We start from the raw sequence: 55,304 nt of genomic DNA on the forward strand, positions 1-55,304 counted from the left end.
TCCATCAACACGCCCTCCCGGTGTGCAGGGACGCCTTGCCGTTCATTGGCCGAGGATGCATAGCGGTGTTCATGACAGGTACCTGGCGAGGTGGACATGGCGTAGCGGGATCGACCACTACCGCAAGTCGATTTGAATCCAAAAAGACCGCTTAATCATCTCCGCCAGCCGAACGGCGAATTCCAGCGGACGACCAGCCCGGCAAGGCGGTCGGCAAGGGCAATTCCCGATCGACCCGCCGCAGCGACGGCAGCAGCGTTTTCGCCTTCAGGGTATCCGTTTGGGCCGGACGACACCTGGAAAGGCGGGCGCTAGGTAAGTCGTGTTGACCGCAGGGCTTCTGGGCGGCAACCGCGTGGCCAAGTTGGGGTGTTGGGCTTCGCCGAGGCTCAGCCCAACCTACGTAAAAGCCGCCTGCGCTGACACCCCCTCTCCCTCTGGGAGAGGGTTGGGGTGAGGGCTCCATACTGTGCTGAGGCTTTCGGGCGGTTGGCTGTTGGGCTTCGCTGTGCTCAGCCCAACCTACGAAAAGCCGCCTGCGCTGGAGCTCCCTCTCCCTCTGGGAGAGGGTTGGGGTGAGGGCTATTTACTGCGAGTAAGCTTCCGGGCGCTTGGTTGTTGGGCTTCTCTGTGCTCAGCCCAACCTACGTAAAAGCCACCTGCGCTGATGCCCCCTCTCCCTCTGAGAGAGGGTTGGGGTGAGGGCTCCATACTGCGCTGAGGCTTTCAGACGGTTGGCTGTTGGGCTTCGCTGTGCTCAGCCCAACCTACGGGTGCCATCGGCAGGCTGGGTTGAGACGGCACCCTCGTCGAAGTCCGACAAGGGGCAGTCTCAAGCGGCCTCACGCCAGGCTCTTGCTCACCACCTCGTAGACGTCGCTGGACAGCTCGCCGCTGGCCAGGATCCGTTCCAGTTCGGCACGCATCAGCGCCTGGCGCGCCGGGTCGTACTTTTTCCAGCGGGTCAGGGGCGTGAGCAGGCGCGAGGCGATCTGCGGATTGAGGCGGTTGAGGGTGATGATCTGGTCGGCCAGGAAGCGATAGCCGCTGCCGTCCTCGGCATGGAAGTTGACCAGGTTGGCGTTGGCGAAGGCGCTGATCAGCGCCCGGACCTTGTTGGGGTTCTTCAGGGTGAAGACCGGGTTTTCCATCAGCGCCTGGACCCGTGCCAAGCCACCCGGCAGTGGGCTGGAGGCCTGGACGCTGAGCCAGGTGTCCATCACCAGCGGATCGGCCTTGAACTCTTCGAAGAAGCGCGCCAGGACGTCGGCCTTCTCTTGCTCGAAGCCGGAGTTGACCAGAGCGCTTAGGGCGGCCAGGCGCTCGGTCATGTTGTCGGCGTTATCGAATTGCTCCAGGGCGGCGTCGCGGGCTTCCGGCTCTTCCAACAGCATCAGGTACCCGAGCGCAGCATTCTGCAGGCTGCGGCGGGCGATATGGTCGGCGCTGGCCTGGTAAGGCGTGGCGCGGGATTCCTCGCGGGCACGGCGATAGCGCTGCCAGAGCACGTCACGCAGGGCCTCGGCGATGGCACGGCGCGCCTGGCAGCGGGCGCCGTGGATGGCACTCGGGTCGGCCTGTTCGGCCAGTTCCACCAGGTAGGCCTCGGCCGGCAGCGAGAGCATCTCGGCGACCATGGCCGGATCCAGGGACTCGTCCGCGGCGACGGTGCGTAGGGCTTCCACCAGGCGGGTATCCAGCGGCTGGCCGGCGATCATGTCTTGCAGCACCTGCACGGCCAGTTGCTGGCCGGCATCCCAGCGGTTGAAGCCGTCGCTGTCATGCTGCATGAGGAAGGTCAGTTGCTCGCGGCTGTAGGGGAAGCTGAGCTTGACCGGCGCGGAGAAGCCGCGCAGCAGCGAAGGCAGCGGCCGCTCGGGCACGTCGACGAAGGTGAAGGTCTGCTCGGCCTGGGTAACCGACAGCACCCGGTCGGTGCCCTGGGCAGCGCCCTCGCCTGCCAGGCGCAGCGGCAGCTCGCGACCCTGGCCATCGAGCAGGCCCAGCTGGACCGGGATGACGAAGGGTTCCTTGGTCGGCTGGCCCGGGGTGGGCGGGCAGCTCTGGCGGAAGGTCAGGCTATAGGTCTTGGCCGCGGCGTCATAGCTGTCGCTGACCGCCAGGCGCGGTGTACCGGATTGGCTGTACCAGCGCTTGAACTGGCTGAAGTCGGCGCCATTGGCGTCTTCCAGGGCCTTGACGAAGTCGTCGCAGGTGACCGCCTGGCCATCATGACGCTCGAAGTAGAGATCGGTGCCCTTGCGGAAGCCGTCCGGGCCCAGCAGGGTGTGCAGCATGCGCACCACCTCGGCGCCCTTCTCGTACACCGTCAGGGTGTAGAAGTTGGAAATCTCGATGAAGTGGTCGGGGCGCACCGGGTGGGCCATGGGGCCGGCGTCTTCGGCGAACTGGTTGGTGCGCAGGAAGGCCACGTCCTCGATGCGCTTGACCGTCGGCGAGTTCATGTCCGAGCTGAAGCCGGCGTCGCGGAACACGGTGAAGCCTTCCTTGAGCGACAGCTGGAACCAGTCGCGGCAGGTCACGCGGTTGCCCGACCAGTTGTGGAAGTATTCGTGGGCGACGATGGCCTCGACGCGCTGGTGGGCGGCGTCGGTGGCGGTGCGCGGGCTGGCCAGCACGGCGCTGGAGTTGAAGATGTTGAGGCCCTTGTTCTCCATGGCGCCCATGTTGAAGTCGTTCACCGCGACGATCATGAAGATGTCCAGATCGTACTCACGGCCATAGACCTCCTCGTCCCAGCGCATGGACTTCTTCAGGCTGTCCATGGCGTGCTGCAGCTTGCCGATGTTCTCCGGCTCGACATAGATGCGCAAGGCCACGTCGCGGCCGCTGCCGGTACGGTAGCTGTCTTCCACGCACCAGAGGTCACCGGCGACCAGGGCGAACAGGTAGGCCGGCTTGGGGAAGGGATCTTCCCAGGTGGCCCAATGGCGACCGCCCTCGGCTTCGCCGCTGGCGACCGGGTTGCCGTTGGAAAGCAGGATCGGGTACTTGGCCTTGTCGGCCTCCACCGTGGTGGTGAAGACGCTCATCACGTCCGGCCGGTCCAGGTAGTAGGTGATCTTGCGGAAGCCTTCGGCCTCGCACTGGGTGCAGAACATCTTGCCGGACACGTACAGCCCTTCGAGGGCCGTGTTGGTTTCCGGATGGATGCGTACCGAGGTCCTGAGCACGAAGGCTTCGCCCTGCGGATGCACGGTCAGGCTGCCCGCCTCGACCTGGTAGTCACCGGCCGCCAGCGCCTGGTCGTCCAGGGCCACCGCCAGCAGCTCCAGTTCCTCACCGTGCAGGACCAGCGGCGGCAGGCCGGCGCCACGCGCAGGGTTGCGCTGCAGGCGCAACTCGGCATGCACCAGGGTCTGGTCGTCGTGCAGCTCGAATCTCAACCGGGTTTCCTCGATGAGGTACTCGGGCGCCTGGTAGTCCTTGAGGTAGATGGTCTGGGGCTGGTCGGTGCGCATGGCTTACGTCCTTACATCTCTGCTGCGGAGGCGGACACGGCCAGCTGGTAGGCCGTGTACTTGCGAATGTTGATCACGCCGGTGTCGAACATCAGGTATTGACCCTTGATGCCCAGCAGCGTGCCTTCCACCACGGGGGTCTTTTCCAGGTCCTGGCTGACCACCTTGGTGGGATAGACCGTCACCGGATAATGAATCTCGATGGGCGCCATGTCGACCACCGGCTGGATCGCCTGCAGGCCGAAGCGACCCTGGAGGTCATCGAGGCCCTGGGCACAGGCATCGAAGATGCGCTCGCGCACCGCCACCAGGTCCTCCGGCGCGGCGACGCCCTTGAGCATGGCGCGCCAGTTGGTGCGGTCGCCCACCTGGCTGCGCAGCAGGTCTTCCACCAGGCCGGACTGCTGGCGGGTGGCGACCCTAAGGATCGGCAGCGCCTGATAGGCGCCCTGGTCGATCCAGCGAGTGGGCAGCTGGGTGGCGCGGGTGATGCCCACCTTGAGGCCCGAGGAATTGGCCAGGTAGACCACGTGGGGCACCATGCAATGGGCCTCGCCCCACTCCGGCTGGCGACAGGTGCCATGTTCGTAGTGGCACTTCTCCGGGCTGACGATACAGCTGTCGCACTGGGCCAGGGCGGTGAAGCAGGGATAGCAGTAGCCCTGGCTGAAGCTCTTGCGGGTCTTGCGGCCGCAGTGGGTGCAGTGGATGGCGCCCAGGTATTCGAGCCGCACGCGGCGCCCGATCAGCGGATTGACCGGCACCTCGCGGTCGTCGAGGCGAAAGGCGTAGTTGACGGGGTCGGCCAGGGTCACGGCCATCTTGCGCAGGGCGCCACGGCCCAGTTCGGTCATCACGGTGATGTTTCTCGATGCTTTAAAATGCGCGAGGTGCCTCTTCGCTGGGCGAAGGGCACCTCGTCGGGGTAACGCGCGGACGCTCAGTGGATGGCGTCGGACTTGAACAGGATGTTCTCGATGGGTACCGACTTGGAGGCGCATTCCTGAGGCCCCATGTAGCCGGTCCGCTGGTCCTCGGGCAGGTGCTTGGCCTCGTAGGCGATCACCGCCTGCAGGCACAGCTCCACCTGGTCGCGACTGAGCTTGCGGCCATCCGGCCACTTGCCGATCTCCACGGCCAGCTTGAGGCCTTCGTAGATATCGGGGGTGATGTTTTCCAGCATCTGGGCGAAGGATGTCGACATGGGTCGCTCCGGACTCTAGGGAAGTACCAGTTTACCGGGCTACCGGCGGCGGTGCACCTCGCGTGGCTCAATGGTGGTCATAGGTTGTGTTTCGGCTCGCTGCCAAAGCGGGCCACGGTAGGTTGGGTTGAGACGGCTCCATCGTCGAGGCCCAGCGGTAACGATGCCAAGCCAGGTCTGTTGGGCTTCGCTGCGCTCAACCCAACCTACGCAGGTGACCACCTGTAGCATGGAAAACGGCGCAGCCTTTTCAACCGGGGACTTCGGGGCATGGGAGGTCCTCACCCCAACCCTCTCCCGAAGGGAAAGGGATCTATCCGAGCAGATGTCCCTCTTCTCCGAGCCGGCAGGATCGCGATCACCCAGCACGCCTCCGGCATCGCAACGGCCGCCTCGTCGGAGTGTCATCGCCGCAAAAATCTTTCTCGACCTCAACGCTCGGCGAATTCGAGAATCACGTTGCCGCAGTATTCAGGCGCCACCTGCAGGCGGCCGTTCTGTTCCCTGCCTTCGATACCACTGGCGCTCAGCACTTCGCGCACCCGAGCCAGACTGGCCACCGCTACGCGCATGGCGATGGCATGGGGCCGCTCAGCCCGCGCCTGCGGCAGGCCGACCGCGCCGTACTCGGCGGCGGCCTGCTCGGGCGTGAGGGCGCGCAGGAGGCCGCAGCCACTTTCGGCCTGGAGCACGCCATCGACCTCGCCGACCGCCTCAGCGCCGTAGATCAACCGCCAGCGGGCGGCCAGGCGCCCGGGGTCGGTGGCCACGTAGGTCAGGGCGTCGATGCCCAGGGCGCCGTTGGGATGCTGCTGCCAGCCGGGTACCCAGATGAGTTCCGGGCGGTGCTGGTGGCAGATGAAGTTGGATACGTCCGGCAGTTGGTCATCGAGGAAGAGTCCGAGGGAGACCACCGCTTCGCTGGGGCTGCCATCGGGCAGGCGCATGGCACGGCGGAAATCGATGCGACCCTGGCTGGCGAGGCCGCGGGCGACCAGCTCGGCATGGTCGCCGTCGCAAGCGGTGCTGTGCAGCGCCACCAGGGAGACGCCCTCCTCCCGCCCGAGGAACTCACCCAGGCGCCGGCCAAAGCAGAAGCCGTCCACCGCGCCGGTACCGAACTTGGCGGGATCGGCCACGCCGATCACTTCGATGAAGTTGCTGGGAAACATCATCAGGCTGGTGACGGTGCCCCAGGGGTGGTAGCTGACCGGCGAAGGGGCGAAGCCCAGGCGCCGATAGTTGGCCAGGGCCGTGGCATGGTCGCGGACGCTGACCAGGGGATGATCGATACCGAAGCGTCGTTGCGCCAATGCCATCATCTTTGCTCCGTTTCTTGCAGCGCACCCAGCGCCGCGGGGACCGGCCCCAGGTCACGCGCCGGGACGCCGCCCACCACGCGCCCCGGGGGCACGGGTCGGGTCACCACGGCGCCGGCCGCCACCAGGGCACCGGCACCCACCTCGATATTGCCCAGCACCGTGGCCCCGGCGCAGATCAGGGCGCCCCGGCGAATCTTCGGATGGCGATCTCCGCTCTCGTTGAGGGTGCTGCCCAGGGTAACGCCGTGCCAGAGGCTGACCTCGTCTTCCACCACGGCCGTCTCGCCGATCACCAGGCCCAGGCCGTGATCGACGAACAGGCTTCGGCCCAGTTGCGCTGCCGGATGCAGATCCAGCCCCCAGGCGGTGGCGCTCCAGTTCTGCAGCAGCACCGCCGCGTGGCGCTCGTCGCCCAGCCAGAGGCGGTGCGCCAGGCGCTGAACCTGGACGGCGAGGAAACCGCGGAATTCGAGGAAGCCACAGAGTTCGTCCGGGCAGGCCGGATTGATCCGTGCCAGGCGTTCGAGGTCGGCGGTCGCGGCGCTGAGGACCTGCGCATCAAGCAGCTCGGCGAACCAGTCCTGCAACTCGACACCGGCGGCGGGTTGCGCCAGGCCCTGGGCCAGGCGATCGGCCAGGGCGGCGGCGAAGGAGTCATGTCGCAGAACCCGGCCTGCGAGATAGGCGGCCAGTCGCGGCGTCCGCGCCGCCTGGTCGTGTGCCTGTTGGTACAGCCGTGTCCACAGTGCTGTCATAGACTCCGCTCCGGGTTCGTCCTGGGTGACTTGGCTGGGAGTATGGTGCGCGTCCCGGCGCCGACCAATAGAGAATCGCGGCGCCTGTGTTGCGCCAGACGCAACGCAGCTGAACCCTGAGCGACCGCCATCATCAGAATGGGAGTCCATTGCCGGAACCGTCATGCCCGCCTATCACCCGCTCCTCCTCGCCAACACCGAACTCTGGCTGCTCGCGGAGAAGGCTATCTATTGGCCGGCGCGCCAGGCCCTATTGGTGGCGGACATCCACTTCGGCAAGGCGGCGGCCTTCCGCGCGTTGGGCCAGCCGGTGCCCCATGGCACCACGGCGGGCAACATCGCCCGGCTGGATGGGTTGCTGGAGCGCTACGACTGTCGCGAGATCATCTTCCTCGGCGACTTCCTGCACGCCCCGGAATCCCGCGCCCCCCTGACCCTGGACACCCTGGAACGCTGGCGCGAGCACCACTGGCGGTTGCGGATGCTGCTGATCCGCGGCAACCACGACAGACGCGCGGGCGATCCGCCGGCGACGCTGGGTATCGAGGTGGTAGGCGAACCCCTGGAGCTGGATGGCCTGTCGCTGCAGCATGAGCCCGACCCCCATCCGCACCTGCCCGTGCTGGCCGGCCATATCCATCCGGCCTTTCGCCTGCAGGGTCGCGGACGCCAGGCGCTGCGCCTGCCCTGCTTCTGCCTGGAGAATGAAGAGGTGTTGATCCTGCCGGCATTCGGTGACTTCACCGGCGGGCATCTGCTGGCGCCGGATCCGGCGCGGCGGATCTTCGTGGTGGGAGATGGCGGCATCTGGCCTTTGCGCTAGCCCCTATCCGAACGGTGCCTGCGCTCGGTCACGGGCGTTGAAAATCAACTCAGATGCCAGCCTACTAAGGCGGCCTTCGGCGGAACGCTCATCTACCGCTCGTATGCTCTTGCGCGAGCCCGGTCGAGTGCGAGTCCGATCCGCCTCCGCGTCGATTTCGACCTTGCCCGGCCTGCACTTGGCTACTTTCAAACAAGGCCTAACGCCAGATGCCGCGGGCGATCAGCCTTCTTCGGTGATGCCGGTGATGGTGATGCCGTGGCGCTCCAACAGGGCCACGGTGGGTTCGTCGTAATCCCGCGGGACTTCGCTGTCGTCGTATTCTTCCAGGGCATCGTCGCGGACGATCTGGGCAATGCGCTCCATGTCAGGCTTCTGCTCGGCTTCGGTGGACACCACCGAGGTATTACCGTCGCTGTTGCTGTAGGCGATTTTCCACTTCGACATCTCAAGGCTCCTCTCACGGAACAGGGCTGGTGAAAGGTTAGACGGCGAGATGCCGGGGAATTCGCCTCAACGGGGGCGAAAGACGATATCGAGCAAGCCCGCCAAGGCACCGTCGGCACAATCCGCCTCGGCCAGGGCGTCGCGCGCCTGCTGCAAATGGCTCTGCAACTGGCGTTGGGCGTGATCGCGGCCGAGCAGGCTGACCAGGGTGGACTTGTCACCGTCCTTGCCGGCGTCCTTGCCCAGGCCCTTGCCGTCATCGAGATCATCGAGCAACTGGAAGGCCAGGCCCAGCTGGCAAGCGAACAGGTGGAAGGCCTCACGCTGCTGCGCGGTGGTGACCAGGGTAGCGCCGGCCATGCTCAGCGCCGCGGAAAACAGCGCACCGGTCTTGAGCTGGTTGGTCAGGGCGATGGCATCGGCCGGGCGCGACTGCCGCCCGCCATGCAGGTCATGGTACTGGCCACAGACCAGTCCAGCGGTGCCAACCGCATCGGCGAGCTGGCAGACCATGAGGGTGCGGGTCTCCGCCGGTACCCCTTCCAGACCCGCGACCAGGCGCAGGGCATGGCTGAGCAGGGCCACGGCCGCCAGCATGGCGACGTCCTCGCCGAACTGCACATGGAGCGTCGGGCGGCCGCGTCTCAGGCGGGCGTTGTCCATGCAGGGCATGTCGTCGAGGAACAGCGACGCCGCATGGACCATCTCCACCGCGCAGCCCAGGTCCAGCACCGCCGTGTCGGGCTGTCCCAGGTCCTCCGCGGCGAGGATCATCAACAGTGGCCGCAGCCGCTTGCCGGGTGCCAGGACGCCACTGCGGATGGCCTCGGCGACCGGATCGTCACCGGCCGGTAACAGTAGTGCCAGACGCTCGTCGATGCGGGTACGCTGCCATTGCAGGGTGGCGGCAAAATTGTCTGTCGCGTTCGGCACTAATACGGTCGCCATGAGTCGAGATACTCCAGATGAGGAACCGACGAACGGTTATACCTCGGTGGATTAGGTCCTTCGCGAAGCGAACCCGTCGTCCCCTACCAGACCACAACGACCGACGAAAGGTCACTCAGGGCGGAACCTAGAAGACATGGTGGATTGGGAACTGGCAAGTCGCAAGAACGATCATCTGGACATCGTGCTGGATCCGCACAAGGCGCGCAGCGCCGTCACCACCGGTTTCGACGCCTATCGCTTCCTGCACTGTGCCCTGCCCGAACGGGATCTCGATGACGTCGACCTGAGCACACGCCTGTTCGACCGCCGCCTGGCCGCACCCCTGTTGATCAGCTCCATGACCGGGGGACCGGAGCGCGCCGCGGTGATCAATCGCCATCTGGCCGAAGCCGCCCAGGCACTGGGCATCGCCCTCGCCGTCGGTTCCCAACGCATCGCCCTACAGCAGGGCGGCGATCAGGGACTGACCGGCGAATTGCGCCGGCTGGCCCCGGATGTACCCCTGCTGGCCAACTTCGGCGCGGCCCAGCTGGTGGCCGGCTATGGTCTCGACGAGGCCCGCCGCGCGGTGGAGATGATCGCCGCGGACGCCCTGATCGTGCATCTCAATCCCCTGCAGGAAGCCGTACAGGCCGGTGGTGACCGCAACTGGCGCGGTATCCTGGCCGCGCTGGAAAACCTGGTTACACATTTACCTGTCCCGGTCATGATCAAGGAAGTCGGCGCGGGACTGTCGGGCCAGGTCGCGCGCCAGTTGGCAGATGTCGGTGTGGCCGTCCTGGATGTGGCCGGTGCCGGCGGCACCAGCTGGGCCGCGGTGGAAGCCGAGCGCGCCCGCGACGACCAGCAGCGCGCCATCGCCCGCGCCTTCACCGACTGGGGTATTCCCACCGCCGAAAGCCTGCGCCAGGTGCGCGCCGCCTGTCCTCAGGCGACGGTGATCGCCTCGGGCGGCATTCGCGATGGCATCGACGTGGCCAAGGCCATTCGCCTCGGCGCCGACCTGGCTGGCCAGGCCGCGGCCGCGCTGCCAGGGGCTACCGAATCGACCGAGGCGGTGATCGCGCATTTCCGCGTGGTGATCGAACAGCTGCGCATCGCCTGCTTCTGCACCGGCTCGGCGGATCTCGCCCAATTGCGCCGGGCAGAGCTGCTGGACGCGACGGCATCCAGGTGCCCATAGTGGCCGACACCCGACCGGACGCCGCCATGCATGTCGCCCTGATCTCGCCGCCGCTGCCCAGCCACCTGTCCACCCATATGGTGCTGGGCGAGGCGCTGGTCGGCCTCGGCCATCGCGTCACCCTGTTGCACCAGGCCGACGTGGGCGACCGACCGCGTCCGGCAGGCATCGAATTCCAGGCGATAGGCGCGGCCAGCCATCCACGCGGCAGCCTGGCGCCCTTGCTCGCGCGCACGGCCAGCCGCCAACCCTGGTCGGTGTTCGGCGTGATCGGCGACATGGCGCGCAACACTGACCTGTTCTGCCGGGAAGGGCCAGCGGTCCTGAGTGATCTCGGAGTGGACTGCCTGATCGCCGACCAGATGGAACCCGCCGGCGGTCTGCTGGGCGATCACCTGGGCCTGCCCTATGCCTCCCTGGCCTGCGCCGTGCCGATGAATCGCGAGCCGTACCTGCCCCTGCCCACCCTGCCCTTCGCCTATCCCGCCAGCGAGCGGGAGCGGCAGATCGTCCAGGGGGCGACCCAGGTGTTCGACCTGATGATGCGCAGCCAGGGCAAGGTCATCCAGCGCCACGCCCAGGCCTTCGGTCTCGGTGAACGCCGCACCCTGGATGACTGCTTCTCACCTTACCTGCAGCTGAGCCAGTGCCTGCCGGGCTTCGATTTTCCGCGCCAGGCGCCGCCACCGCACTTCCACGAGATCGGTCCGCTGCGCTCGCCGCGGGTGCAGCAGCAGCGCTTCACGCTGGAGCTGGACCCGCAGCGGCCCTTCGTCTTCGCCTCCTTCGGCACCTTGCAGGGTGGCCGGCTGCCGCTGTTCCGCCGCATCGCCCAGGCCTGTCGCCGACTCGACGTCCAGGTGCTGATCGCCCACTGCGGACGCCTGGATGCCAACGCCGAACGCCGTCTGCTCGACGATGGCGCCACCTGGGTCACCGACTTCGTACCCCAGGAAGCGGCCATCGCCCGCGCCGATGCGGTGATCACTCATGGTGGCTTCAATACCGTGCTGGACGCCCTGGCGGCCGGCAAGCCCATGCTGGCTCTGCCCATGGTGTTCGACCAACCCGGCATCGCCCGGCGCCTGGAGCGAGTGGGTGCCGGTATCTGCCTCGCCCCCCGCCTGGCCAGCACCGCCCGCCTTACCCAGGCGCTGGGAGCGGTCCTGGCCGATCCGGCCTATCGCCGGGCCGCCGAGCGCTTCGTGCCGATCGCCGCCGCTGCCGGGGGCGCCGCCACAGCGGCGCGGCTGGTGGATGGCCTGGCGCAGCGAGGACTGGATCGTGCGTCCTGACCTGCTGATCGTCGGCGGTGGCCTGGCCGGCGGGCTGCTCGCCCTGCGCCTGGCTGAAACCCGTCCGGAACTGGACTGGCGCCTGGTCGAGGCCGGCCCGCGGCTCGGCGGCAACCACACCTGGTCCTTCCACCAGCCGGACCTCACCGCGGCGCAGCATGCCTGGATCGCGCCGCTGGTCGCCCATCGCTGGCCGGGCTATCAGGTCCGCTTTCCGGACCGCCAGCGTCAGCTCGGCAGTGGCTACGCCAGCATCAGTGCCGAGCGCTTCCATGAGGTACTGAGCGAGCGGCTGCCGGCCGAGCGCCTGCTGCTGGGCCGCAAGGTCCTGCGTCTGCAGGACGATGGCGTGGTCTTCGCCGATGGCTACACCCTCGCCGCCGGCGCGGTGATCGATGCCCGCGGCCCGCGTCCCGATCCGGCGCTCTGGCTCGGCTACCAGAAATTCCTCGGCCAGGAGGTGCGGCTGACGCGGCCTCATGACCTGGCCGAACCCATCGTGATGGATGCCACCGTCGACCAGCTGGACGGCTACCGTTTCGTCTACAGCCTGCCCCTGGCGCCGGATCGGCTGCTGATCGAAGACACCTACTACGCCGACGGCGAAAGCCTGCCGGTGGAGCGGCTGCGCCAGCACCTGGCCGACTATGCCCGCCAGCAGGGCTGGGAGATCGCCGAGGTGCTGCGCGAGGAACAGGGCGTGCTGCCCATCACCCTGGGCGGCGATCTCGAACGCTACTGGGACAACGTCACCGCCGGCGCCCCCATCGGCCTCGCCGCCGGACTCTTCCATCCCACCACCGGCTACTCGCTGCCCGAGGCGGTGCGCCTGGCCGAGCACCTGGCCGCCCAGCCCTGCACATCCAGCCCGGCCCTGCGTGACACCCTGCGCCGCTACGCGGCGGGGCGCTGGCAGGGCCAGGGCTTCTTCCGCCTGCTCAATCGCATGCTGTTCCTCGCCGGCCGCCCCGAACACCGGGTGCGCGTCATGCAAAGGTTCTATGGCCTCGGCGAACCCTTGATCCAAAGGTTCTACGCGGGCCGCCTCACCGCTTTCGATCGGCTGCGCATCCTCTCCGGCAAGCCGCCGGTCCCGCTGAAGCCAGCGCTGGATGCCGCCCTGGCCCGTCCCCCTCAATTCAAGGAAGCCACATGACCCAAGGTAACGCGCCCAAGCGGGCCATCGTCATCGGTGCCGGCTTCGGCGGTATCGCCCTGGCGATCCGCCTGCAGTCGGCGGGCATCGCCACCACCCTCATCGAGGGTCGCGACAAGCCCGGTGGCCGCGCCTACGTCTACCACGACGCCGGCTTCACCTTCGACGCCGGCCCCACCGTCATCACCGATCCCTCAGCGCTGGAAGAACTCTTCGCCCTCAGCGGCCGGCGCATGAGCGACTATGTAGAGCTGTTGCCGGTCAGTCCCTTCTACCAGCTGTGCTGGGAAGACGGCACCCGCTTCGACTACGTCAACGACCAGGCCCGGCTCGACGAACAGATCCGCGCCCTGGAACCGGACGACGTGGCCGGCTACCAGCGCTTCCTCGCCTACTCCCAGGCGGTATTCGAGGAAGGCTATCTGCGCCTGGGCGCCAAGCCCTTCCTCAAGGTCGGCGACATGCTCGCCGCCGGCCCCAAGCTGGCCCAGCTCACCGCCTGGCGCAGCGTCTACACCCAGGTGTCGCGCTTCGTGAAGAACGAGAAACTGCGCCAGACCCTGTCGTTCCATACCCTGCTGGTGGGCGGCAATCCCTTCGCCACCTCCTCGATCTATGCGCTGATCCATGCGCTGGAACGCAAGTGGGGCGTCTGGTTTGCCAAGGGTGGCACCCATGCCCTTGTCCTGGGGCTGCTCGACCTCTTCGCCGACCTCGGCGGTGAGCTGCGACTGAATGCGCCGGTGGAGCGCATTCTCACCGAAGGCAATCGCGCCACCGGCGTTTGCCTGGCCGATGGCACCCGCCTCGACGCCGACCTGGTGGCCTCCAACGCCGATGTGGTGCACACCTACCGCAAGCTGCTGGGCCACCACACCCATGGGGTGGTCGAGGCCAATCGCCTCAAGCGCAAGAGACACAGCATGTCGCTGTTCGTCATCCATTTCGGCCTGAGCCAGCCGCCGGTGGGCCTGCAGCACCACATGGTCTGCTTCGGCCAGCGCTATCGCGGCCTGATCGACGAGTTGTTCAAGGGCCCCGGCGTGCCCGACGACTTCTCGCTCTACCTGCACTCGCCCTGCGTGACCGACCCCTCCCTGGCGCCCCCCGGCCATAGCTCCCACTACGTGCTGGCGCCGGTGCCGCACCTGGGCAACGCCGATGTCGACTGGAGCGTCGAGGGCCCGCGCCTGAGGGACAAGATCCTCGCCTACCTGGAAGAGCGCTACATGCCGGGCCTGCGCGCGCACCTGGTCACCTCGCGCATCTTCACCCCGGCCGATTTCCGCCAGGAGCTCAACGCCCACCTCGGTTCGGCCTTTTCCCTGGAGCCCATCCTCACCCAGAGCGCCTGGTTCCGCCCGCACAATCGCGATACTGTCATCCCCAATCTCTACCTGGTCGGCGCGGGGACCCACCCCGGCGCCGGCGTGCCGGGCGTGGTGGGCTCGGCCAAGGCCACCGCCAGCGTCATCCTCGAGGAGCACGGTTAGCCATGCCAGTCACCCAGGACGTCGTCGACCACGCCGAACAGAGCATCGCCGTCGGCTCCAAGAGCTTTGCCGCCGCCGCCAAGCTGTTCGCCCCCGAGACCCGTGAGAGCGCGGTGCTGCTCTATGCCTGGTGCCGCCATTGCGACGACGTCATCGACGGCCAGGAGCTGGGCCACGGCCAGGTGGAGGGTGACCGCGGCGCCGGGCGCGAACGCCTGGCGCAGCTGGAGCGGCTGACCCGGGCGGCCTATGCCGACGAACCCCTGGGCGACCCGGCCTTCGCCGCCTTCCAACGGGTGGTCAGGCGCCACGGCATTCCCCTGGCGCTGCCACTGGACCACCTGGCCGGCTTCCGCATGGACGTGGAAGAAAGGGTCTATGTGGAGCTGGAAGACACCCTGGAGTACTGCTACCACGTCGCCGGGGTGGTGGGGGTGATGATGGCGCGCATCATGGGCGCCGAGGACGAGGAGACCCTGGATCGCGCCTGCGACCTGGGCATGGCCTTCCAGCTCACCAACATCGCCCGCGATATCGTCGAGGACGCCCGTATCGGCCGCGTCTACCTGCCCCGGCAATGGCTCGACGAGCTGCGGATACCGATCGGCGAGCTGGCCGACCCCCAGCACCGCGAGGCCGTGGCGCAACTGGCCGAACGCCTGGTGCGCCTGGCCGAGCCCTACTACGACTCGGCGCGCCAGGGCATCGCCGCCCTGCCGCTGCGCTCGGCCTGGGCCATCGCCACCGCCCGCGGCGTCTATCGCGAGATCGGGGTCCAAGTGCTGCAACTGGGGGCCCATGCCTGGGACCAGCGCGTCAGCACCAGCACCGCCGACAAGCTGCGGCTGGTCTGCCGCGGCGCGGCGCGGGCCATGCTTTCGCGGCACCAGCGCGACGAACCGCGCCCAGCCGCGCTCTGGACGAGGCCGCGCCGCTGACGCCAGCTATCCCGGCTCGGTCACATTTGTGCAAACCTCGGGGATTCGCAGCAGCAAACTTTTATGCGATAAACGAGTCGGATTAAGGCGACCCTGTACGGGCCGCAGATGGATGGATGCCTGGGCCAGAGCGCCGCATCCGGTAGTCAGCCTACGAGTATGGGATTTGCACATGCACAAGACGGAAACGGCTGTTTCGCACGATCGCTTCGCTGCCTCCTCGTCACTACTTGCCCTTGGCCTTTCCGCTAACGCGCAGTCCGGCTACAAGCCCGAATTTTTCAACGCCACCCAGTGGCGCACCCTGGTCGCCCTCTGCGCTCACCTGCAGGCCGACAGCGAGCAGGCCGATACCCGCCTGCCCGAATTCATCGATCGCCACATGCTGACCCCCTACGCCCACGGCGATCGCTCCAACATCGTCGATCCCTTCGATGAACAGGCGCAGATCCAGCAGGGTGCCAACCTGCGCGACCTGCTGCGCGACGGCCTGACCGTAGTGGATGCCTATTGCACCGAGCGTCTCGGCGCCGGCTTCGCCGAGCTGGCCGCGGGTGAACAGGCCCAGGTGGTCATGGCCGCCGAGGCCGGCACCCTGAACCCGCCGGCCAAGGAATTCATCGACCTGCTGCGCAACGAAAGCGAGCGCAGCCAGTACGCCCATTCGCTGTTCGCCGCCTACGACACCCCCGCCGTCGCCTGACCCGCTGGTAGCGCCTCCACGGAGGCGCGCCCTGCTCCCGCTTATTGTCCTTCCTGCACCTGATCCCGGACCTTGCGCTCGCGCGAGGAGTCCAGGGCGCCACCATGTATGGCCCGCAGCTGTTGCTTGAGTCTCTGGGTGGAAGGCGCCAGCAAAAAGCCGAAGGACACGCAGCCGTCACGGCCGTCCACCGCATGGTGCATGCGATGCGCCTGGTACAGCCGCTTCAGGTAACCACGCCGGGGGACGTAGCGGAACGGCCAGCGCTGGTGCACCAGGCCGTCGTGGGCGATGAAATAGAGCAGGCCGTAGAGGGTCATGCCCGCGCCGATCCATTCCAGGCGCCAGTAACCGGCGTTGCCCAGGGCGATCAGCAGGATGGCCAGGCCGGCGAAGACGATGGCATAGAGATCGTTCTTCTCGAACCAGCCGGTGCGCGGGCGGTGATGGGACTCATGCCAGCCCCACCCCCAGCCGTGCATGATGTACTTGTGCGACCACCAGGCGAAGGCCTCCATGCCCGCTACCGTCGCCAGCACGATTCCCGCATTGATCAGTAGCTCCAACGGTACCTCCGCGCGCTCCCGCTCAGGACGTCGCCACCGGCGTGGCCAGGGTGCCGGCGGTGGCACCCAGCAGGGGCGAATCCACCGGCAGACAGACCTGCAGGATACCCGGTCGCACCTCGAATCTCACCCTGTCCCGCTTGACCGGTTCGCCATCGAGGTTCATGTCCAGCCCTTCGGCGGCTTCCAGCTCGACCCAGGGCAGCCGCGCGCGGATGAACATCTCCTCGGTGCTGAAGCCCTTGCTGAGGAATTCGCCGAGGGTGCCGAGCACATCCTGGGACGCGGGCAGGATACCCACGTCGAGCAGGCCGTCGTTGACCACCGCGGTGGGGCACAGCACATGGCCGCCGCCGGCCTGGCGGCCATTGCCGATACCCAGGGCGAGGAATTCCCCTTCCCACTCGAAATCCGGTCCGCGGAAGCGGCCATTGGCGGAGTGCACCTCGGCGAAGCGGGTCAGGCCGGTGAGCAGATAGGCCGCGCCACCGAGCAGGCGCTTGAGTTCACCCGGGGTATTGGCGGTGACCTGGGAACCGAAGCCGCCAGTGGCCATGTTGAGGAACAGCTGGCCATCGGCCTCGACCAGGTCGATGGCACTGGTCGGCCCATCGAGCAGGGCCAGCGCCGCGGCCGGCTCCAGTGGCACCCCCGCCGCGCGGGCGAAATCGTTGGCGGTGCCCAGCGGCAAGAGGCCGAGGCGTGCCCGGCTCTGGTTCTGCGCCATGGCCTCGGCGACCGCGCGCAGGGTACCGTCGCCCCCGGCCGCGACCAGGGTGCCGTAGCCGTCGCGGGTGGCCTGCTCAACGAAGCGCGCGGCGTCCTCTTCTTCCCAGGTCACCCGTACGTCGATGCGATGACCGGCTTCGCGCCGTTCGAGGATCGCCGCGCGGACCTCTTCGTTACCGGTTTCCTTGCCATTGAGGATGACCAGGGCCGCGTCATCCAGGATGCCTGTAGTCGTCATGTCTATCGTCCGAGGTTGGCTCTGCGCGGCGAGATGCCGCGTCAGGCGCCGGGCGCTGCCCGGCTGGCTAATCTGCAGACTAGGACTGTGCCCCGACGGCCACGTTCAGTCCCGCGCGCCGACTCGCTACGGCTTGAGCAATTCGGACAGCGGGATGAAGCGCACCGGGTCACCCACCGCGAAGGTGCGGTCCTCGCGGATCTCCACCAGACCATGGGCCCAGGCCGCGGTCTGCAGCACATTGGAACCCTGGTTGCGATGGGGTACCGCCCGTCCTTCCTCCAGGCGCGCGCGCTGGTATTCGCGGCGCGCGCCAGCCCGCGGCCAGTCGAAACCCGCCGGGACCTCGACGCTCAGGGGGGCCACCTCGACCTTGCCGGCACGCCGCAGCAGATAGGGCCGGGCCAGCAGGCCGAAGGTCACCAGGGTCGAGGCCGGATTGCCGGGCAGGCCGATTAGCGGGATGCCCCGGAAGCGGCCGCAGGTCAGTGGCTTGCCTGGCTTGAGCGCCAGTTTCCAAAGGGTCAGCTCGCCCTCTTCCCGCAGCGCCTGGCCGAGATAGTCGGCCTCGCCCACCGAGACCCCGCCGGTGGACAGGATGAGATCGGCTTGCAGCGACGCCAGGCGGGCGCGGGTTTCCGCCAGGTCGTCCGGCAGGATGCCCTGGTCCGACACCTCGCAGCCCAGGCGCCGCAGCCAGCTGATGAGCAGGGCCCGGTTGCTGTTGTAGATCTGCCCCGGTCCGAGCGGCTGCCCCGGCGCGACGAGTTCGTCACCGGTGGACAGCACCGCGACCTTGGGCCGCCGGAACACCTCGAGCTGGGCGCGACCGAGGGACGCGGCGACCCCCAGTTCGGCCGGGCCCAGGGCGGTACCGGCGGACAGCACCTCGTCACCGACCCTCACCTCATTGCCGCGCCGACGGATGTTGCGACCCGGCCGCAGCGCCTCGAGGAAGCGCACCCGACCGTCGTCCAGCACCTCGACGTTCTCCTGCATCTCCACGCAGTCGGCACCCGCCGGGACCGGCGCGCCGGTGAAGATGCGCGCGCAGGTCCCCGGCTCCAGCGCCGCGGGCGCCTGGCCGGCGAAAATGCGTTGGGACACCCGCAGCGGCTCGCCCTGCCAGTCGTCCAGGCGCAGGGCGTAGCCGTCCATGGCGCTGTTGTCCCAGGGCGGCAGGTCGAGGTCAGCGATCAGCGGGCTGGCCAGGATGCGCCCATCGGCGTCACCCAGGTCGACGCGCTCCAGCGGCAAGGGGCCGTCTTCGGCGGCCATGGCCAACAGGCGCGCCAGGGCCTCTTCCAGGGAGAGCAGGCTCATCCACGCGGGCCGCAGGGCTCGGCCTGCTTGAGGTGGGGCACGAAGTTGCAGGGACGGTGGCGATTGTCCAGCTGCTCGCCGAGGATGCCGTCCCAAGCGGTGCGGCAGGCGTTGGTGGAGCCCGGCAGGCAGCAGACCAGGGTGCCGTTGGCCAGCCCGGCCAGGGCGCGGGATTGCACGGTGGAGGTGCCGATGTCGGCCACGGAGATCTGCCGGAACAGCTCGCCGAAGCCATCCACCTGCTTGTCCAGCAGGCAGGCGACCGCCTCGGGCGTGCTGTCGCGGCCGGTGAAGCCGGTACCCCCGGTGACCAGGACGACCTGCACCTGCTCATCGGCGATCCACTGGGCGACCTGGGCGCGGATCTTGTAGAGGTCGTCCTTGAGCAGCACGCGGGCGGCCAGGAAGTGACCAGCGGACTCCAGGCGGTCGACGAACAGCTGACCGGAGGTGTCGTTCTCGAAGGTCCGGGTATCGCTCACCGTCAGCACGGCGATGTTCAGCGGTACGAACACCGCCTCGGCTTTATGGCTCATCTGCTTGGGTTTCCGAAGTAGGCAAGGAAAGAAGGAGTGCAGCGGAAGACCCCGGGGCGGGCGATGGGTTTCCCTAGCGGTTGCCGCCCGGACCGACAGTCGCCGGGACGACGACCCCCGTGGCGCGGCAGCGGACAACGGCCAGTGGGGCGCGGCGACGGGCGCGCGAGGTCTGGATGAGCACAGCCTAGAGGAAAAACCGGCGCCCCTTCAACCGCCAGGGACGCCGAGGTCCTGGCCTACCGCTGGCGCTGTTCGCCTTCGGCGTGGGTTTCCCACTTGATCGGGCGCGGATCGGCGATGTCGTTGTCGTCCTGGCTGAAGCGGCCGTGCTGCGGGGCGATGTTCGGATCCTCTTCCCAGGTCGCCTGCTGGGTGAAGGTACCGGCCTTGCGGTCGAACTTGAGGAAGTGCCGGGCCGTCTTGCCGCCCCAGTCCGCGGACGGCAGCGAGATGAAGTCGACCTGGTACTGGTCGTCGGTCAGCTTGCCATGCACCACGTAGACACCGTAGTGCTCCTCGCCGGGGGAGATGATCTTGTAGACGCCGTTGCTGTAGTAGTAGAGGGTGGCGTCGGGATAGGGCTTCTTCTCGTAGAGCTTTTCGTAGAACAGCTTCTGGCGCACGGTCGGCTTGCCGAAGGTGACCTTCACCGCGGGCGGCTCGCCGCCACCCGCACCGAAGGCCGGTAGCGCGGCCATCGCCAGGACCGAGAACAGCTTCGTCTTCATCGTTTCCAAACTCCTTCTGGGCAGGGACTCCCACCCGCAAGGCGGACGGGACCAAAGGTGTCTAGCGCGCCCGTTTCAGGCAGGCGCGCCCGAGTCTAGCCCAGCCTTTTCCCCAGGCCAACCCACCGTCCTGCGGTCCGCCGTCAGCCAAAACTGGGCTAGGATGACCGCCCGATTCCGCCCTGGGCCTTCGCTCAACGGCCCAAGAGAGGTCTCCCTGCATGCCGCTACTGCCCGGCTCCATCCTCATCCTCGCCGGCGGTCGCGGCCAGCGCATGGGCGGGCGTGACAAGGGCCTGGTGGAATGGCAAGGCCAGCCACTGGTGGCCCATGTCCAGGCGGCAGTCCGCGCCCTCACCGATGACCTGATCATCTCCTGCAACCGTAACGCCGAGCGCTACGCCCTGTGGGCCGATCAGCTGGTGGCTGATGAGGAACCCGACTATCCGGGCCCCCTGGCCGGCATCCTGGCCGGCCTCGCCGTGGCGCGCCATGACTGGGTACTGCTGTTGCCCTGCGATGCGCCACGGCTGGACGCCGCGCTCATCCAGCAGTTGCTGGCGGCGGCCCAGGCGAGCCAGGGACCGGTCATGGCCCACCAGGGCGGCTACTGGCAGCCCTTGTTCACCGCCCTGCCCCGGCGCCTGCTCCCTGAGCTGCGCCAGGCCTGGGCAACGGGCGAGCGCAGCCCGCGCGGCGCCCTGCTGCCCCTGGGGCTCAGCGCCGTCGAGTTCGCCGACGATGATCCGCGCCTGGCCAACTTCAACGACCCCACGGCGCTGGAAAGACCGCGCTGAAGGGCGCAAGCCGCAGCGCCTGCCACCGTGACCACCCGGTTCCGGGACGAACTCGGCCCCGCACCCGCGGTCCTAAGCCCGCTTGGTTGCCAAGAAAGGAGACCGCCCCATGAACAAGCACCTGCTCCCCGCCTGCCTGCTGGTCGTTGCCAGCGCCCTGCTCGCCGGCTGCTCCACGCCCAGCGTCATCACCCTCAACGATGGCCGCGAGATCCAGGCTACCGACACGCCGAAATACGACGAGGACTCGGGCTTCTATAGCTTCAAGCAGCTCGACGGCAAGCCGACCCGCATCAACAAGGACCAGGTTCGTACCATCAAGGAACTCTGATTCCTGACCCGGCGCGTTTTTTTTACCTAACCCCTTGTGCTTGCATGAGTTTTAGGTAGAATGCGCGCCATCCATCACGGAGCGTAGCGCAGTTTGGTAGCGCGTCTCGTTCGGGACGAGAAGGTCGCTGGTTCGAATCCAGTCGCTCCGACCAATTGGATCCGCAAGGATCACCCCAAGGCCCGCCTAGTGCGGGCCTTGACGTTTCTGGGTGTTTTGTTTTCGCTGAACGTCTGGTGACCCAGGCGCTGTGACCCATCCCAGGGCTCCTTCCCGCCGAGCGCTGAGCAAGTATCCCCTCTTCAGCGCCTCGTCTACTTGGCCGCTGACGAGCGAACACGCAATAGCCAATCTAAGGCCGTGTTCGAGAAGCAAGGCAGACAGCGCAGCGTCTCGCTCTTTCCAGCCAGCAACAGGCCGCCTAAGGGCGGTCTTTTTGCGCCTGACACTCCAGCTACAGGCTAAGCCGCGTGGAACCGCGCCAGCTTCACCGTCTCAGCGTCGAAGGCTGCCGGGTGGCGATTGACGATCCCCCCGAAAGCGCCGCGGGCCGTGCCGAACAGCTCTAGATCGCTACGGCCTGAAGAGTCGCCAGGGTGGCAGACGCGGCGCTGCACCATGCCGACCAAGCCACCGGCCCGTATGCCTTTGATGACGATATGCGGCATCTGCCCTGAACGCTTGAGAGTGGCAACGCCGGCGGCCAGGACAGCCAATATCTCCTCCTCGACAACGGAGAAAGGACCACTGCCAAGCCTGGCCTTCGTAAGCAGGTAGCGTCGGGCAAGGGTGACGCCGTGCCGATCCAACTCGGCCCGTACCCTCTCGTTCATAAAGCCCTGGGAAGTAAGGCTACTCTCAAGCGCGATGAGGTACTCCCAGTCGAGGACGTGGGAAATCTGGGCAACGATACGATCCATGGCAGCAACCCCCGCAAACCGGCCCTTGGTGGCGATGTGATAGCGACCGACCAGGATCGTTCCCAACCGACCGTCCCTTGCCGCCAGGGGCCTCCTTACCCCAGCGCGCGCCGTTATCCCCCCGCCACACCTGCGGGCTAAATGTGTCGGTTTTTCTGCCCCCCTGCACCAGGCCTAAAGCCACACCAGTATTGGCCGAGAACCTGTCATCAGTGGCTGCGATACCCCTGCGAATCCCTGCAGCAAGCCAGACTTTCGCCACGTCCCGCCGCACATTTACTAGATTCACCAGAGGATCTACCCGACACCTAACCTAGCGGCAAAGCAAAGTATCCCCTGCGCCAACTTCCCAAATTCGATCAAGGATGAAATTTAAATGATCACTTCAATTATACTAAGAAATTTTAAAACATACCAGAATATAAATTACATACCATTATCAAATGGAAAACTTTTTAGTGCACTAGTAGGGGAAAATGGCGTTGGAAAAAGCTCTGTCCTAGAAGCATTAGATTGTTTTTTCAACAATAGAGAATGGAGTATAAACCATAGCATATCTAAAGGTTATTCAGGTAGAGAGCCCTACATATGCCCAATATTTCTTATCGAAAAATCCAAACTCGGCAAATTCACAGAAGGCTGGCTTATAGAGTTACTATCCGATACCTGCTGGAATTCTCAAATTCAAGATTTCAATCCCTCAGTCAGGCCACACATAGAATCTTTCTGCCTTCATCGAGAAGCACTTGTGAAAGAAGGGTTTTGCGCAGAAACTCACTTTCTTTTCCCTTTAGGATTAGAGAAAGAAAACAAGCACACCACCCCTAAATTATTTCTTTCTATTTTTGAACAAAACCCAACAGTCCTTAAAGCCACAAAGTACTTAACCTATGAAAAAGCCTCTAAGGAACTTCAAGAAAAAATACTGAACCACTTTAACTACATCTACTTGCCATCTGACATTGACTTTAAAGAATATACGAAAATCGAGAGCATAACTGTCCAAGCACTCTTGGGGCAGAAGATAGACGCAATTGTAAGAGAACTGATAAAGAAGAGCGACGTACAAAAAATAAACAAAAAGCTAAACGAATTTCTCAACGGAATCTCCGAGACCCTTGAGTCGTACGTTTACAAAAAACCCACTACCAAACAGAACCTGGTCACTCAATCGCACTTAACTACAAAAGTTATAGAAGCGTATTTTGAATCAAAGGTACTAAATAAAAAAACTGGTAAAGAGACTGTTCCAGTAAGCGATCTTAGCTCAGGCGAAAAACGACAAGCACTAATAGATCTCGCAAGATCCTTCCTTATCAATTCCACATCTGAGACAACAAAAGAAACAATTCTTGCAATCGATGAACCAGAGCTCTCACTTCACGTCTCTGCTTGCTTCGAACAATTTGAAAAACTGAAAGAAATATCGGAAGCCAAAGTCCAAACAATAATCACAACTCATTGGTATGGGTTCATGCCTATAATTTCACAAGGGACAGCAATCTACTGTACAAAGACAGAAAACGATCCAGTGCTGATTGATCTGAGATGTTTCAGAGAAGAAATAAAAAAACTAAAAGCCGCTTCGAGGGGGCAGCTTCCCGTAGAACTCGAGCTAAAAGGAATCAATGACCTAGTCCAATCAATTGTTGCATCTGTGACCGCAGCGTCCTATTCATGGCTTGTCTGTGAAGGGTCCGCTGACAAAATCTACCTAGATCACTACCTGGGCGACACCAAAATAATAATTGTCCCCGTAGGCGGTGCTACAACGGTTAAGAAGATCTACAACTATGTAACATTAGCGCTAGAAGACTCTAGAGACTGCGTTCTAGGAAAAGCATACTTCATCCTTGACACGGACAAGCAATTTGAATCCTTCGAAGCAAAGGAACCGATAGACCGTATAAAAATCAGGAGACTTCAAAACGATGAGCTTGACCTTGACACCTTGTTACTAAAAACATCTGATACCAATAGCTTCCCCCCGACTGTCATTGAAGACACTCTCAATCCCGAAATCTGGATAAAAACTCTAAAGAGTTTCAATAGCGAAATTCCCTTTTCCGATTACATAAGTAAACTGGAAACAGATTTTTCAATAAAGGACAAGAGTTGGCCAGCGGCGCTTGCCCTAGATTTGAAGCCATCAGATCGAAGGATTATCGAAGAGCTATTTAATGAGCCAACATTTAAAGTTAAATTTGCACTAAAATATATCAGCTTTGACACGGATAAAAGGGCACCTACTTGGACCACAGAAGTCCGAACCCATCTCTTGCCTCGACCGGTGAGAAGAAAAAGACAAAAAGCCTAACGTTCTGTTCTATTTCTGGTGAGAAATAACTCGGGCTGAAACGCCAGCAGCAAAATCAGTTTTTTCAGCTGCTCGGACGTTAAAGCCACAGGCCGCTACGGATGATGTTGTTCGCGCCTGATTTCGAGCTACAGAGGACTGATCCGTCGGAAGAAGCATTCGGATATTCGTGTATTCCCATCTGTATGCCAGCCTCTAGATATTCATAGGAAAGTGAGATCTGGCGAGGCCTTCAGAGCCAAGTATTGACGTAGTCGCTCGACCAATTGGATCCCTAAGGATCACCCCAAGACCCGCCTAGTGCGGGCCTTGTCGTTTCTGGCGTTTGCTTCGCGTCCCGAAAAACAGGCAGCCCTCCCCCTACCGCCGACTCAACGCCAGCTTGGCGGCGAACAGCAGGAAGACCGCCCCTGTCGTCCGATCCAGCCAGCGGATCACCGTAGCCTTGCGCAGTGCCTCGCCCAGGGAGCGGGTGGCGCCGATCAGCGTGAGCGACCAGAGCAGCCCCAGCACCACGTGGATGGCGACCAGGCCGAAGGTCCAGGCGACCAGGGGTTGGCCGTGGGGAATGAATTGCGGCAGGAAGGAGACGTAGAAGATGCCGACCTTGGGATTGAGGACGTTGCCGAGCATGCCCTTCAAGAACCAGTTGGACGAGTTGCCCTGCTCCGCCCCGGCACTGGTGAAGGTGGTGCGGGGACGCAGCAGCAGGTTCAGCCCTAGCCAAGCAAGGTAGGCGGCGCCGCAGTATTTGAGCAGGGTGTAGGCCAGCTCCGAGACGGCCAGCAGGGCCCCCAGGCCGAAGGCGACCGCGGCACCCCAGAGCAGGCAGCCGGCATTGATGCCCAAGGCCGCGCGCCAGGCCTGGGCGCGGCCTTCCACCGCGGCGGTACGCAGTACCAGGGCGGTATCCAGGCCCGGGGTGATGGTCAGCAGCGAGGCGGCCAGGGTGAAGGCCAGCAGATTCTCGGCGATGGGCATAGGGGCTCGTTTCGGCGGTGAGAACGAAACGTTAGCACGGGATGCCGACGGGCCCCACCCGCCAGGCTGCCTTGGAGCAGCCTGGCGTTACTCCTCAGCCCGCGGCGCGGAAGGCCGGCTCGTTCTCGGCGATGTAGCGGGCCGCGGCGCGGCGTGCGTCGATCTGGAAGGCGTGGGAATGACGATCAACGATGCGTTCCAGCGTACCGCGCGGGATGCCGTCGGCTTCGAAGTCGGTCCGGCAGAGCAAGGCGCCGGCGTGGCAGACGTTGCGCTCCACCGCCTCGATCAGGCCGCCGGCGCGCACGCTCTTGACGATGTTGTGGGGCAGGCGGCGGCTACGCCGCAACGCGGCGGTAGCGGTGGTCAGCACCTCGAGGATTTCGTCTTCCAGGGGGCTGAAGGGGCCGTTGCCGAGTTTGCACTTCTGTTGCAGGTAACGCCGGGAGAGCAGATGACCCTGGCGCTCCAGGGCGTCCAAGGCAGCCATGTCCAGGCGACCACGGCTTTCCAGGCTGCGCTCCAGCGCGATGAGGAATTCCCAATCGGAGATCTGGGTGATCTGGGTGATGACTGCGTCCATGAAGCGCTCCTTGCCAGTCGTTTATAGATGGCACATTGATAGCGTCCAGCGACTTTGGTTCCCTAGCAGCGGGCCCTGCCGACGGACGTCATATCATTTTGCCGCTTGCGCCTGATAGCAGCCGACGAATGGCAAGAAAATGCGGTATTGAGGCTTCCTGTGGATCAGTCTGCCAAGACGATTCGCAGGGAGTGGCTACGACAGAGAGCCGAGACTTCAGCGCCGTGGCAGGAGGCTTTCCACCAGTTGCCGAAGATCGGCGACGCCCCAGGGCTTGGGCAGGAAGGCGGCGCGGCGCGGCAGGATGGCGAGGTCCTGGTCGATGTAGCCGGAAATGATGATGAAGGGTACCGTTGGCCAACTCACGGCGGCCAGTTGGGCGAATGCCAGGCCGTCGAGCATGCCGGGCACGTTGACGTCGGCGATGACCAGTTTGGTCTCGCTGCCGCGGCTATCCATGTGCGCCAGGGCGTCGTCGCTGGAGGCCACGGCCACCACGTCCAGGCCCTGTTCGGTGAGCAATTCGGTCAGCAGCTCGCGCTGGCTCAGATCGTCTTCCAGAACCAGAATTTGTCTTTGCATTTCAAGGCTTCCCGACTTCATCGCAGCTCAGACAGCGGATGCTGGAGTGGTTCTCCCCGAAGCTCCCTAACGGTCACTCGGGAAGGGCGAGTGGTACGCTGGCAACTGGCCGCCAAAGTCAGGCGGCGCCTGGCTTTGGCGGCCTTCAGGCACTGTCCTAGATGCTCTCCAGCGCGCCCAGATGAAGTTTTTCCGCCGTCTGGTTGTCTCACGCCCAAGACGCCAATTTTGCCTGCGCAAGGATCCTGCACCCGTGAGCCAGACGCCCCCCTCCCGCAAGGCGCGAGTAGACAACTCGGCGACAGGCGATATTTCCCACCAGGGCAAGAACATCTTCTTCGCCGCGGTGGAAACCACGCGCATGCCGATGCTGGTCACCGATCCCTCGCAACCCGACAACCCGATCATCTTCGCCAACAATGCCTTCGTCGACATGACCGGCTACCAGGTGGATGAATTGCTCGGGCGCAACTGCCGCTTCCTGCAGGGGCCGGAAACCGATCGCTCGGTGGTCAATGACATTCGCGAAGCGGTGGAGCAGGAGCGCGAGATCTCGGTGGAGATCATCAATTATCGCAAGGACGGCTCGACCTTCTGGAATGCGCTGTTCGTCTCGCCGGTGTACAACGATGCCGGCGAGCTGACCTATTTCTTCGCCTCCCAGTTGGACGTCAGTCGCCGCCGCGACGCCGAGGATGCCCTGCGCCAGGCGCAGAAGATGGAGGCGCTGGGCCAGCTCACCGGAGGTATAGCTCACGATTTCAACAATTTGCTGCAGGTGATGATGGGCTATATCGACATCATCCAGCGCACCGCGGAAAAGCCCAGCGTCGACCAGGAGCGCATCGTGCGCAGCGCTACCCACGCCAAGTCGGCGGCTGAGCGCGCCAGCACCCTCACCCAGCAACTGCTGGCCTTCTCGCGCAAGCAGAAGCTCGAAGGCCGGGTGCTCAATCTGAACAACCTGATCCGCACCTCCCACGAGCTGGCCGAGCGGACCCTGGGTGACGTGGAGATCCGCACCCAGCTGGACACCGAGTTGTGGAATTGCCGCATCGATCCGACCCAGGCCGAGGTGGCGCTGCTCAATATCCTGATCAATGCCCGGGATGCCCTGGTGGACCGGCCGCAGCCCAGCGTGGGCATCGAGACGCGCAACGTCGAGGTGCGCGAGCTGGCCAATATGTCCTATGACGGCCTCATGCCCGGGCGCTACGTCAGCCTGGCGATCACCGACAATGGCCAGGGCATGCCCGCCAGCATCCGCGACCGGGTGATGGACCCCTTCTTCACCACCAAGGAGGAAGGCAAGGGCTCGGGGCTGGGGCTGTCGATGGTCTATGGCTTCGCCAAGCAGTCCGGTGGCACGGTGCGCATCTACTCGGAAGAGGACGTCGGTACCACCATCCGGCTGTATTTCCCGGTGGACGACAGCCATATCACCCACCAGCAGGTGGAACAGCGCTCGGAGCGCCGCAGCGGCACGGAACGCATCCTGGTGGTGGAGGATCGCCCGGACGTCGCCGAATTGGCCAGGCTGGTGCTGGAGGACTATGGCTACACCGCGCAGATCGCCTTCAACGCCAGCGAAGCCTTGCGTGTCCTGCGGGAAACCGAGCAGCCCTTCGATCTGGTGTTCACCGATCTGATCATGCCGGGTGGCATGAACGGCGTGATGCTGGCGCGAGAGGTAAGGCGTCTGCATCCGCAGACCAAGATCCTGCTCACCACCGGCTATGCCGAGAATTCCCTGGAGCGTACCGACATCGGCGGCTCGGAGTTCGAGGTGATCTCCAAGCCCTATATCCCCAACGATCTGGCACGCAAGGTACGCCGGGTGCTCGATGGCCCGAACGGCATCGCCTGAGCGAGGCGGAGGGCGAAGGCCGTTCGCACAGCCGCGGTGGGTGCGCCAGGCTGGCTTGGCGCGACCCGGCGTATTAGACTGACGATTAATGCGGCGCGGGTCCTTACCTTTACCCCTCCTGCCGCCGTCCTCCGGCCAAGCTCCAGCGGGTCTACACGGCATCGTCGCCGGTGGCGACCCTTCACCCAGGGTCTCGCCACCAGGTGTTTCCTGCCCCTTTCGTTTCCGCCGCGAGGTCCGGTCATCCATGAATTCCCCCAGCCAGGCAATTATCGCGACCGGCAATGCCGGTCTGGACGGGGTCCTGCGCGGTGGCCTGCCGAAAGATCGCCTCTACCTGCTGGAAGGCACCCCAGGCTCGGGCAAGACCACCCTGGGCCTGCAGTTCCTCTTCGAAGGGGTCCGCCAGGGCGAGTCGGTGCTCTACATCACCCTCTCGGAAACCAGCGAAGAATTGCAGAGCGTGGCCGAGTCCCACGGCTGGAGCCTGGAGGGCGTGCACCTGTTCGAGTTGTCGGCTGCCGACGCGGTACTCGGGGGCGCGCAGGAGCAGACCATCCTGCATCCCTGGGAGTCGGAACTGGGCGATACCATCGAGCTGATCCAGGCCCGGGTGGATGAAATCAAGCCCAGCCGCCTGGTATTCGACAGCCTGTCCGAGATGCGCCTGCTGGCCCAGGACCCGCTGCGCTATCGGCGCCAGGTGCTGGCACTCAAGCATTTCTTCGCCGGGCGTGGCCTCACCGTGCTGCTGGTGGATGACCTGACCACCAATGGCGGCGAGCGCGACAATCACCTGCACAGCCTCTGCCATGGCGTCCTGACCCTGGAACGCCTGACCCTGGATTTCGGCGCCGCGCGCCGGCGCCTGCAGGTGCAGAAGCTGCGCGGCGTGGACTTCATCGCCGGCTATCACGACTTCACCATCCAGCGCGGCGGCCTGGAAGTCTATCCGCGCATGATCGCGGCGGGACGCCACCAGGACTTCGCCGGCGAACCCGTAGCCAGCGATATCCCCGACCTGGACGCCCTGCTGCATGGCGGGCCGCTGCGTGGCACCAGCACCCTGATCACCGGCCCTGCCGGTACCGGCAAGACCACCCTCGCCCTGCAGTACGTGGTGGCCGCCTGCGCCCGGGGCGAGCGCTGCGCCGTCTATGAATTCGACGAGCGCATCGGCACCCTGTTGAAGCGCGCGGAAAGCATGGGGATGCCGCTACTGCGCTATATCGATGACGGCCTGCTGGTGGTCCACCAGATCGATCCCGCCGAGCTCTCTCCCGGCGAATTCGCCTGGCGCGTGCGGCGGGACGTCGAGGAGCACGACTGCCGCCTGCTGGTACTGGACAGTCTCAACGGCTACCTGGCCGCCATGCCACAGGAACAGCAACTGATCCTGCAGATGCACGAGCTGCTCTCCTACCTGAGCCAGTCCGGGGTGGTGACCTTTCTGCTCAACCCCCAGCATGGCCTGGTCGGTTCGATGACCACCAGCCTCGACATCTCCTATATCTCCGACACCGTGGTGCTGATCCGCTTCTTCGAAGCCCACGGACGCCTGCGCAAGGCGATTTCCATCCTCAAGCACCGCGGTGGCGGTCACGAGGATGCGATCCGGGAACTGCGCATCGATACCCGAGGTATCCGGGTGGGCCAACCCCTGGTGGAATTCCGCGGCGTCCTCACCGGTACGCCAGAATATTTCGGTGCCACCCAACCCCTGATGGAACAGCGCGATTGACCGAGACAGCGTCGCCGTCCTGCGAGCTCATCATCTGCGCACCGCTGCGGGGCGACGCAGCCAGCCTGCAGCGGCTATTCACCCAGGGCTACCACACCCGCTACCTGAGCAGCCTCGACGAGGTGGCGGCCGCCCTGGGCGAGGAGACTGGGATCATCGTGTTCACCGAGGAAGCCCTGCGGCAGAACATGGGTGCCCTGAGCGGGGCGCTGGAGCGACAGCCGACCTGGTCGGATATCCCCCTGGTGCTGCTGGCCTCCGACGCCAAGCGCTCGGGCCGGGGCAACGATTTGCTGCGCCGGCAGTTGCCCGCGGCGGCGACCAACGTGGTCATCCTGGAGCGCCCCCTGAGCGGCGCTTCCCTGCTCAGCAGCGTCGCCGCCGCCTGGCGTTCGCGGCTGCGCCAGTTCGAGATGCGCGATCGCCTCAGCGAACTCGCCCAGGAACGCGAGCGCATGCAGACCCTGCTGGAGAACCTGCCGGTCGGGGTGTGCTTCATGGACCGGGAAGGCCGCATCCTGGTCAGCAACCCCTTCTACGAGCAGCATGTACCCGGGCAGCACATTCCCTCCCGGCAACCCCGGGAAGCGGCGCGCTGGGCAGCACTCGACAGTGCCGGCCAGCTGCTGCCGCCCGATCAGTTCCCGGGCGCACGGGCCTTGCGGGGTGAGCGGGTCAGGGGCCAGGACTTCTATCACACCACGCCAGACGGCGCGGAATCCTGGCTGCGCGTGAGCGCGGTGCCCCTGCATGACGACGCCCAGCAGATCATCGGGGCGACCACGGTGATCGCCGACATCAGCGACGAGAAGCGGGCGGAACTGGCCTTGCGCCGCTTCAACGAAGAGCTCGAGTCCCAGGTGCAGGAGCGCACCCGGACCCTGGCGCTCACCCTCAGCGAGTTGCAACGGGAAACTGCCGAGCGCAGCCGCGCCGAGGAGCAGTTGCGCCAGTCACTGAAGATGGAAGCGGTCGGGCAGCTCACCGGGGGTATCGCCCACGACTTCAACAACATGCTGACCGGGGTGCTGGGCGCCCTGGACCTGATGAGGATCAAGGGCAAGGGCCAGCTGGAGGGCCTCGAGCGCTACATGGAAGCGGCCCAGCATTCGGCGCACCGGGCGGCCGCCCTCACCCAGCGCCTGCTGGCCTTCTCGCGTCGGCAGTCGCTGGAATCGCGGCCGATGTCCGCCAACGAACTGATCCTGGCGCTGCATGACCTGCTGCAACGCACCGTCAGCGAGCAGATCTCGGTGACGCTGGAATTGGGCGCCGACCTGCCCTGGATCCTGGCCGATGCCAACCAGCTGGAGAACGCCCTCCTCAACCTGGTGATCAATGCCCGCGATGCCATGCCGGACGGCGGGCTCATCACCCTCGCGACCACCCTGGTGACCTGCAGCGAACAGGGGCCCGAGGACGATGCCCTGGCCCCGGGCGACTATGTCTGTATCGAGGTCCGGGATACCGGGACCGGCATCCCGGAGCGGTTGCTGGACAAGGTGCTCGAACCCTTCTTCACCACCAAGCCCCAGGGCCAGGGCACCGGCCTGGGCCTGTCGATGGTCTATGGCTTCGCCCGGCAGAGCAACGGCCGCCTGACCATCGCCAGCGATGCGACGGGGACACGGATCTGCGTCTACCTGCCGACGGCGGAGCAGCGACGCGAATCGCCGCGAAACGCGCCTAGCGAATTCACCCCGGGCGCCGGGGAGACCATCCTGCTGGTGGAGGACGACGATGCCGTGCGCCTGGTCAACCAGGAGGCGCTGGAAGCTCTGGGCTATCGGGTGTGGAGTGCGGCCGAAGGCAAGGCCGCGCTGCGTCTGGTAGAGCAGTTGCCGCAGCTGGACCTGCTGGTGACCGATGTCGGCCTGCCGGGCCTGAATGGTCGCCAGCTGGCGGAGGTGATCCAGCAGCTCAGGCCACGCTTGCCGGTGCTCTTCCTCACCGGCTATGCCGAAGGCGCCCTGAGCAGGACGGCTTTCCTGGGTGGTAACATGGAGCTCATGACCAAGCCCTTCACCCTGGACCAGCTGGCCGCGCAGGTGGCCGCCATGCTGTCCGGGTCAGCCCGGCGGGTGACGGCGCCCTCCTAGTGTGGTGTTTCAGAAGTTCGCGCAAGAATTGGCGAGTGATTTTTGTTCTTGGACCAGGCGCCAGGACGAGTCATAGCAGGGCTATGGCGAGGAGTGGCAACGCCGCCCAGGAACAAAAAGCGCCGCCAAAATTGCGTAGATAACTTTTGAAACACCACACTAGGGTCGCCCGCGCGCCATCGACTCAGCAAGGACCTTATGACTGCCCAGATCCGCCCCGCCCGTCGCGCAGACGCGGCCCGTATCCATGCCCTCATCGTCGAACTGGCCGACTACGAGAAGGCCGTTCACGAAGTGCTGGCCAGTCCGGAGCAGATCGAGGCGACGCTGTTCGCCGCCGCTACGCCGACCCGCGCCCTGGTCGCCGAGCACGACGGCCAGGTGGTGGGCTACGCCGTGTATTTCTACAGCTATTCCACCTGGCTGGGCCGCAACGGCATCTACCTGGAAGACCTCTATGTGAGCCCCAGCGCCCGCGGCACTGGCCTGGGCAAGGGCCTGCTGCGCGAACTGGCACGCGAAGCGGTGGCCAACGACTGCGGCCGCCTGGAATGGAGCGTGCTGGACTGGAACACCCCCGCCATCGACTTCTACGAAAGCCTGGGCGCAAAGGCTCAGGATGAGTGGGTGCGCTATCGCCTGGATGGCGCAGCGCTACGGGATTTCGCGGAAAGCGGCCGGTAGGCGCTGGTAGGTTGGGTTGAGCGTTAGCGAAGCCCAACGCGGCGGGTATCGACGTGGGCAATGTTGGGCTTCGACGATAGAGCCATCTCAGCCCAACCTACGCTGATCGCGGCATTGGCCGCTCCTCAGGTGCCGCGACCTTGTCAGCCGTAGCGTGGAAAACAGCGCAGCCTTTTCCACTGGGACTTCGGCATGGGGCGTACCCTCACCCCAACCCTCTCCCAGAGGGAGAGGGAGCTATCCGAGCGAGCGGCGTAGCGTGGAAAACGGCGCAGCCTTTTCCACTGGGACTTCGGCATGGGGCGTGCCCTCACCCCAACCCTCTCCTAGGGGGAGAGGGGGTTAAACGAGCAGGCCTTCAGCTCCCCCAGCTCCGGCAAGATCGCCGGAATCAGGGTGCGTCCCCTTCGGAGGGGCGGTTGTACCCAACCCCTTACAGATCCGCCAACTCCACCTGCGCCGGCCGGCGCTGCATCAGCACCTTGCCGTTACGGATGGAGTACAGCGGCAGGCCCTGGCTGCGGACCATCTCGTAGTCGCTGTCGGCCGACAGCACCAGCAGGTTGGCCGGGCGGCCCTCCTCCAGGCCATAGCGGTCGCCCAGGGACAGCGCCTTGGCGCTGTTGACGGTGACCAGGTCCAGCGCCGACTGCAGGTTGCGATAGCCGAGCATGTGGCAGATGTGCAGGCCCGCCTCCAGCACCCGCAGAATGTTGCCGTTGCCCAGCGGATACCAGGGATCGACGATGGAATCCTGGGCGAAGCAGACGTTGAGGCCGGCCTCCAGCAGCTCGTTGACCCGGGTCACGCCGCGGCGCTTGGGAAAGGTGTCGAAGCGGCCCTGCAGGTGGATGCTCTCGGTCGGGCAGGAGATGAAGTTGATGCCGGCGTGCGTCAGCAGGCGGAACAGCTTGGCGCAGTAGGCGTTGTCGTAGGAGCCCATGGCGGTGGTGTGGCTGGCGGTGACCCGCGAGCCCATGCCGCGGCTGCGCGCCTCTTCGGCGAGTACCTCCAGGAAACGCGAATGGGGATCGTCGGTCTCGTCGCAATGGACGTCCACCAGGCAGCCGGTGCGCTCGGCCAGGTCCATGAGGAATTTCACCGAACTCACGCCCTGGTCGCGGGTGTATTCGAAGTGCGGGATGCCGCCGACCACGTCGGCGCCCAGGCGGATGGACTCCTCCATCAGCTCGCGCCCGTTCTTGAAGGACTCGATGCCCTCCTGGGGAAAGGCGACGATCTGCAGATCGATCAGGTGGCCGGTCTCCTCGCGTACCTCCAGCATGGCCTTGAGTGCGGCGAGGGACGGATCGGTGACATCCACGTGGGTGCGCACGTGCTGGATGCCATGGGCGGCCAGGGCACGGATGGTGCGCTTGGCGCGGGTCTTGGTGTCTTCCTGGGTGATGGTGGCCTTGCGCTCGCCCCAGCATTCGATGCCTTCGAACAGGGTGCCGCTCATGTTCCAGCGCGGCTCGCCGGCGGTGAGGGTGGCGTCGAGGTGGATGTGCGGCTCGACGAAGGGCGGCACCACCAGGTTGCCGGCGGCGTCGATGTCGTCGGGGCCTACCGTGGGCGGCATCAGCTGTTCGGCGATGGCGGCGATGCGCCCGCCGTCTATGCGGATATCGTACAGGCCTTCGCGGTCACGCAGGCGGGCGTTGAGGATGCGCATGGTCGATCTCCTAGAGCGAGGCAGGGGCGGTAGCGCGCCCCCGAGTCAGCCCATTGAACACGCCATAGGCCAGCGCCGCCACTCCGATGCCCACCAGCGGTGCCACCCAGGGCGAGCCGAAGGCGGCGATGGTGCCCAGGCCGTAGGCGGCCAGCCCCGGCCAGTTGTAGCGTGGCAGGCGGGCTTCGGCGAGCAGCGGATAGCGGCCGCGATGACGCAACCAGTAGTCGGCGACGATCACCCCGCCGATGGGCGGGATCACGGTGCCGAGCAGCACCAGATAGGGCACCAGCAGGTCGTACATGCCCAGCAGCGCCAGGGCGGTGCCGATCAGGGCGCCGGCCAGGGTCACCGTCTTGCGCCTATCGGTGCGCACCAGGTTGCAGCCGGCCACGGCGAAGTTGTAGATGGTGTTGTCCTGGGTGCTCCAGATGTTGAGCAGCAGCATGGCCAGGGCGGCGGTGGCGAAGCCCTGCAGCATCAGCACCTCCACCACGTCGGGTTGCTGGTAGACGATGGCACCATAGGCACCGATCAGCACCATCAGGCCATTGCCGATGAAGAAGCCAATCAGGCTGGCGAGCACGGCCACCCGGGTGGAGCGGGCGAAGCGGGTCCAGTTGGTGGCCTGGGTGGCGCCGCTGACGAAGGTGCCGAACACCAGGGTGATGGCGGTGGACAGGTCCAGGCTGGCGCTTGGCTGGATCGCCAGCAGGCCGTCCAGCCCGCCGGCCTTGCTGGTCGTCACGCTCATCGACAGCACCAGCAGCACGGCCATGGCCGGCACGGCGATCCAGGAAAAGATCTCCAGGCCGCGATAGCCGACATAGGCGGTGGCGCAGAAGCCCAGGCCGAACACCGCCATCAGCGCCAGCACCGCGCCCTCTTCCAGGCCAAAGTACTTGCCCAGCACCACCGCCGCGGTGGCGGTACCCCAGGCGTACCAGCCGATCTGGGTGAAGCCGAGGATGAGGTCGCAGAGCTTGCTACCGCGCTCGCCGAAGGCGAAACGCCCCATGAGCACCGAGTTGAGGCCGCTGCGACAGGCGATATGGCCGAGGGCGGCGGCATAGAGACCCAGCAGGAGGTTGCCGATGGCGATGACCAGCAGCAGGTCGGCGAAGCCGAAGGCCACGCCCAGCTTGCCGCCGGCGAACATGGTGGCGGTGAAGAAGGTGAACCCCAGCAGCACCATGGCCAGGGAGGCCAGGCCCTTGCGGGCATGGGGCGGGACTTCGCTCAGGGGATAGTCGTTGCCGGCGGCATTGCTCATGACGGACTCCTCGGGATGGGCGTTGTTGTCATGAAGCAGTGCCCGTGCCAGGGCTCGTCGAAGGGCGCTGCAGAGCCTTCCGCTTGGCCGTGGCCCGGACGCCGGAGCCCGACCATGGTGCACCGCCACGCCCTGTGCCTTGGCCGGGGGCGGTCAAGTGTGAGACGGTTGCCGCGGCCGTCTCACAAGGAAAAGATCATGACCACGCCACGCCTCGCCGTCCTGGGTTCCGGTCTCATGGGCATCGGCATCGCCGTCCATCTCGCGCGCCACGGCCACGCCGTGCGCTTGCAGGACGTCGACCCCGCCCGCCTCGCCGAGGTACCGGCCACGGCCCGTACCCTGCTCGCCGAACTGGTCGAGGCCGGGATCGCGGTGGACACCGAGGCCGTCATCGACCGTCTGACTACCACCACTGAGCTTACCGACCTCGCCGACTGCGACCTGCTGTTCGAAGCCGTGCCCGAACGCCTGGAACTCAAGCACCGCCTCTATAGCCAGCTCGAAGCCGTGCTGCGGCCCGACGCCCTGATCGCCAGCAACACCAGCGGCCTGCCACCGGACGAGCTGGCCGCCCACCTGCGCCATCCCGAGCGGTTGCTGATCGCGCACTTCTGGAATCCGCCGCACTTCATTCCCTTGGTGGAGCTGGTCCCCGGCAGTGCCACCCTGCCCGCCCATCTGGAGTGCGTGCGCCAACTGCTGGAGGCCGCTGACCTGGAAGCCGTGGTGTTGCAGCGCGCCATTCCCGGTTTCGTCGGCAATCGACTGCAATTCGCCCTGCTGCGCGAGGCCCTGCACATCGTGCAGAGCGGCGCGGCGGATGCCGAGACGGTGGACCGGGTGATGCGCGCCTCCCTGGGCCGGCGCTATGCCATGGTCGGCCCGCTAGAGGCGGCGGATATGGGCGGGCTGGACACCTTTCGCGACATCGCCAGCCACCTCTGGCCCACCCTGGCGCGGGATGAAACCCCGCTAAAGGTACTGGAAGACCAGGTGGCCGCCGGCCGTACCGGTCTGCGTAGCGGCGCGGGCTTCTACGACTGGGATGCGGCGCGCCGCGAGCGTATCGTCCAGCGGCGCCTGCACCAACTGCGCCATGCGCTGAAGCCATGAGCGCCACGCCACCCGGCCTGCCGGGCCTGGAAGACTATGCCGGCATCCGCCAGCGGGCGATTCGCTCGCTGTTCGAGATCATCGAGCAGACCAGCAACGGCACTGTGATCGTCGACCGCGAGGCGCGTATCGTCTGGATCAATCAGAGATACGCCCAGCACTTCGGCCTGCCGGATGCCGCCGCCGCTATCGGCCAGCCGGTGGAGCAGATCATCCCCCACAGCCTGCTGCGCGAGGTGGCGCGCAATGGCCAGCCGATCCTGCTGGACATGCTGGAGACCCGTAGCGGCCCCCTGGTAGTGATGCGCCTGCCGATCCATACCGACGAGGGCGAATTGATCGGCGCCATCGGCTTCGCCCTGTTCGACCAGTTGCAGCAGCTGGCGCCCCTGGTGACCCGCTACCTGCGCATCCAGGAGGAGCTGGCCACCACTCGCCGCTCGCTGCAGCACGCGCGCACCGCCAAATACGGCTTCGGCCATTTCGTCGGCAGCGGTCCGGCCAGCTTGGAGGTCAAGCGTCGCGCTCGCCGCGCCGCCGCCAGTGCGGCTGCCGTGCTGCTGCTGGGCGAGACCGGCACCGGCAAGGAGTTGCTGGCCCATGCCATCCACGGCGCCTCGCCACGTGCCGGGCGGCCCTTCGTCAGCATCAATGCCGCGGCCATTCCGGAAAGCCTGCTGGAAGCGGAATTTTTCGGCACCGCACCGGGCGCCTTCACCGGTGCCGAGCGCCGGGCGCGTCCGGGCAAGCTGCAGATCGCCCAGGGCGGCACCCTCTTTCTCGACGAGATCGGCGACATGCCCCTGGCCTTGCAGGCCAAGCTGCTGCGAGTGCTGCAGGAGAAGGAATACGAGCCGCTGGGCTCCAACGAGGTGCTGGCCTGCGACGTGCGCATGATCGCCGCCACCTCCCGCGACCTGGAGACCGCCGTGGTCGAGGGACGCTTTCGCGCCGATCTCTACTACCGCCTCAACGTGCTGCCGATCCGCATCCCGCCGCTGCGTGAACGCCTGGACGACCTGGGGGTACTGGCCGAAGCCATTCTCGACGGCCTGCCCGCCGTGGCCGGGCAGCCCGCTCCCGAACTGACCGCCGGCGGCCTGGCCCTGCTGCAGCGCCAACCCTGGCCCGGCAACGTGCGCGAATTGCGCAACGTGCTGGAGCGCGCCGTGCTGCTGGGTGACGACAGCCAGTTGGATGCCACGGCGCTGGCGGAGGCCCTGGGCGTTTCTGCCGAACCGCCAGCCAGGCAGCCCATGGCGAGCGCTACCGGCGAAACCTATGCCGAAGCCCGCCAGCGCTTCGAGCGGGAGCTGTTCCAGTCCACCCTGGCCGCCTGTGGCGGCAAGGTGGACGAAGCCGCCCGGCGCCTGGGTCTGGGGCGGTCTACGCTGTACAAGAAGCTGGTGGCGCTGGGGCTTATGTCTCAAAATTGAGACCAGTCTATATTTGGAGAAATATCTGTAGGAGCGGCCCATGGCCGCGATAGATCGTCAATCGCGGCCATGGGCCGCTCCTACAAGATCCTTTCCGTAGGTTGGGTTAAGACGGCTTTATCGTCGAAGCCCAATATGGCCGGCGTCAGGTTTAATGTTGGGCTTCGCTTCGCTCAACCCAACCTACGGAGTCCAGCTTTTGAGACAAATTGTCGGTAGATGGCAACCGTCTAAATAAAAATCAATACAAAACAATAACTTATAAATCTGGCACGGTTCTGGCTCCTGGGTTCAGGCGATCCCTGCATCGCCCTATAACAACAAGAACCGCTTCGCCTGGCGAAGCTCTAGGAGAAGCCATGAGTGTCCTGATCGCACTCGCCGCCCTGGCGCTGCTGATGTTCGCCGCCTACCGGGGTTTCAGTGTCATCCTCTTCGCCCCCCTCGCCGCCCTCGGCGCCGTCCTGCTCACCGACCCGTCCGCCGTGGCGCCCGCCTTCACCGGGGTGTTCATGGACAAGATGGTGGGCTTTCTCAAGCTGTACTTCCCGGTGTTCATGCTCGGCGCCCTGTTCGGCAAGCTGATCGAGCTGTCGGGCTTCTCCCGCGCCATCGTCGCTGCGGCCATCCGCCTGCTCGGCCGCGAACGGGCCATCCCGGTGATCGTCGCGGTCTGCGCCCTGCTCACCTACGGCGGCGTCTCGCTGTTCGTGGTGGTCTTCGCCGTCTATCCCTTCGCCGCCGAGATGTTCCGCCAGAGCGACATCCCCAAGCGGCTGATCCCGGCCACCATCGCCCTGGGCGCCTTCTCCTTCACCATGGATGCCCTGCCCGGCACGCCGCAGATCCAGAACATCATCCCCACCAGCTTCTTCCAGACCACCGCCTGGGCCGCGCCCTGGCTGGGCCTGGCTGGTTCGCTGTTCGTCATCGCCGTGGGCCTGACCTACCTGGAGCGCGCCCGGCGCAAGGCCCGGCGCGAGCAGGAAGGCTACGCCAGCGTGCCGCTGCGCAACGAACCCGAGACCGCCGCCGACCTGCCGCTGCCCAATGCCTGGCTAGCCCTGGCGCCGCTGGTGCTGGTAGGCGTCCTCAACGGGCTGCTGACCCGCTGGATTCCCGACTGGTACGGCGCCACCAGCACCCTGGCATTGCCCGGCATGGCCAAGCCCATCACCCAGGAAGTCGCCAAGCTGACCGGCATCTGGGCCGTGGAAGGCGCCCTGCTGGCGGGCATCCTGCTGGTGTTGGTCACCGACTTCGGCGCCATCCGCGGCCGGCTGGCCGAGGGCAGCAAGACCGCTGTGTCCGGCGCCCTGCTGGCCGGCATGAACACAGCATCCGAATATGGCTTCGGCGCGGTGATCGCCGCCCTGCCCAGCTTCGTGCTGTTCGCCCAGGGGCTCAAAGCCATCCCCGATCCACTGATCAACGAGGCGGTGAGCGTGACCCTGCTGGCCGGCATCACCGGTTCGGCCTCGGGCGGCATGAGCATCGCCCTGGCGGCCATGAGCGACACCTTCATCGCCGCCGCCAATGCCGCCGGCATCCCCCTGGAGGTCCTGCACCGGGTGGCGGCCATGGCCAGCGGTGGCATGGACACCCTGCCGCACAACGGCGCGGTCATCACCCTGCTGGCGGTGACCGGCCTGACCCACCGCGAAGCCTATGGCGGCGTGTTCAAGATCACCCTGATCAAGACCGTGGCGGTGTTCTTCGTCATCGGCCTCTACTACCTGACCGGACTCGTCTAAGGAGACAGCTCATGGACCTCACCGGCAAGACCGCCCTGGTCACCGGCTCCACCAGCGGCATCGGCCTGGGCATCGCCCAGCGCCTGGCCGCCGCCGGTGCGACCCTCATCCTCACCGGCTTCGGCGATCCCGCGCCGGCCCAGGCCAGCCTGCCCGGACGCAGCGGCTTCCACGGCGCCGACCTGTCCCGGCCGGAGGAGATCGAAGAGCTCTTCGCCTATGCACAACGTGATTTCGGCGGCGTCGACATCCTGGTCAACAACGCCGGCATCCAGCACGTGGCACCGGTGGAAGACTTCCCGGTAGAGCGTTGGGACGCAGTGATCGCGCTCAACCTGTCGGCGGTGTTCCACACCACCCGCCTGGCCTTGCCAGGCATGCGCGAGCGCGACTGGGGCCGCATCGTCAACATCTCCTCGGTGCACGGCCTGGTGGCCTCCACCGGCAAGGCCGCCTACGTCGCCGCCAAGCATGGGGTGGTGGGCCTGACCAAGGTCACCGCCCTGGAGACCGCTCGCACCGGCATCACCTGCAACGCCCTCTGCCCAGGTTTCGTGCTCACCCCGCTGATCCAGCAGCAGCTGGACAGCCGCGGCAGCGACCCGGACCAGGCCCGTCGCGACCTGCTCAGCGAGAAGCAGCCGTCGCAGGAATTCGTCACCACCGCGCAACTGGGCGAACTGGCGCTGTTCCTCTGCAGCGACGCCGCCGCCCAGGTGCGCGGCGCCGCCTGGACCATGGACGGCGGCTGGACAGCTCAATAAACGACCCGAGGATCTACGCCATGAACAAGCTCTATCCCAACGCCGCGGCTGCCCTTGATGGGCTGGTCAGCGACGGCATCACCCTGGCCGTGGGCGGCTTCGGCCTCTGCGGTATCCCCGAGGCGCTGATCGCCGCGCTGCGCGACACCGGCGCCCGCGAGCTGACCGCCATCAGCAACAACGCCGGGGTGGATGGCTTCGGCCTCGGCCAACTGCTGGAGACCCGGCAGATCCGCAAGATGATTTCCTCCTACGTGGGCGAGAACAAGGAATTCGAGCGCCAGTACCTGGCCGGCGAACTGGAGCTGGAATTCACCCCCCAGGGCACCCTGGCCGAGAAGCTGCGCGCCGGGGGCGCCGGCATCCCGGCGTTCTACACCCGCACCGGCTACGGCACCCTGGTGGCCGAGGGCAAGGAAACCCGTGACTTCAACGGCCAGCCCCATGTGCTGGAACTGGCGCTGACCGCCGACGTGGCCCTGGTCAAGGCGCAGCGCGCCGACAAGGCCGGCAACCTGGTCTTCAACAAGACCGCGCGCAACTTCAATCCGCTGTGCGCCATGGCCGGTCGCGTCTGCGTGGCCGAGGTGGAAGAGCTGGTGGAGGTCGGCGAGCTGGATCCCGACCAGATCCACCTGCCCGGCATCTTCGTGCAGCGCCTGGTGGTCAACGCCAACCCCGAGAAACGTATCGAGAAACGCACCCTGAGCGAGGAGAAGTAAGATGGCCTGGACCCGCGAACAGATGGCGCAGCGCGCCGCCCGGGAGCTGCAGGACGGCTTCTACGTCAACCTCGGCATCGGCCTGCCGACCCTGGTGGCCAACTACATCCCCGCCGGCATGGACGTCTGGCTGCAGTCGGAAAACGGCCTGCTCGGCATCGGCCCCTTCCCCACCGCCGCGACGGTCGACCCGGACCTGATCAACGCCGGCAAGCAGACCGTCACTGCCCTGCCCGGCAGCAGCTATTTCGACAGCGCGACGAGCTTCGGCATGATCCGCGGTGGCCACGTGAACCTGGCCATCCTCGGTGCCATGCAGGTGTCCGAGCAAGGCGACCTGGCCAACTGGATGATCCCCGGCAAGATGGTCAAGGGCATGGGCGGCGCCATGGACCTGGTGGCCGGGGTACAGCGCGTGGTGGTGCTCATGGAGCACACCGCCAAGGGGGCGCACAAGATCCTGCCGGCCTGCGACCTGCCGCTGACCGGCGTCGGCGTGGTCGACCTGATCATCACCGACCTGGCCGTGCTGGAGGTGACCGAAGGCGGCCTCAAGCTGGTGGAACTGGCCGAAGGCGTCAGCTTCGATGAATTGCGCGCGGCTACCGGCGCCCCCATCCAGGCCTAGAGGAGACCCTAGCCATGCAAGACGTCGTCATCGTCGCTGCCACCCGTACCGCGGTCGGCAGTTTCCAGGGTTCCCTGGCCACTGTACCCGCGGTGGAGCTGGGCGCCACCGTCATCCGCGCCTTGCTGGAGCAGACCGGTGTAACTCCGGCGCAGGTGGATGAAGTCATCCTCGGCCAGGTGCTCACCGCGGGCGCCGGCCAGAATCCCGCCCGCCAAGCGGCGGTCAAGGCCGGGCTGCCCCACGAGGTGCCGGCCCTGACCCTGAACAAGGTCTGCGGCTCCGGCCTCAAGGCGGTGCAACTGGCCGTCCAGGCGATCCGTTGCGGCGACGCCGAGATCGTCATCGCCGGCGGCATGGAAAACATGAGCCTGGCGCCCTATGTGCTGCCCAAGGTGCGCAGTGGCTTGCGCCTGGGCCATGCGGAACTGGTCGACTCCATGATCAGCGACGGCCTCTGGGATGCCTTCAACGACTACCACATGGGCCAGACCGCGGAGAACCTGGTGGAGAAGTACCAGATCAGCCGCGAGGCCCAGGATGACTTCGCTGCCCGCTCCCAGCAGCGCGCCGCGGCGGCGGTGGAATCCGGGCGTTTTCGCGCGGAGATCACCCCGGTGCTCATCCCCCAACGCAAGGGTGAGCCGCTGCCGTTCGACACCGACGAAGGCATCCGCGCCGACACCAGCGCCGAGGGCCTGGCCCGACTGCGACCAGCCTTCGCCAAGGACGGCAGCGTCACCGCCGGCAATGCCTCCAGCCTCAACGACGGCGCTGCCGCGGTACTGGTGATGAGCGCGACCAAGGCCGCCGCCCTGGGCCTCGAACCGCTGGCCCATATCGCCGCCTATGCCAGCGCCGGGGTAGACCCGGCGATCATGGGCATCGGCCCGGTCTCGGCCACCCGCAAGACCCTGGAGAAAGCCGGCTGGCAGCTGGGCGACCTGGACCTGATCGAGGCCAACGAAGCCTTCGCCGCCCAGGCGCTGGCCGTGGGCCAGGAGCTGGGCTGGGATGATGAGAAGGTCAACGTCAACGGCGGCGCCATCGCCCTGGGCCATCCCATCGGCGCCTCGGGGTGTCGAGTGCTGGTGACCCTGCTCCACGAATTGCGTCGGCGCGAGGGTCGCCGGGGCCTGGCGACCCTGTGCATCGGCGGTGGCCAGGGCGTGGCCCTGGCGGTGGAGCGGCGTTAAGCGTAAGCCGGTCGTAGGGTGGGTAACGGCTTAGCCTTACCCACCGACGCCAATACCTATCGCGGCCATGGGCCGCTCCTACAGGGGATGATGCTTTTGTAGGAGCGGCCGCATCGGCGGACCGCCATGGCCGCGATATGACCCCAACGCGTGGAAAAGGCTGCGCCGTTTTCCACGCTACGCCTGATGTCCCTATCCAAAACAACAACAAAAGGATCTCCCATGACCTCCACCCCCTCCCGCGATTCGCGCAGCGCGCGGTTCGCCCTGGCCTGTTCCAACTGGGCCGAACGCTGGTTTCCCGATTCCTGGGTGTTCGCCGTGCTCGCCGTGGCCGTGGTGGCCCTGGCCGCTCTCGGCATGGGTGCACCGGCGACCAAGACCGCCAAGGCCTTTGGCGACGGCTTCTGGAGCCTGATTCCCTTCACCATGCAGATGGCCTTCGTGGTCATCGGCGGCTACGTGGTGGCCAGCTCTGGGCCGGCGGCGCGACTGATCGAGCGGCTGGCGCGGGTGCCGCGCACCGGGCGTGGCGCGGTGTGCTGGGTGGCCCTGGTGGCCATGCTCGCCTCGCTGCTCAACTGGGGCCTGAGCCTGGTGTTCGGCGGCCTGCTGGTGCGGGCCCTGGCGCGCCGCGAAGAACTCAAGATGGACTATCGCGCCGCCGGGGCCGCCGCCTACCTGGGCCTGGGCGCGGTCTGGGCGCTGGGGCTGTCGTCCTCGGCGGCGCAGTTGCAGGCCAATCCGGCCAGCCTGCCGCCGTCGATCCTGGCCATCACCGGGGTGATCCCCTTCAGCCAGACGCTGTTCCTCTGGCAATCCGGCGCCCTCCTGCTGGTGCTGCTGGTGGTCTCGGCGGTGATCGCCTATGTCACCGCGCCGGGACCAGATAGCGCCCGCGATGCCCGCGCCTGTGGCGTCGATCTCACCCCGGCGCCCCAGCCTGCCGCCAAGCCGGTCCGTCCGGGCGAATGGCTGGAATACAGTCCGGTGCTGATCGTACTGCTGGTCCTGCTGGCCGCCGGGTGGCTGGTGCAGGAATTCGCCAGCAAGCCGGCCATCGAGGCCATCTCCGGGCTGAACACCTACAACCTGCTGTTCCTGACCCTGGGCGCCCTGCTGCACTGGCGGCCGCGGCACTTCCTCGACGCCGTGGCCCGCGCCGTGCCGGCCACCACCGGGGTGCTGATCCAGTTTCCGCTGTACGGCTCCATCGCCGCCATCCTAACCAAGGTCAATGGTGCCGACGGCCAGACCCTGGCGCACCATATCGCGGCCTTCTTCACCCAGATCGCCACCCACGACACCTTCGCCCTGCTGATGGGGGTCTATTCGGCGCTGCTGGGGTTCTTCATCCCCTCGGGCGGGGGCAAGTGGATCATCGAGGCGCCCTATGTGATGCAGGTGGCCAACGACCTGCAGTATCACCTGGGCTGGGCGGTACAGATTTACAACGCCGCCGAGGCCTTGCCAAATCTGATCAATCCCTTCTACATGCTGCCGCTGCTGGGCGTGCTGGGGCTGAAGGCGCGCGACCTGGTCGGCTTTTCCTTCGTGCAGCTGCTGGTCCATGCACCCCTGGTGCTGGTGCTGCTATGGCTATTGGGGGGGACGTTGACGTATCTGCCGCCGGTACACCCGTAGCTCGGGTGGGGCGCAGACGCTGAAGCGGAAGGGGTGAAGCGGGAGCCGGCTGGATCTCAGCCGGCGATGGCCAGGCGGGTGCTGTCGATGATGGCCTGCAGGCGGCTCGGGTTGCTGTATTCGTCGCGATAGATCCGGCGGGTGTGCTTGGCCACGCCATGCTCGTTGACGACGATGAAGGAGAAACCACGCTTGCTGGGGGCGTCGATGACGCAGCTCATCGGCGCGAAGGCGGCGCTGAGGGCATGCATGGCGTTTTGGGCTTGGGTTTGAATGTTCATGACTTAGGTTGTAGACCTCACGTGTGACGCTGCTATGACAAAGAGATAACGAGATAGTGCCTAATTTCTTTAGCAATAGGCGTGCCGGAATGTAACAAAGCCTTCTGGCACGCCTGTGCTCACTTGCCGGCCGCCTGCTGGCGGCGCTTGGCGCGCCGCGACAGCATGTTCAGGCCCTCGATCAGTGCGGAGAAGGCCATGGCCGCATAGATGTAGCCCTTGGGCACATGGGCGCCGAAGCCTTCGGCGATCAGGGTCATGCCGATCATGATCAGGAAGCCCAGCGCCAGCATCACGACGGTGGGGTTGTTGTTGATGAAGTTGGCCAGGGGATTGGCCGCCAGCAACATGACGGTCACCGCCACCACCACCGCGATCACCATCACCGGCAGGTGCTCGGTCATGCCCACGGCGGTGATGATGCTGTCCACCGAGAACACCAGGTCCAGCAACAGGATCTGCACGATGGCCGAGCCGAACGCCAGGGTCGCCGTTTCGCCGCCCTTGGTCAGGGCGCTGTCGGGCTCGGGATCGACGTTGTGGTGGATCTCCTTGGTCGCCTTCCACAAGAGGAACAGGCCACCGGCGATGAGAATGATGTCCTTCCAGGAAAAGCCCTTGCCGAAGAGCTCGATGATGGGCTCGGTGAGCTGGACGATCCAGGCCACGGTGCCGAGCAGCCCCAGGCGCATGACCAGCGCCAGGCCGATGCCGAGGCGGCGGGCCTTCTGCTGTTGGTGGACGGGCAGCTTGTTGGTGAGGATGGAGATGAAGATCAGGTTGTCGATGCCGAGCACCACTTCCATGACGATCAGGGTGGCCAGGGCGATCCAGACGGTGGGGTCGGCGGCGAGTTGTAGCAGATAGTCCATTGCGGCGCGGTTCCGGTAGTAGGGAAAAGGCCCGACGCGAGGTCAGGCCACAGGTCTCAGCATCAGAGCCTTGGCCCTGTGAAATGCTCGTGAAGGGCCTTGCCGCAATTGTTTCAAACTGTCGCAACGCTGCGCCGCTGGACGAAGCGCGCCACGTAGTCGTCGGCCGGATGGCCGAGGATGTCCGCCGGCGTGCCCACCTGCACCAGGCGCCCGTCGCGCAGGATGGCGATGCGATTGCCCAGGCGCAGGGCCTCGTCGAGGTCATGGGTGATGAAGACGATGGTCTTGTGCAGGCGCTGTTGCAGCTCCAACAGCTGGTCCTGCATCTCGGCGCGGATCAGCGGATCGAGGGCGGAAAAGGCCTCGTCCATCAGGATGATCTCGGTATCCGCCGCCAGGGCCCGCGCCAGGCCGACGCGCTGGCGCATGCCGCCGGAGAGCTGGTGCGGCCACTTGCGCTCGTAGCCGGCCAGGCCGACCACCTCCAGCCAGTGCAGCGCCCGCTCGCGGCAGACCGCCTTGGGCTCGCCGCGCACCTTGAGGCCGTAGGCGACGTTGTCCAGCACCCGGCGGTGCGGCAACAGGCCGAAGCTCTGGAACACCATGCTGATGCGCTGGCGGCGCAGTTCGCGCAGCGCCGGCAATGGCAGTTCGAGGATGTCCTGGCCATCGATGAGGATGCGCCCGCTGCTGGGGTCGATCAGCCGGTTGAGGTGGCGCACCAGGGTCGACTTGCCGGAACCGGACAACCCCATGATGACGAAGATCTCGCCCTCGGCGATCTCCAGGGAGAGATCGTCCACCCCCACCACGCAACCGGTGCGGGCGAGGATCTCGGCCTTGTCGTGCCCCTCGCGCAGCAGCGCCAGGGCCGCCTGCTCGCGCTTGCCGAAGATCTTGGAGACCCGCTCGACGACGATCTTCATCGCTCCACCTCGTGGCGCTGGCGGCCATAGGCCTGGGTGATGCGGTCGATGACCACGGCGAGGATGACGATGGCCAGGCCGGCCTGCAGGCCCTTGCCCACGTCCAGGGTCTGGATGCCCACCAGCACCTCCTCGCCGAGGCCGCGGGCGCCGATCATGGAGGCGATCACCACCATGGACAGCGCCATCATGGTGGTCTGGTTGATGCCGGCCATGATACTCGGCAGGGCCAGCGGCAGCTGCACGCCGAACAGCTGCTGCCAGCGGCTGGCGCCGAAGGCGTTGACCGCCTCCATCACCTCGCGGTCGACCTGGCGGATGCCCAGGTCGGTGAGGCGGATCAGCGGCGGCGCGGCGTAGATCACCGTGGCGAAGATCGCCGGTACCTTGCCCAGGCCGAACAGCATCAGCACCGGGATCAGGTACACGAAGCTGGGCATGGTCTGCATGATGTCCAATAGCGGCATCAGCACCAGGCGCACGCGGGTGCTACGGGCGCAGAGAATGCCCAGCGGCACGCCGATGACCACGGCGATGGCGGTGGCCACCAGCACCAGGGCCAGGGTCTGCATCAGCTTGTCCCACAGCCCCAGGGCGCCGACCAGGAACAGCAGGCCGGTGATCAGCAGGGTCGGCACTACCCGGCGCGTCGCGTGGCCGGCCAGGATCGCGACGATCAGCAGGATGGCCCACCAGGGCGTGCCGCGCAGCAGGCCCTCGAGCCAGACGATGGCCTGCAGCAGGGTGTCGGAGATGGCGCGGAAGACATCGCCGTAGCGGGTCACCAGCCAGTCGACGCCGCGATTCACGGCATCGGCGAAGGAAAAGGTCAGGCCTTCGGGAAACATCCTAGAGCGCCGCCTGGATCTTGCTGCGCGCCGCGGCGTCGGTCACCCAGGCCTGCCAGAGTTCCGGATGGGCCTTGAGCAGCGCCTTGGCGGCGGCGGGGGCGTCCTGCTTGGCTTCGGCCTGCTCGGCCAGGGTGCGGTTGAGCAGCTCGATGGGCACGTTGACCCGACTCAGCACGGCGACCAGCTCGGGGGCGCCGTCGTGGAAGGGCTTGGAGAGGCCGGCCTGCACCTGGATGCGCTTGGCTTCGCCATCGCGCGGCTTTAGCTGCACCATGTCGACCCGGCCCAGCAAGGGCGTCGGCGACCAGTAGTAGGTGAGGATCGGCTGCTTGCGCTTGGTGGCCGAGACGATGGCCGCATCCAGCGCCGGGCCGGTACCGGGGCGGAAGTTGGTGTATTTGTCGCTCAGGCCGTAGCTCTGCAGCATCTGGGTATTTTCCAGTTCGCAGGTCCAGCCGGCGGGGCAGTTGTAGAAGCGGCCCTTGCCCGGCTCTTCCGGATCGCGGAACAGCTCGGCGTACTGGCCCAGGTCGGCGATGCTCTTCAGCTTGGGCGCCTTGGCGCCCTCGCCTTCGACCAGATAGCGCGGCACGTACCAGCCTTCGGTGGCGCCCTCGATAGGCGCGCCCACGCCGACCACCTTGCCGGCCGCGGCGGCCTTGTTCCAGGCCTCGCTGCGGCCGATCCACTCCTCGGCGAACACCTGGATGTCGTTATTGGCCAGCGCCTGCTCCAGGGTGATGGAGTTGCCAGGAATGCTGTCGATCTTGCAGTCGTAGCCATGCTGCAGGACGAAGCCCATCAACTCGGTGAGCAGCATGCCACTCTCCCAGTTCACGCCGGCGAACTTCACCGGTTTGCTGGCGCACCAGTCGGCGGCCTGGGCGGTACCAGCAGCGAGCAGGCCAAGGGACAGGCCGGTGGCCAGGAGGGAACGGCGGGGAAAGGCTATGGGCATGAGAGGCTCCGTCTGCGCTGGGCGGGCCAGGGTGGCAGAGCCGGTCCGCTGGCGATCCTAGCTTGGTCAGCACGGAAGGCCCTGGGTTCAGCCGTTGGCGGCGCAGTGCTGCGCAAATCCGCACTGGGTCAAGCTCCGGCCGCGCCTGAGCGGCGCCAGCGTCCCGGCTGGAGGCTTGGCGACCTTTCTCCTGCGGATCACCGCTCTGGCAGGAGCCTCTGCGTCGAAACGGGCTTACCGGGAGACTAAGGACAAGCGCCGCTACGCTAGAACTTTGCCCGCCTTGGCTTCTTCTACCGCAGGTCACCCTCGCGGAGCCTGCCATGCGTATCCATCACCTCAACTGCGGCTGCATGTGCCCCCTCGGCGGGTCGCTGTACGACGGCTTCAGCCGCGGTTTCGCCGCCCACCTGGCCTGTCATTGCCTGCTGGTGGAGACCGACAGCGCCGGGCTGGTGCTGGTGGATACCGGCTTCGGCGAACGCGACCTGCAGGAGCGTGGCCAGCGCCTGAGTCCCTTCTTCCGGTTGATGAATCGCATCCAGTACGACCCGGCGCTCAGTGCCCTGGCGCAGATCCGCCAGCTCGGCTTCCGGCCGGGGGATGTGCGCCATATCGTGCTGACCCACCTGGATTTCGATCACGCTGGCGGGCTGGACGACTTTCCCCAGGCCCAGGTCCATGTGCTGCAGCGCGAATGGGAGGCCCAGCGGCAGCGCCACGGCTTCATCGGCCGGCGCCGCTACAGTCCGGCGCAGTGGCAAGGCATCCGCCACTGGCAGTTCCACGAACCCCAGGGCGAGCCCTGGCACGGCTTCGCCAGCGTCCGCGACCTGCCCGGCCTGCCCCCGGAAATCCTCATGATCCCCCTGCCCGGCCACACGCCCGGGCACGCCGGCATCGCCATCCAGGCGGACGAGGGCTGGCTGCTGCACGCCGGCGACGCCTATTTCTATCGCGAGGAGATGGGTCATCCCGAACGCCGCTGTACCCTTGGCCTGAGGTTCTACCAGCGGCTGATGGAAGCCGACCGCGCCAGCCGCCTGGACAACCAGGCCCGACTGCGCGAACTCTCCCTGCGCCAGGACCTGGGGCTGACGCTGTTCTGCAGCCATGACCTGGTGGAGTTACGGCGGTTGCAGGCAGGGACACCGTAGGTTGGGTTGAGCGCAGCGAAGCCCAACAAGGCGCGACCGAGCCCTGATGTTGGGCTTCGACGATGGAGCCGTCTCAACCCAACCTACGCCAAGCGCCGTCACCGTAGGTTGGGCTGAGCACAGCGAAGCCCAACGGTGGCCGGGCCGGACTACCCATGTTGGGCTTCGACGATGGAGCCGTCTCAACCCAACCTACGCCAAAAGCCGTCACCGTAGGTTGGGTTGAGCGCAGCGAAGCCCAACATTCCCAAGCCGGCTTCCCCCCTTGGGCGTCGACGACGGCGCCGTCTCGACCCGACCTAGGCGATCACCGGATAACCCTTGTCCACCGCCTCCCGGCGCCAGTCCAGCAGCGGCAGGTAGGTCGCCTCGTCCACGGCTACGACACCGTCCATGGCCAGGAGGCTGGCCAGCTCGGGGGCAGCCGCCAGGCTGTCACCCAGGGCCGCGCGCAAGGCTTCCACCTCGGCATCGGACCGACTGGCGGCGGTGATGAAGGGCAGCGTCGGACTGGGGCGGGTGCGTTGCAGCAGGCGCAGGCCGTCGACGCGCTCCGGTTGGGCGCGCTGCAGGTAGCCGTAGGTAACGGCATCCACCGCGGCCACATCGGCATGCCCCTGCTGCAACAGTGCCAGGCTGTTGGCGTGGCTTTCGCTGACGATCATCTCGCCGAAGAAGCGGGCCCGCTCCGCCAGGGGCGCCACGGCGTGGCGCAGCAGATTCATGCCGGTGTTGGAATCCAGGCCATTGAGCGCCACGCGCTTGCCGCGCAGATCGGCCAGGCTCTCTGCCTCTAGCGTCTCGGGCACCAGGATGAAGGCGCAGTGCTCGGCGCCTGCGCAGCCTTCGAAGGTATAGCGCGGCGCCGCCACCAGTCGGACCTGGCCGCGCAGGCGGGTGGCCCAGGGATAGCCGCAGGTCTGGGCCAGCAGCAGGTCGGGATGGCTCCAGAGCGCCGACAGTTCCTCGGGCGCGGGGTCGAGCGTCTTGCCCAGGCGCAGCGCCACGGCTTCGGCCAGCTGGCGATAGGCGTCGCGTACCTCGGCAGGCTCGACGTACATGGTGAGGGCGGCGATGGCCATGGGCGGCTCCAGCAGAGGAAACCGCCATTATCGCCCATCACCTACCCGGGCGGGCCCTCAGAGTCTGCTCATAATCTGCTGCGCGTCGGCCAAATTGCGTTGAAAACGCCCTGGAAGGCCAGCCCCGCCTAGGCGGCCCCGGCGCACTACTCATGTACCACTCGTAAACCCGAGCGCGGGTCCGATCCGCTTCCTCAGGCGCTTTCATAGGGCCGCCTAGGCCTTGTTTGGCTCTAGCTCGCGAGATTTTGAACAGGCTCTTAGAGCGCCGCCTTCACCCGCTCGGCGTTTTCCGCCGGCAGCCAGGTCGTCCAGACCTCCGGATGCTCCTTAAGGAAACGCTTGGCCACCACCTGGGCGTCTTCGTGCTTCTCGGCCATGTTGGCGAGGATGCCGTTGAACTGGCCGAGGGGGAATTCGACCCTCTCGAATAGCGCGACCAGGGCCGGGGCCTTGTCGTGCAGGTCGCGTGAAACGCCGATGGTGATCTTGGCCGGCAGCGAGCGTGAGGGCAGCGGATTGGGATTCTTCGGATCCGACAGCGTCTCCCAGGCTTTTTCGCTGAAGGGCGGCTCTTCCAACTGGACCAGCTTGTAGCGGCCCATCAGCGGGGTCGGCGACCAGTAGTAGAAGAGCACCGGCTCGCCCCGGCGCATGGCGGTGGCGATGGCGGCGTCCAGTGCCGGACCGGTGCCGGTGCGGAAATTGGTATAGCTGTCAGTCAGCTTGTAGGCCTTGAGCTTCTGGGTGTTGACGATCTCGCAGGTCCAGCCGGTGGGGCAGTTGAGGAAGCGGCCCTTGCCAGGCTCTTCGGGATCGCGGAACAGCTCCTTGTAGCGCGGCAGGTCGGCCACGCTCTTGAGGTCCGGTGCCTTGGCCTTGATCCCCCTGGCCGGATCGCCCTTGACCAGGTACTCCGGCACCCACCAGCCCTCGGTGGCGCCCTTGACCGTCTCGCCGACGGCGAAGACCTTGCCGGCCTTTTCCGCCGCGCGCCAGGCCGGGCTACGACCGGCCCACTGTTCGCCGGTGACCTGGATGTCGTTCTGCGCCAGGGCATTCTCCAGGGTCACGGTGTTACCTGGCACGGCGTCGGTCTGGCAGCCGTAACCCTTTTCCACCAGCAGGCGCAGGACCTCGGTGGTGAACATGCCGCTTTCCCAATTGGGTCCGGCGAATTTCACCGTCTGCGGATAGGGGCAACCGCTCTCGGCGGCGAAGGCCAGCGGAGCCAGGGCGAAGGAACTGGCAAGGGTCAGGGCGAGACGCAGGCGCATGGGCGGGATCTCCGACAGAGGACGTGGGCCTTTCGACCCTCGACCGCGCCATTCGTCCCCCTCCCTGGCCATTTCAAGGCGGGCTATTTCACAGCGGGCCGCCGTCGGCGGTCTTGCGCAACCCGGCGATCACCGTCTCGCCGGTCTCCTCGAACAGTTCGACGTACCAGGCCTGGGTGGCCTCGGGGTCATGGCCGTGGGTGATCTCGCAGCGCTTGCGGGCCCGCGCGACGATCCCGGCCACCCGCTCCAAGCGAGCCTGCTCATAGGCCTTAAGCGCGGCGAGCGGATCGGCGTCGGCTTCCAGGCAGCGCGCCAGCACCCAGGCATCCTCCATGGCCTGGCAGCCCCCCTGCCCCAGGTCCGGCGCCATGGCGTGGGCCGAGTCGCCGAGCAGCGCGACACGCCCACGCACCAGGGTCGAGAGCGGAGCGGTGTCGTGGATCTCCACCCGGGCCACGCCCTGGGGGTCCAGCCGTTCGATGAGGCGCTGCACCGGCGGCGCCCAGCCGGCGAAGTGCTCGGCCAGCTCTTCGCGGTAGCGACTACGGTCGTTGGGCGTCCCCTTGGGCAGGGGCACGTCGAAGAAGAAATAGAATTCGTCACCGCCCATGGGCATCAGGGAGACGCGCTGGTGATTACCCACGAACTGCGCCCACTCGTACTCATCGGCGAGGTCCGGGGCGATCCTCACCCGGCCGTTCCAGTTCACGTAGCCGCAGTAGTCGCGGGTGATCGACTGCCCAACCACGCGATCCCGCAGCCGCGAGTGGGTGCCGTCGGCGGCGATCAGCAGATCGGCCCGTTCACGGCGACCGTCACTGAGTTGCACGGTCACTCCCTCGGCGTCCTGCTCGAAGCCCTCGCAGCCAACGCCCAGCGTCACCCGCTCCGCCCCGACCGCGTCCAGCAACAGGCGCTGCAGATGGGCTCGGGCAATGGGCCGCGCCGGGCGGCCGACGGCTTCATAGAGCGGTAGCAGGCTGAAGCGCGTGAGCAAGTGCCCCTGTTGATCGTGGTAGCTCATGGCGCGCATGTCACCACTCACCGCGGCGATGGCAGATCCCAGGCCCAGGCGCTCCAGCACCTTGACGCCGTTGGGCCAGATGGACAGGGCCGCCCCTATGGGGGCGAGATCGGCCGCCCGCTCGAACAGGCGCACCTGGTGCCCGGCCTGCTGGAGTGCCAGGGCCGCGGTAAGACCGCCCATGCCGGCACCGGCGATGATGATGTCGAAAGATGGCATAGCAGGCCTCACGGAGCGGTAACAGATGCCTTGCACAAGCAAAAACCTGTCCAAGTGGTCAGGTATTGGCTGGACGGGCTATGTAGCGGCGGATAGGGCGAAAATACGCACCAGGCTGGTGCCCCATGACCTCTCGTCGCTTCGTTGCGGAGCAAGCTGCCCTTCGTCGGCTGCCATGGCGCATTCCAGAGCCCTTCTATACTCATAAGGTAGTCGCCAGATGCGTTAGTCCAGCGTTCGCCATCACCTAGAGGCCCGCTTGCGGCGACACAGCGGGTGAGGAGCAGGATCATGATCAATCATGTCTGGGGCCTGCTGGCCCATCCCGATCGCGAGTGGCAGCAGATTCGTCGCGAAGGGGAAACCGTAGGGCACTTCTTTGCCCATCATGTCGCCTTTCTGGCGGCCATTCCGGTAGTGGCGTCGCTGGTCGGCACCACCACCTTCGGTTGGCGCTTCGGCGGCGGCGAGGCTCACGTTCTGGACCTGCCCACGGCGGTGGTGCTGGCGGTCATCAGCTATGCGCTGATCATGGCGGCGGTGGTGGCCATGGGTCATGTGATCCACTGGCTGGCGCGGCGCTATCCGGATCGTCCCAGTGCCAATCGCTGCATCCTCTTCGCCGGCTACGTGGCCACGCCCATGCTGATCAGTGGCCTGGTGGGCTTCTATCCGCTGGTATGGCTGTGCGCCATCGCCGCCATCGTCGGCCTGGCCTATTCGGCCTACCTGCTCTACACCGGCATCCCCTCCTTCCTCAACATCGACCAGCGGGAAGGTTTCATCATGTCCGGCTCCACCCTGGCCATCGGGGTCCTGGTGCTGGAGGTGCTGATGGCGACCACCGTGCTGATGTGGGGCTATGGACCGGGGCTGTTTGGTTGATGGAAGGCGGTCGCCATCGGCCGATGGCGACTTGATCAGACCGCAAGCCCGGCTCATCACGAAAGCCGGGCTTTCTATTTGCGCCTTCGGCTAGTGACGGGAGAAGCCGTACAGGTCCATCGCCAGGATGCGATGGGCGATGCCATCGTGATGGACGTTGAAGGTCCCGGCAGGGTCGGCGGCGCCTAGGGCGACGAACAGCGGCAACAGGTGCTCGTCGGTGGGATGCGCCTGGCGGGCCTGGGGCGCTTGGCGGCGGTAGTCCAGCAAGGCGTCCACGTCGCGCTCGCGCAGGCGGGCCTGGATCCACTGCTGGAAATCCCTGACATAGGCCGGCGAGGCCTCGCCCCCGCGACGGAAATCACCGAGGTTGTGGGTCAGGCTGCCCGAGCCGATCAGCAGGGTGTCCGCCGGCAGCACCGAAGCCAGGGCCTGGCCCAGGGCGTAATGGTAGTCCGGCCCCCGCGTCGCGCTCATCGACAGGGGGATCACCGGAATCTGCGCGTCCGGGAAGAGATAGCGCAATGGTACCCAGGCCCCGTGGTCCAGGCCCTGCTCACCCGTCTGGGCCTCCCAGCCTTGCTCGCGCAGCCCCTGGGCCAGGCGCTCGGCCAGCACGGGCGCACCCGGGGCGGGATAACTCAGCCGGTAGAGGGCTTCGGGAAAGCCATAGAAGTCGTGGATGGTGGCGGGCCGGACGGCACTGCCGAACAGCGGCACCCGGGTATCGAAATGCGCCGACACCACGACGATGGCCGCCGGCGTCGGCAGGGCCCGGCCC

Annotated in this window: 52 protein-coding genes and 1 tRNA gene (2 of these 53 running past the window's edge); 25 read left to right on the forward strand and 28 right to left on the reverse strand. The window is 65.9% G+C overall.

Going from position 1 to position 55,304, the window contains the following annotated elements; genetic code table 11:
- From ACYJP6_RS14655 to ACYJP6_RS14680, 6 genes are all read right to left on the reverse strand, one after another.
- A protein-coding gene (locus ACYJP6_RS14655) for a hypothetical protein (RefSeq protein ID WP_459475732.1) crosses the window boundary here: on the reverse strand, window positions 1–98 show its 5' end (the start). The gene continues 550 nt to the left of window position 1, outside the view; 98 of the gene's 648 nt are visible here — the first part of the coding sequence; the start codon lies at window positions 96–98; its stop codon lies off the left edge, out of view.
- Between the two features lie 744 nt (window positions 99–842).
- The gene (gene pepN / locus ACYJP6_RS14660; protein WP_459475733.1) at window positions 843–3,482 is read right to left on the reverse strand and encodes an aminopeptidase N; all 2,640 of its coding nucleotides are present in this window, start codon (window positions 3,480–3,482) and stop codon (window positions 843–845) included.
- Window positions 3,483–3,493: 11 nt separating this feature from the next.
- Entirely contained in the window at window positions 3,494–4,336 is an 843-nt protein-coding gene (locus ACYJP6_RS14665) for a DUF2797 domain-containing protein (RefSeq protein ID WP_459475831.1), read from the reverse strand.
- An 86-nt stretch (window positions 4,337–4,422) separates the two neighbouring features.
- Window positions 4,423–4,686, reverse strand: a complete 264-nt coding sequence (locus tag ACYJP6_RS14670) for a YeaC family protein (RefSeq protein WP_007162881.1) — start codon at window positions 4,684–4,686, stop codon at window positions 4,423–4,425.
- A 431-nt stretch (window positions 4,687–5,117) separates the two neighbouring features.
- The gene (locus tag ACYJP6_RS14675; protein WP_459475734.1) at window positions 5,118–6,008 is read right to left on the reverse strand and encodes a VOC family protein; all 891 of its coding nucleotides are present in this window, start codon (window positions 6,006–6,008) and stop codon (window positions 5,118–5,120) included.
- The gene (locus tag ACYJP6_RS14680; RefSeq protein ID WP_459475735.1) at window positions 6,005–6,763 is read right to left on the reverse strand and encodes a serine O-acetyltransferase; all 759 of its coding nucleotides are present in this window, start codon (window positions 6,761–6,763) and stop codon (window positions 6,005–6,007) included. Before ACYJP6_RS14680 ends, ACYJP6_RS14675 begins: the two co-directional genes overlap by 4 nt.
- A 163-nt stretch (window positions 6,764–6,926) precedes the next feature.
- Between ACYJP6_RS14680 and pdeM the strand changes: the two genes are divergently transcribed.
- Window positions 6,927–7,586, forward strand: coding sequence for a ligase-associated DNA damage response endonuclease PdeM (pdeM, locus tag ACYJP6_RS14685; protein ID WP_459475736.1), 660 nt, complete (start codon window positions 6,927–6,929; stop codon window positions 7,584–7,586).
- A 222-nt stretch (window positions 7,587–7,808) separates the two neighbouring features.
- On the opposite strand, the gene ACYJP6_RS14690 is transcribed toward pdeM, so the two are convergent.
- Together ACYJP6_RS14690 and ACYJP6_RS14695 are read right to left on the reverse strand one after the other, a co-directional pair.
- Window positions 7,809–8,033 carry a hypothetical protein gene (locus tag ACYJP6_RS14690; RefSeq protein WP_312731141.1) on the reverse strand — a complete coding sequence of 75 codons (225 nt, stop codon included), beginning with the start codon at window positions 8,031–8,033 and terminating at the stop codon, window positions 7,809–7,811.
- Between the two features lie 66 nt (window positions 8,034–8,099).
- Entirely contained in the window at window positions 8,100–8,981 is an 882-nt protein-coding gene (locus tag ACYJP6_RS14695; protein WP_459475737.1) for a polyprenyl synthetase family protein, read from the reverse strand.
- Window positions 8,982–9,117: 136 nt separating this feature from the next.
- Between ACYJP6_RS14695 and fni the strand changes: the two genes are divergently transcribed.
- From fni to ACYJP6_RS14725, 6 genes are all read left to right on the forward strand, one after another.
- Window positions 9,118–10,167 carry a type 2 isopentenyl-diphosphate Delta-isomerase gene (gene fni / locus ACYJP6_RS14700; RefSeq protein ID WP_459475738.1) on the forward strand — a complete coding sequence of 350 codons (1,050 nt, stop codon included), beginning with the start codon at window positions 9,118–9,120 and terminating at the stop codon, window positions 10,165–10,167.
- Window positions 10,167–11,462 (forward strand): nucleotide disphospho-sugar-binding domain-containing protein, encoded by a 1,296-nt coding sequence (locus ACYJP6_RS14705; protein WP_459475739.1) that lies wholly within the window; start codon window positions 10,167–10,169, stop codon window positions 11,460–11,462. Before fni ends, ACYJP6_RS14705 begins: the two co-directional genes overlap by 1 nt.
- Window positions 11,425–12,618, forward strand: a complete 1,194-nt coding sequence (gene crtY / locus ACYJP6_RS14710) for a lycopene beta-cyclase CrtY (protein WP_459475740.1) — start codon at window positions 11,425–11,427, stop codon at window positions 12,616–12,618. Before ACYJP6_RS14705 ends, crtY begins: the two co-directional genes overlap by 38 nt.
- The gene (locus tag ACYJP6_RS14715) at window positions 12,615–14,111 is read left to right on the forward strand and encodes a phytoene desaturase (protein WP_459475741.1); all 1,497 of its coding nucleotides are present in this window, start codon (window positions 12,615–12,617) and stop codon (window positions 14,109–14,111) included. The genes crtY and ACYJP6_RS14715 overlap by 4 nt, the downstream gene beginning before the upstream one ends.
- Window positions 14,112–14,113: 2 nt before the next feature.
- Window positions 14,114–15,049, forward strand: a complete 936-nt coding sequence (locus ACYJP6_RS14720) for a phytoene/squalene synthase family protein (RefSeq protein WP_459475742.1) — start codon at window positions 14,114–14,116, stop codon at window positions 15,047–15,049.
- Between the two features lie 172 nt (window positions 15,050–15,221).
- Window positions 15,222–15,752 (forward strand): gluconate 2-dehydrogenase subunit 3 family protein, encoded by a 531-nt coding sequence (locus ACYJP6_RS14725; protein WP_459475744.1) that lies wholly within the window; start codon window positions 15,222–15,224, stop codon window positions 15,750–15,752.
- A 41-nt stretch (window positions 15,753–15,793) separates the two neighbouring features.
- Here ACYJP6_RS14725 and ACYJP6_RS14730 read toward each other — a convergent pair whose 3' ends face one another.
- The 5 genes from ACYJP6_RS14730 to ACYJP6_RS14750 form a co-directional block, all read right to left on the reverse strand.
- Window positions 15,794–16,318: a sterol desaturase family protein gene (locus ACYJP6_RS14730; RefSeq protein ID WP_459475745.1), complete on the reverse strand. Its 525-nt coding sequence runs from the start codon at window positions 16,316–16,318 to the stop codon at window positions 15,794–15,796.
- 22 nt (window positions 16,319–16,340) lie between these two features.
- The gene (yegS, locus tag ACYJP6_RS14735) at window positions 16,341–17,285 is read right to left on the reverse strand and encodes a lipid kinase YegS (RefSeq protein WP_459475747.1); all 945 of its coding nucleotides are present in this window, start codon (window positions 17,283–17,285) and stop codon (window positions 16,341–16,343) included.
- Between the two features lie 126 nt (window positions 17,286–17,411).
- Entirely contained in the window at window positions 17,412–18,608 is a 1,197-nt protein-coding gene (locus ACYJP6_RS14740; RefSeq protein ID WP_459475749.1) for a molybdopterin molybdotransferase MoeA, read from the reverse strand.
- Window positions 18,605–19,144 carry a molybdenum cofactor biosynthesis protein B gene (moaB, locus tag ACYJP6_RS14745; protein ID WP_459475750.1) on the reverse strand — a complete coding sequence of 180 codons (540 nt, stop codon included), beginning with the start codon at window positions 19,142–19,144 and terminating at the stop codon, window positions 18,605–18,607. The genes ACYJP6_RS14740 and moaB overlap by 4 nt, the downstream gene beginning before the upstream one ends.
- A 239-nt stretch (window positions 19,145–19,383) precedes the next feature.
- On the reverse strand, window positions 19,384–19,875 hold the full coding sequence (locus ACYJP6_RS14750) for a hypothetical protein (RefSeq protein WP_145005776.1): 492 nt from the start codon (window positions 19,873–19,875) through the stop codon (window positions 19,384–19,386).
- Window positions 19,876–20,096: 221 nt separating this feature from the next.
- Here ACYJP6_RS14750 and mobA point away from each other — a divergent pair, with 221 nt between their 5' ends.
- The 3 genes from mobA to ACYJP6_RS14765 all read left to right on the forward strand — a co-directional run bounded on the left by mobA (window position 20,097) and on the right by ACYJP6_RS14765 (window position 21,157).
- Window positions 20,097–20,672, forward strand: a complete 576-nt coding sequence (gene mobA / locus ACYJP6_RS14755) for a molybdenum cofactor guanylyltransferase MobA (RefSeq protein WP_459475751.1) — start codon at window positions 20,097–20,099, stop codon at window positions 20,670–20,672.
- A gap of 109 nt (window positions 20,673–20,781) precedes the next feature.
- A complete protein-coding gene (locus ACYJP6_RS14760) occupies window positions 20,782–21,003 on the forward strand; it encodes a YgdI/YgdR family lipoprotein (RefSeq protein ID WP_145005770.1) in 222 nt (73 codons plus the stop codon).
- 77 nt (window positions 21,004–21,080) lie between these two features.
- Window positions 21,081–21,157: transfer RNA gene (locus ACYJP6_RS14765), tRNA-Pro, on the forward strand.
- A 307-nt stretch (window positions 21,158–21,464) separates the two neighbouring features.
- Here the strand turns inward: ACYJP6_RS14765 and ACYJP6_RS14770 are convergent.
- Window positions 21,465–21,989: a hypothetical protein gene (locus tag ACYJP6_RS14770; protein ID WP_459475752.1), complete on the reverse strand. Its 525-nt coding sequence runs from the start codon at window positions 21,987–21,989 to the stop codon at window positions 21,465–21,467.
- Window positions 21,990–22,299: 310 nt separating this feature from the next.
- On the opposite strand from ACYJP6_RS14770, the gene ACYJP6_RS14775 reads away from it, so the two are divergent.
- A complete protein-coding gene (locus tag ACYJP6_RS14775; RefSeq protein WP_459475754.1) occupies window positions 22,300–24,240 on the forward strand; it encodes an ATP-dependent nuclease in 1,941 nt (646 codons plus the stop codon).
- Window positions 24,241–24,600: 360 nt separating this feature from the next.
- On the opposite strand, the gene ACYJP6_RS14780 is transcribed toward ACYJP6_RS14775, so the two are convergent.
- From ACYJP6_RS14780 to ACYJP6_RS14790, 3 genes are all read right to left on the reverse strand, one after another.
- Window positions 24,601–25,221 carry a LysE family translocator gene (locus ACYJP6_RS14780; protein ID WP_459475755.1) on the reverse strand — a complete coding sequence of 207 codons (621 nt, stop codon included), beginning with the start codon at window positions 25,219–25,221 and terminating at the stop codon, window positions 24,601–24,603.
- Window positions 25,222–25,315: 94 nt separating this feature from the next.
- The gene (locus ACYJP6_RS14785) at window positions 25,316–25,804 is read right to left on the reverse strand and encodes a hypothetical protein (RefSeq protein WP_459475756.1); all 489 of its coding nucleotides are present in this window, start codon (window positions 25,802–25,804) and stop codon (window positions 25,316–25,318) included.
- Between the two features lie 216 nt (window positions 25,805–26,020).
- Window positions 26,021–26,386: a response regulator gene (locus ACYJP6_RS14790; protein WP_459475758.1), complete on the reverse strand. Its 366-nt coding sequence runs from the start codon at window positions 26,384–26,386 to the stop codon at window positions 26,021–26,023.
- Window positions 26,387–26,639: 253 nt separating this feature from the next.
- Here ACYJP6_RS14790 and ACYJP6_RS14795 point away from each other — a divergent pair, with 253 nt between their 5' ends.
- From ACYJP6_RS14795 to ACYJP6_RS14810, 4 genes are all read left to right on the forward strand, one after another.
- A complete protein-coding gene (locus ACYJP6_RS14795; protein WP_459475759.1) occupies window positions 26,640–28,253 on the forward strand; it encodes a hybrid sensor histidine kinase/response regulator in 1,614 nt (537 codons plus the stop codon).
- 247 nt (window positions 28,254–28,500) lie between these two features.
- On the forward strand, window positions 28,501–29,994 hold the full coding sequence (locus ACYJP6_RS14800) for an ATPase domain-containing protein (protein WP_459475761.1): 1,494 nt from the start codon (window positions 28,501–28,503) through the stop codon (window positions 29,992–29,994).
- The gene (locus tag ACYJP6_RS14805; RefSeq protein ID WP_459475762.1) at window positions 29,991–32,093 is read left to right on the forward strand and encodes a hybrid sensor histidine kinase/response regulator; all 2,103 of its coding nucleotides are present in this window, start codon (window positions 29,991–29,993) and stop codon (window positions 32,091–32,093) included. The genes ACYJP6_RS14800 and ACYJP6_RS14805 overlap by 4 nt, the downstream gene beginning before the upstream one ends.
- A gap of 198 nt (window positions 32,094–32,291) precedes the next feature.
- On the forward strand, window positions 32,292–32,777 hold the full coding sequence (locus ACYJP6_RS14810) for an N-acetyltransferase family protein (protein WP_459475763.1): 486 nt from the start codon (window positions 32,292–32,294) through the stop codon (window positions 32,775–32,777).
- A 433-nt stretch (window positions 32,778–33,210) separates the two neighbouring features.
- On the opposite strand, the gene codA is transcribed toward ACYJP6_RS14810, so the two are convergent.
- On the reverse strand, window positions 33,211–34,452 hold the full coding sequence (gene codA, locus ACYJP6_RS14815; protein ID WP_459475764.1) for a cytosine deaminase: 1,242 nt from the start codon (window positions 34,450–34,452) through the stop codon (window positions 33,211–33,213).
- Between the two features lie 10 nt (window positions 34,453–34,462).
- Window positions 34,463–35,725: a cytosine permease gene (gene codB / locus ACYJP6_RS14820; RefSeq protein WP_459475765.1), complete on the reverse strand. Its 1,263-nt coding sequence runs from the start codon at window positions 35,723–35,725 to the stop codon at window positions 34,463–34,465.
- Window positions 35,726–35,923: 198 nt separating this feature from the next.
- Between codB and ACYJP6_RS14825 the strand changes: the two genes are divergently transcribed.
- The 8 genes from ACYJP6_RS14825 to ACYJP6_RS14860 all read left to right on the forward strand — a co-directional run bounded on the left by ACYJP6_RS14825 (window position 35,924) and on the right by ACYJP6_RS14860 (window position 44,985).
- Entirely contained in the window at window positions 35,924–36,841 is a 918-nt protein-coding gene (locus ACYJP6_RS14825) for a 3-hydroxyacyl-CoA dehydrogenase family protein (RefSeq protein ID WP_459475766.1), read from the forward strand.
- Window positions 36,838–38,277, forward strand: a complete 1,440-nt coding sequence (locus tag ACYJP6_RS14830) for a sigma-54 interaction domain-containing protein (RefSeq protein WP_459475767.1) — start codon at window positions 36,838–36,840, stop codon at window positions 38,275–38,277. Before ACYJP6_RS14825 ends, ACYJP6_RS14830 begins: the two co-directional genes overlap by 4 nt.
- Before the next feature lie 359 nt (window positions 38,278–38,636).
- A complete protein-coding gene (locus tag ACYJP6_RS14835; RefSeq protein WP_459475769.1) occupies window positions 38,637–40,031 on the forward strand; it encodes a GntP family permease in 1,395 nt (464 codons plus the stop codon).
- A gap of 11 nt (window positions 40,032–40,042) precedes the next feature.
- Window positions 40,043–40,795 carry a 3-hydroxybutyrate dehydrogenase gene (locus ACYJP6_RS14840; RefSeq protein ID WP_459475770.1) on the forward strand — a complete coding sequence of 251 codons (753 nt, stop codon included), beginning with the start codon at window positions 40,043–40,045 and terminating at the stop codon, window positions 40,793–40,795.
- A gap of 20 nt (window positions 40,796–40,815) precedes the next feature.
- Complete coding sequence (locus ACYJP6_RS14845) at window positions 40,816–41,517, forward strand: CoA transferase subunit A (protein ID WP_459475771.1); 702 nt, start codon at window positions 40,816–40,818, stop codon at window positions 41,515–41,517.
- A gap of 1 nt (window position 41,518) precedes the next feature.
- A complete protein-coding gene (locus tag ACYJP6_RS14850; RefSeq protein WP_459475772.1) occupies window positions 41,519–42,145 on the forward strand; it encodes a CoA transferase subunit B in 627 nt (208 codons plus the stop codon).
- Window positions 42,146–42,159: 14 nt separating this feature from the next.
- Window positions 42,160–43,341, forward strand: coding sequence for an acetyl-CoA C-acetyltransferase (locus tag ACYJP6_RS14855; protein WP_459475773.1), 1,182 nt, complete (start codon window positions 42,160–42,162; stop codon window positions 43,339–43,341).
- A 222-nt stretch (window positions 43,342–43,563) separates the two neighbouring features.
- Window positions 43,564–44,985: a short-chain fatty acid transporter gene (locus tag ACYJP6_RS14860; protein ID WP_459475774.1), complete on the forward strand. Its 1,422-nt coding sequence runs from the start codon at window positions 43,564–43,566 to the stop codon at window positions 44,983–44,985.
- Window positions 44,986–45,041: 56 nt separating this feature from the next.
- Here ACYJP6_RS14860 and ACYJP6_RS14865 read toward each other — a convergent pair whose 3' ends face one another.
- The 5 genes from ACYJP6_RS14865 to ACYJP6_RS14885 form a co-directional block, all read right to left on the reverse strand.
- Window positions 45,042–45,266, reverse strand: coding sequence for a hypothetical protein (locus ACYJP6_RS14865; RefSeq protein WP_058761044.1), 225 nt, complete (start codon window positions 45,264–45,266; stop codon window positions 45,042–45,044).
- 119 nt (window positions 45,267–45,385) lie between these two features.
- Window positions 45,386–46,138 carry a TerC family protein gene (locus tag ACYJP6_RS14870; RefSeq protein WP_459475775.1) on the reverse strand — a complete coding sequence of 251 codons (753 nt, stop codon included), beginning with the start codon at window positions 46,136–46,138 and terminating at the stop codon, window positions 45,386–45,388.
- Window positions 46,139–46,251: 113 nt separating this feature from the next.
- Window positions 46,252–47,067: a quaternary amine ABC transporter ATP-binding protein gene (locus ACYJP6_RS14875; protein WP_459475776.1), complete on the reverse strand. Its 816-nt coding sequence runs from the start codon at window positions 47,065–47,067 to the stop codon at window positions 46,252–46,254.
- Entirely contained in the window at window positions 47,064–47,915 is an 852-nt protein-coding gene (locus tag ACYJP6_RS14880) for an ABC transporter permease (protein WP_459475777.1), read from the reverse strand. Before ACYJP6_RS14880 ends, ACYJP6_RS14875 begins: the two co-directional genes overlap by 4 nt.
- A gap of 1 nt (window position 47,916) precedes the next feature.
- Complete coding sequence (locus ACYJP6_RS14885; RefSeq protein ID WP_459475778.1) at window positions 47,917–48,876, reverse strand: ABC transporter substrate-binding protein; 960 nt, start codon at window positions 48,874–48,876, stop codon at window positions 47,917–47,919.
- Window positions 48,877–49,199: 323 nt separating this feature from the next.
- On the opposite strand from ACYJP6_RS14885, the gene ACYJP6_RS14890 reads away from it, so the two are divergent.
- On the forward strand, window positions 49,200–50,033 hold the full coding sequence (locus ACYJP6_RS14890; RefSeq protein ID WP_459475779.1) for an MBL fold metallo-hydrolase: 834 nt from the start codon (window positions 49,200–49,202) through the stop codon (window positions 50,031–50,033).
- A 299-nt stretch (window positions 50,034–50,332) separates the two neighbouring features.
- Here the strand turns inward: ACYJP6_RS14890 and ACYJP6_RS14895 are convergent, their stop codons facing one another.
- The 3 genes from ACYJP6_RS14895 to hpxO all read right to left on the reverse strand — a co-directional run bounded on the left by ACYJP6_RS14895 (window position 50,333) and on the right by hpxO (window position 53,638).
- On the reverse strand, window positions 50,333–51,115 hold the full coding sequence (locus tag ACYJP6_RS14895; protein WP_459475780.1) for a phosphate/phosphite/phosphonate ABC transporter substrate-binding protein: 783 nt from the start codon (window positions 51,113–51,115) through the stop codon (window positions 50,333–50,335).
- Window positions 51,116–51,375: 260 nt separating this feature from the next.
- Window positions 51,376–52,401, reverse strand: a complete 1,026-nt coding sequence (locus ACYJP6_RS14900; protein WP_459475832.1) for an ABC transporter substrate-binding protein — start codon at window positions 52,399–52,401, stop codon at window positions 51,376–51,378.
- Window positions 52,402–52,480: 79 nt separating this feature from the next.
- On the reverse strand, window positions 52,481–53,638 hold the full coding sequence (gene hpxO, locus ACYJP6_RS14905; protein ID WP_459475782.1) for an FAD-dependent urate hydroxylase HpxO: 1,158 nt from the start codon (window positions 53,636–53,638) through the stop codon (window positions 52,481–52,483).
- 291 nt (window positions 53,639–53,929) lie between these two features.
- Here hpxO and ACYJP6_RS14910 point away from each other — a divergent pair, with 291 nt between their 5' ends.
- Window positions 53,930–54,523 carry a Yip1 family protein gene (locus tag ACYJP6_RS14910; protein WP_459475783.1) on the forward strand — a complete coding sequence of 198 codons (594 nt, stop codon included), beginning with the start codon at window positions 53,930–53,932 and terminating at the stop codon, window positions 54,521–54,523.
- Between the two features lie 90 nt (window positions 54,524–54,613).
- Here ACYJP6_RS14910 and ACYJP6_RS14915 read toward each other — a convergent pair whose 3' ends face one another.
- On the reverse strand, window positions 54,614–55,304 hold the 3' portion of the coding sequence (locus ACYJP6_RS14915; protein WP_459475784.1) for a DODA-type extradiol aromatic ring-opening family dioxygenase. Its footprint extends 86 nt past the window's final position; only the last 691 of its 777 coding nucleotides appear in the window; the start codon falls outside the window, past its right edge; it ends in the stop codon at window positions 54,614–54,616.

The sequence above is a fragment of the Pseudomonas sp. No.117 genome, from assembly GCF_054558395.1.

What these genes read in the sequence shown, in the direction of transcription:
- ACYJP6_RS14800 (WP_459475761.1), top strand. Translation starts at nt 28,501, where the DNA reads ATGAATTCCCCCAGCCAGGCAATTATCGCGACCGGCAATGCCGGTCTG.
- ACYJP6_RS14865 (WP_058761044.1), bottom strand. Translation starts at nt 45,266, where the DNA reads ATGAACATTCAAACCCAAGCCCAAAACGCCATGCATGCCCTCAGCGCC.
- ACYJP6_RS14760 (WP_145005770.1), top strand. Translation starts at nt 20,782, where the DNA reads ATGAACAAGCACCTGCTCCCCGCCTGCCTGCTGGTCGTTGCCAGCGCC.
- ACYJP6_RS14860 (WP_459475774.1), top strand. Translation starts at nt 43,564, where the DNA reads ATGACCTCCACCCCCTCCCGCGATTCGCGCAGCGCGCGGTTCGCCCTG.
- ACYJP6_RS14780 (WP_459475755.1), bottom strand. Translation starts at nt 25,221, where the DNA reads ATGCCCATCGCCGAGAATCTGCTGGCCTTCACCCTGGCCGCCTCGCTG.
- ACYJP6_RS14855 (WP_459475773.1), top strand. Translation starts at nt 42,160, where the DNA reads ATGCAAGACGTCGTCATCGTCGCTGCCACCCGTACCGCGGTCGGCAGT.
- pepN (WP_459475733.1), bottom strand. Translation starts at nt 3,482, where the DNA reads ATGCGCACCGACCAGCCCCAGACCATCTACCTCAAGGACTACCAGGCG.
- ACYJP6_RS14895 (WP_459475780.1), bottom strand. Translation starts at nt 51,115, where the DNA reads ATGGCCATCGCCGCCCTCACCATGTACGTCGAGCCTGCCGAGGTACGC.
- ACYJP6_RS14790 (WP_459475758.1), bottom strand. Translation starts at nt 26,386, where the DNA reads ATGCAAAGACAAATTCTGGTTCTGGAAGACGATCTGAGCCAGCGCGAG.
- crtY (WP_459475740.1), top strand. Translation starts at nt 11,425, where the DNA reads ATGGCCTGGCGCAGCGAGGACTGGATCGTGCGTCCTGACCTGCTGATC.
- ACYJP6_RS14890 (WP_459475779.1), top strand. Translation starts at nt 49,200, where the DNA reads ATGCGTATCCATCACCTCAACTGCGGCTGCATGTGCCCCCTCGGCGGG.
- pdeM (WP_459475736.1), top strand. Translation starts at nt 6,927, where the DNA reads ATGCCCGCCTATCACCCGCTCCTCCTCGCCAACACCGAACTCTGGCTG.
- ACYJP6_RS14785 (WP_459475756.1), bottom strand. Translation starts at nt 25,804, where the DNA reads ATGGACGCAGTCATCACCCAGATCACCCAGATCTCCGATTGGGAATTC.
- ACYJP6_RS14690 (WP_312731141.1), bottom strand. Translation starts at nt 8,033, where the DNA reads ATGTCGAAGTGGAAAATCGCCTACAGCAACAGCGACGGTAATACCTCG.
- ACYJP6_RS14880 (WP_459475777.1), bottom strand. Translation starts at nt 47,915, where the DNA reads ATGTTTCCCGAAGGCCTGACCTTTTCCTTCGCCGATGCCGTGAATCGC.
- ACYJP6_RS14835 (WP_459475769.1), top strand. Translation starts at nt 38,637, where the DNA reads ATGAGTGTCCTGATCGCACTCGCCGCCCTGGCGCTGCTGATGTTCGCC.
- ACYJP6_RS14750 (WP_145005776.1), bottom strand. Translation starts at nt 19,875, where the DNA reads ATGAAGACGAAGCTGTTCTCGGTCCTGGCGATGGCCGCGCTACCGGCC.
- ACYJP6_RS14675 (WP_459475734.1), bottom strand. Translation starts at nt 6,008, where the DNA reads ATGATGGCATTGGCGCAACGACGCTTCGGTATCGATCATCCCCTGGTC.
- ACYJP6_RS14695 (WP_459475737.1), bottom strand. Translation starts at nt 8,981, where the DNA reads ATGGCGACCGTATTAGTGCCGAACGCGACAGACAATTTTGCCGCCACC.
- ACYJP6_RS14775 (WP_459475754.1), top strand. Translation starts at nt 22,300, where the DNA reads ATGATCACTTCAATTATACTAAGAAATTTTAAAACATACCAGAATATA.
- ACYJP6_RS14910 (WP_459475783.1), top strand. Translation starts at nt 53,930, where the DNA reads ATGATCAATCATGTCTGGGGCCTGCTGGCCCATCCCGATCGCGAGTGG.
- ACYJP6_RS14665 (WP_459475831.1), bottom strand. Translation starts at nt 4,336, where the DNA reads ATGACCGAACTGGGCCGTGGCGCCCTGCGCAAGATGGCCGTGACCCTG.
- ACYJP6_RS14670 (WP_007162881.1), bottom strand. Translation starts at nt 4,686, where the DNA reads ATGTCGACATCCTTCGCCCAGATGCTGGAAAACATCACCCCCGATATC.
- codB (WP_459475765.1), bottom strand. Translation starts at nt 35,725, where the DNA reads ATGAGCAATGCCGCCGGCAACGACTATCCCCTGAGCGAAGTCCCGCCC.
- ACYJP6_RS14715 (WP_459475741.1), top strand. Translation starts at nt 12,615, where the DNA reads ATGACCCAAGGTAACGCGCCCAAGCGGGCCATCGTCATCGGTGCCGGC.
- ACYJP6_RS14840 (WP_459475770.1), top strand. Translation starts at nt 40,043, where the DNA reads ATGGACCTCACCGGCAAGACCGCCCTGGTCACCGGCTCCACCAGCGGC.
- ACYJP6_RS14825 (WP_459475766.1), top strand. Translation starts at nt 35,924, where the DNA reads ATGACCACGCCACGCCTCGCCGTCCTGGGTTCCGGTCTCATGGGCATC.
- ACYJP6_RS14725 (WP_459475744.1), top strand. Translation starts at nt 15,222, where the DNA reads ATGCACAAGACGGAAACGGCTGTTTCGCACGATCGCTTCGCTGCCTCC.
- ACYJP6_RS14870 (WP_459475775.1), bottom strand. Translation starts at nt 46,138, where the DNA reads ATGGACTATCTGCTACAACTCGCCGCCGACCCCACCGTCTGGATCGCC.
- yegS (WP_459475747.1), bottom strand. Translation starts at nt 17,285, where the DNA reads ATGACGACTACAGGCATCCTGGATGACGCGGCCCTGGTCATCCTCAAT.
- ACYJP6_RS14740 (WP_459475749.1), bottom strand. Translation starts at nt 18,608, where the DNA reads ATGAGCCTGCTCTCCCTGGAAGAGGCCCTGGCGCGCCTGTTGGCCATG.
- mobA (WP_459475751.1), top strand. Translation starts at nt 20,097, where the DNA reads ATGCCGCTACTGCCCGGCTCCATCCTCATCCTCGCCGGCGGTCGCGGC.
- fni (WP_459475738.1), top strand. Translation starts at nt 9,118, where the DNA reads ATGGTGGATTGGGAACTGGCAAGTCGCAAGAACGATCATCTGGACATC.
- ACYJP6_RS14830 (WP_459475767.1), top strand. Translation starts at nt 36,838, where the DNA reads ATGAGCGCCACGCCACCCGGCCTGCCGGGCCTGGAAGACTATGCCGGC.
- ACYJP6_RS14845 (WP_459475771.1), top strand. Translation starts at nt 40,816, where the DNA reads ATGAACAAGCTCTATCCCAACGCCGCGGCTGCCCTTGATGGGCTGGTC.
- ACYJP6_RS14680 (WP_459475735.1), bottom strand. Translation starts at nt 6,763, where the DNA reads ATGACAGCACTGTGGACACGGCTGTACCAACAGGCACACGACCAGGCG.
- codA (WP_459475764.1), bottom strand. Translation starts at nt 34,452, where the DNA reads ATGCGCATCCTCAACGCCCGCCTGCGTGACCGCGAAGGCCTGTACGAT.
- ACYJP6_RS14720 (WP_459475742.1), top strand. Translation starts at nt 14,114, where the DNA reads ATGCCAGTCACCCAGGACGTCGTCGACCACGCCGAACAGAGCATCGCC.
- ACYJP6_RS14875 (WP_459475776.1), bottom strand. Translation starts at nt 47,067, where the DNA reads ATGAAGATCGTCGTCGAGCGGGTCTCCAAGATCTTCGGCAAGCGCGAG.
- ACYJP6_RS14885 (WP_459475778.1), bottom strand. Translation starts at nt 48,876, where the DNA reads ATGCCCATAGCCTTTCCCCGCCGTTCCCTCCTGGCCACCGGCCTGTCC.
- moaB (WP_459475750.1), bottom strand. Translation starts at nt 19,144, where the DNA reads ATGAGCCATAAAGCCGAGGCGGTGTTCGTACCGCTGAACATCGCCGTG.
- hpxO (WP_459475782.1), bottom strand. Translation starts at nt 53,638, where the DNA reads ATGCCATCTTTCGACATCATCATCGCCGGTGCCGGCATGGGCGGTCTT.
- ACYJP6_RS14810 (WP_459475763.1), top strand. Translation starts at nt 32,292, where the DNA reads ATGACTGCCCAGATCCGCCCCGCCCGTCGCGCAGACGCGGCCCGTATC.
- ACYJP6_RS14850 (WP_459475772.1), top strand. Translation starts at nt 41,519, where the DNA reads ATGGCCTGGACCCGCGAACAGATGGCGCAGCGCGCCGCCCGGGAGCTG.